Genomic DNA, 57,671 nt, shown 5'->3' with positions numbered 1-57,671 from the left:
ACAAGGATCATTTAGCGACGGTATGCCCTTGGGTATAAGTGGAACCTTCAACTTCATGATCGTCTTCCAAGCAGAACACAACATCTTGATGCACCCCTTCCATCAGTTAGGTGTAGCAGGTGTATTCGGCGGCAGCTTGTTCTCTGCGATGCACGGTTCTCTTGTAACTTCTTCCTTGGTTCGTGAAACCACCGAAACCGAATCTCAAAACTACGGTTACAAATTCGGTCAAGAAGAAGAAACCTACAACATCGTTGCAGCCCACGGCTACTTCGGGAGGTTAATCTTCCAATACGCTTCCTTCAACAACAGCCGTTCACTGCACTTCTTCCTGGCAGCATGGCCTGTAATCGGAATCTGGTTCACCGCCTTGGGTGTAAGCACAATGGCGTTCAACTTGAACGGTTTCAACTTCAACCAATCAGTAATTGACTCTGAAGGTCGTGTGATTTCAACTTGGGCTGATGTGATCAACCGCGCTAACTTGGGTATGGAAGTTATGCACGAGCGTAACGCTCACAACTTCCCTCTGGATTTGGCTGCTGGCGATTCCGCTCCTGTTGCTCTGACTGCTCCTGCGATCAACGGTTAATAGCAGCGATCGCGTCAAATAAAATCAAAGGCGCTCTCCAGAAAGGGGGGCGCTTTTTAGTGTCGATGATTGGTGGTGGCGTGATAGCAGAGCATCAGTGAAATGGTATAAACTGTCGGCTGCAACACAGTTGTTGTACTGTGCCGCAGCGATGGTTGATTTAACCCCGAACCGGGAGGGAGATAGAAAACTCAGAGCCTTGTCCCAATTGGGACTGAACTTCCAGCCGACCATCATGTTTCTCGACGACAATCTGACGGGCGATCGCTAAACCTAACCCCGTTCCCTTGCCAACCTCTTTAGTAGTAAACAAGCGATCGAAAATCTTAGATTTAACTGATTCATTCATGCCTTTACCGTTGTCAGAAATACGAATTTCAACCGCATTTTGTTCGGATAATAATGCAGTGGAAATCGCGATTTGTTGGGGATGATTTTCTAACTCTTCAAAGCTTGTTTGCTGTGCTATTTCATCGAACATATCAATCGCATTAGCCAGAATGTTCATAAACACCTGGTTAAGTTGACCGGGGAAGCAATCAATTTCAGGAATATTACCGTAGTTGCGGATAACTTTAATGGCAGGCCGATTTTCATTGGCTTTGAGTCGATACTTGAGAATCAACAGCGTACTATCTAACCCTTCGTGCAAGTTGGCTTTAACTTTGTGTTCCGTGTCGGCACGAGAGAAGGTACGCAGGCTCGTACTAATGCTTTTGATGCGATCGGTTGCACCTTTCATCGAGTCAATTAATTTGGGTAAATCCTCCAACATAAACTCCAGGTCAAGTTCTTCGGCTAATTCGGCCACCGCATCCGTAGGTGGCTGGTGCTGGTGATAAATGTGTAAATAATCACATAAGTCTTTTACATAATCTTTGGCATTGTTAATACTACCGTTGAGAAAGCCAATTGGGTTATTAATTTCGTGAGCCACCCCAGCCACCAAGTTACCCAAAGTCGCCATTTTTTCGCCTTGCACAATCTGAAGCTGAGATTCTTCCAGTTGTTGAGTATATGCTTGGGCTTGCTGATAGAGACGAGCATTCTCCAGTGAAATCGCAGCTTGGGCGCACAGCAGATTCAGCACCTCAACGCGATCGCGGGTAAAGGCTCCTGTTGTCAGGTTATTTTCTAGATAGACTATGCCCAGCAGCTTGCCCTGTTGCAGAATTGGGCTGCACAGCAGACTCTTGGGCTGTTGGTTTTGGATATACGCATCGCCAAGCAATAGCGGCTCTTGTGCAGCGTTGCTAATTACAGCAGGCTGCAAGCTGCGTTTGACTTTTGTTACCAGAGCGATCGGCACTATACCACTCTCGACAAGCGACTGGGTTGGATGCAAAATCTGCGTTTCGATTTGGCGCGATGCCGTAAGTTCTGCCCTCGCCTGAACTGTGAGATTTTGCCGCTCACTCAACATCAAAGCGCACTGCGTCGCACCAGAGGTTTGCATTACCGTCAGCAAGAGAGTAGCAATTAACGGCTCAAGCTCGATTTCACCCGAAAGAGTTTGCGACGCTTTGAGGATGGCAACCAAATCCAGGGAATCAGAAAGACTCGTGGAGGAACTACTAGTCGAGGTGACAGTTGCAGTGGAAAATAAGGTTTCGTCAATAGAGAGTGGTGTCTGCGCCCCTTGGAGGATGGGAGTTAGCAGTTGGGGATAGCGAGTTTCCAAGTCAGCGAGTTTGGCTTTCGCCCCCCAGCGAGCATAGCCATAGTAAGCTTCGATCGTGTAAGCTTGGGCGATTCGCTCTTTGTTCCAATCCAGGTAAAATTTTGCCGCCAGTTCATTGCCAAGGGCTGCTTCCTGAGAATAGCCATTGGCTTTGGCACCCGCGATCGCCAGATCGTAAAATTCTATAGCTTCGGTTTTGCGATCGAGAACGCGATATTTTTCCGCTTCTACTAAATGATATTTGTGCAAGTAATTCATGGGGCCATAATCTGCCCAATCTTTTAACTTAGCTTGATTTTCTTCCATTCGCTGCCATTGCGGTTCTGACGGGGAAATTGATTCACCAGGATGAGCCAGCATGGTCAGAGAATCATAGAAATAAAAGATTGGTTCAACGATACTTCCCATCCCGCCGGCTAAATAATGTCGCGTTTGAGCGGCATCGTGTTGGGCTTTGGCAAAGTCTTGCAGCCAGTAATTTAAGGTGAAGCGATAAAGGTAAAAGAAGGATAGTCGGTAAAAATCGACTTTTGCCTCATCCAGAACTTTCTGTTCGTAGGCATCCTGGCGTAAGGGAATTTCTTGTTCTGACTGACCTAAGAGAATTTGCGCCGCTTGCCAGTAAGCCAATACACAGTTTGCTGCCGTGACTTGGTGGAGGTCGGACAACTGCTGGTAATAGGCACGAATTTGGGGTTCGAGTTCAGCGAGCGGTTGACCGTACCAATACGCATTGAAGCAGTACAACTGAGCATCGTAACCCATAAATTCTAGATTGCCAGTTTCCAACCCGGCTTGATATCCGTCTAGTAGAATGGGCAGGGTGTCTTGCAGATGGATTGTCCAAGAACCCACATAAGCCCCCATTAACATAGCAGTCGCGGCTCGGATATTTTTGGCATCGGGTTCTAAGGCGAGTTGGTATCCTAATTGCCCAAACTGAGGCACTTTTGACATATCGCTCCACAGCATTCTCAGTTGGAAGGCGTAACCTACGTAGCAAAACGCCGAAACCGGACTGTTGCCAAATTGAATCGATAATTTGACCTGGAGTGCCACAACTAGGAAATAAAGCTTTGTGCCGGACATGTAACAAACTGGTGTCAGCCGCGCCGCATTTTGCATAATTGCTAATTGCTGCGGATCGGTCATTTTCGGCAGATGAATGAATGACTCAACGGCGCGACCCTCAATTAAAGCATCAATTTCTTGCTTCAGGAGGCGAATATCATCTAGGGTTGGTTCGTCTGGCAGGTTCACGCCCAACATCCGGAAGACTGATTGACCGATCGCGATCGCCTCGACAAATTGATTGCGGGCGACTAATGCCTGAATTCTGACTTGATAGACTGGCACTCGTTCTAGAGGCGTTTTTGCACGATCGATTACCGCTTCAATCCACTCCTCCATCTGCTCAAAAGCACCAGCCAAAAAAGCAACCTCGGCAGCTAAGTCATGCAGAGATAAAGTTATGTCGTACTCCCGTTGCCAAGCATCTCCTCCCAGCAGTTGCAGCCCGACTGTGGCATATTCACGGGCGGCATGATAGGCGGTTGCGGCTCTGGCTTTGCGGCAAGCCGTGAGGTTGAGTTGGGCGAGTTCGTCCCGTTGCTGTTGTTTTCCAATCAGCGTAGTGCCATAGTTCAACTGATTGACGATTTCAAAAATGCGCTCTTCTCTAGCGGCTGGGGAAACTTGTTGCAGCAGAAGTTGTCCGATTTGGTAATGAGTCGTTTGTTTTTGCTCGTCAGGGATGAGAGAATAGGCGGCTTGCTGGACGCGATCGTGGAGAAAGCGATAGGAACAGTTAAAGGTTAATGGCTGCTGGACTTCTGCTACCTGAAGTTCTGATAGTTGGTAGAACTTATAGACATCGCTGATGGGCAGAATCACGCCTTCTTGCAAGGCTTTCCAGAGGTCGAGCGCGATATCTTCGGGCGATCGCTGATTGACAATCGCCAGGGTAGACAAATCGAACTGAGCGCCAATGCAAGCCGCCAATTTTAAAGCAGTCTGGGTAGCAATCGGCAATTTTTGCAACTGAAGTGCCATGAACTCGACGACATCATCCGTGAGCGCGAGTAACTTCACCGTTGCCAAGTCACATTGCCAATGTCCTGTTTGGAAGTCAAACCAAATATAGCCGTCCTCATGCAGTGCTTTGAGAAATTGGGTGAGGAAGAAGGGATTTCCCTTGGTTTTTTGATAGACCAACTCCGAAAGCGGTTGAGCCAGTTCGGTTGAGCAACTGAGCGTATCTGCTGTTAACTGATTTACATAGGCTTGGCTCAGGGGTTGTAGGGTGAGGGTGTGGATAAAGGTTTGGGCTTTTTTGACCTCATCGAGCATCAGCATCAAGGGATGAGTCGGGAACACTTCGTTATCCCGATAAGCTCCGATGACGAATAAATAACCGCGATCGCGTTCTGTCAGCAGTAGCTTCAGCAAGTTTAGCGAAGCCGAATCAGCCCATTGCAAATCATCTAAGAAAATCACCAGTGGATGCTCTGGCGTGGTGAACACCGTGATGAACTTCTGGAACAGCAGATTGAAACGATTCTGAGCCGCACTACCGGAGAGTTCTGGTACTGGGGGTTGTTGGCCGATGACCTGTTCGAGTTCCGGAATCACCTCGATGAGTACCTGCCCATTGTCACCTACTGCCGCCAGGATTTTCGCTTTCCAATCAGCTAACTGTGCGTCATCACTGCTCAGAAGTTGACCCATTAGGTCGCGGAAGGCTTGGATAAAGGCACTAAATGGCAGATTGCGGTTGAACTGGTCGTATTTACCTTTGATGAAATAGCCATACCAACGTACAATCGGCTTATGCACTTCATTGACGACGGCGGTTTTGCCAATACCGGAAAAACCTGCTACCAGCATCAGTTCGGAGGCTCCGTTGGCAACTCGGCCAAAAGCATCGAGCAAGCTTTGAACTTCTTGTTCTCGTCCGTAGAGTTTTTCGGGAATCAAAAAACGATCGCTGATATCCCGTTGCCCTAAATCAAACCAGGCGAGTTTGCCCGCAACATGATATTCTTCTTGGCATCGCAGCAGATCGTGCTTCAGACCGAGAGCGCTTTGATAGCGCTCTTCCGCATTTTTGGCCATCAGCTTGCGAATGATTTCACCGAGCATGATGGGTAGATCGGGATTGAAATCGCAGATAGAGGGTGGTTGTTTCGCTATATGGGCATGAACCATTTCTATTGGCTCGTCACATGGAAATGGTAACTGTCCCGCGAGTAGTTCAAAAAAGGTAACTCCCAAAGAATAGAAATCGCTGCGATAGTCAATTCCCCGGTTCATCCGCCCGGTTTGTTCCGGTGAGATATAGGCGAGTGTGCCTTCTAGAACGTTGGGGTTTTGAATCTCTTGGGTTTCGCGGGGTAATAGGGAGGCGATGCTAAAGTCAATCAGCTTAATTTCCCCCGTTTCTGGTTGAATCAGAATATTAGCTGGTTTAATGTCTTTGTGGATAATCCGTTGCTGATATAGCTGGTGGAGGATATCTACAATTTGCAGGGCAATGGGCCAGAATTGTTCGACACTCAAAGGGGCAGCCTGGATGCGATCGCGTAGGGAGATGCCACCGATGTCTTTCATTACCAAAGCATAGCCATTTTGGTATGGTTCTAGACTGAGCGGTTGGACAATGCCTGGGATGTCGAGATTTTTGGCGATCGCATACTGATTGCGAAACTGCACCAATTCGCTAAAGCTGGGATAATCGTGTCGCAGTAGTTTAATAATGACTGGTTTTCGATCTAATTCCCTAAGAGCGCGATGTACTAGGGTATTGGAACTCGAATAAATTAGCTCGTTTATGCGATAACCAGCGATCGTCAACATAAATCTTATTTTTATTTACAAATCTTTTTTTATCTATATAGAGAATTCCCGTTTTAAGATTATCTTTAACTTTTAGAGACAAAAATTAATAATTATGGTCAAATTTGCGATCTTTTGCTCTAAAATTACTGGCTCAAAATGTCATTAATTAACCTGAGTTCGGGTTAAAGATAAGGAGGTAAAAGCCACTCCAGTTGAAGGCTAGGTTTCTTAGGTTGATGACAATAAGCGATTAATCCGCAAAGAACGTTAACGCAAAAATTAACGGGGCTTCGGTGTCGAGAATGTTCAATCTGAGAAATGTTTTTGAGTTGATCATTAATCGTTTCAATAATTGAGCGTTTACGGGACAAAAGTTTGTCATGAAGACGCATCAGCCTATTCTTCATATTGCGACGGGGTAAGCGCGAAAAATTGGATTCCGAACTCTTCCAAAAGCTGAGAAGCAAGTTTTTCAGAAACATAGCCGCGATACCTTCGGTAAGCTTCGCTAACGCCAAATATTTTGCCAAAAAGCTTACACAGTAAATCTGGTACGGGTTTACGGTCATCAATATTACCAGGAGTAAGAGTCACATTTAAGAGTTGACCAAGCTCATTGACAACAATATGAAGCTTAAAACCAAAAAAACAATCCACGGAAGTCTTGCCACGAGCGGCTAAACCTTTAAATACCTTATGCCGAGAAATCCGACGATTATGACATACCTTCAAGCAGGTTGAATCGATAAAGCCGATACCCGTACATTGTCCGAAACAATGCTTCAGATAGACGCATAAAGGTATTAAAGTTGATGGTATCCATTCAATAAATCGTTGATAAGAAGGAAGACCTGGAAACGCAGAACTCCACTGCTGTTTCACCTGATTCAAATAAAAATGTTTGAAATTTCGGTAGTGATTTTGATGAAAAGCGATGATAATTGTCATTATTTCACTTAAACACAAGCTTTTCGCTCTTACACGTTTTATTCCTCCATGATTTAACAGTTTTCTGTGCCATTGAGCTTCAAACGCTTTACAGAAATCATCTACATGACAGAACAAAGCATCTAAACTAAACATAGGACAGGTTGCTGGATTTGTTGTTATTTTCAGCTTACTACCTGTCCTTTTCCTTATCCCGAACTCAGGTTAATTAACTCCGACAACATCTGTTCAAAAATATCTTCTAAGAATTCTGACTTTGAAGGATACAGAGAAACTGGCCCAGCAAGAAATTTTCAATGAAGCTTATCGGGCAATGGTCGCACCTAATATTGCTGGTATTGAAGAAGATATGAGTGTGCCTTATGAAGAGTGCCTGAAGGTTGGGAAAGAAACGCTAATTGTGTTTGATGAAACTGTTGAACAAGCTAAGAATAGAAAGAATGCTGACGCTCCAGTTCCACTTTATACTCGTGGGTATCGTCTTTTAAATATGTTTAACTTTTGATTTGCATAAAATCTGAGCCATAAAAAAGAGGTCTTTCTCGACCTCTTACCAATTCCCTAAAATAATATTCTATTTACAGAATTACGACAAGCCAGTATTAGCGCCTTGCTTACCAGTTGCCAGTTCCACTTTGATGATTGTGCCGCCTGCTTTTTGAATGCGTTGCTGTTCGCGAAACCAGTTTTCATAAGGAACTAGCTTAGTGAAGTAAGTATTTTGCAGTTCGCGTTGGGTCCGAATTCGGGTTTGGCTAGGAACTAGAGCAGTAATTTTAAACAAACGGGACATATTTTGAAAATCTCCTGTATACTTTGTGAAAACTTTTTTATCTCAAAATCTTGAGTGCAAATCTTTTAATCATTCAAAGGCTGGAAATCAAACATCAATACTAGACCACCAACACTCATCACTGATAATTTACCAAGATAAGCAATATAACGTTCTAGCACTCACGGCTGATTTCCAGACCTTAATAAAGCCGCACCTAAATTCTTAAGCGCAAACTAGTTCTTAGCTTAAGCCAGAGGAGATATAGTCTAAGTAAACGCCCATTTCCTTACCAGCATCAGAACCTACCAAACTGGCGGTTACTTCTTTGATTGCTTGGATAGCTTGTACGGTAGCACCAACGGGAACACCTAAGGAGTTGTAGGTTTCCTTCAAGCCATTGAGCACACGCTCGTCTAGGATCGAAGGATCGCCAGCCAACATAGCGTAGGTGGCATAGCGGAGGTAATAATCCAAATCACGGATGCAAGCAGCATAGCGGCGGGTGGTGTACATATTGCCGCCGGGACGGGTGATGTCAGAGTATAGCAAAGATTTTGCTACAGCTTCTTTGACGATCGCAGCAGCGTTAGCGCTGATGGTGCTAGCAGCACGTACCCGCAGTTCGCCAGTAGAGAAGTAGCCTTTTAGCTTCTCTAAAGCAGAAGAGTCTAGATATTTACCTTGAACGTCTGCGGAGTTAATGACAGCGGTAATTGCGTCTTGAGCCATGTTGTTAATTCCTTATTTCCAACCGTATTGCAATACTTCTGTTTAAGTAGGTAAACAGCTTTACCCTATCCTAGAAGGGCACCAACTAGGTAGTCGAAGTAGCCAGCAGCTTCACTAGCTTCATCACCAGAGAGCAGTGACGCAGAGCCATTCTTCAGCCCACGGATACCTTCAGCAACACCATCGATAGGAGTTCCCAAGGACTTGTACAGTTCACGGGCACCAATAACACCAATTTCTTCGATGGGGGTGACATCACCAGCAACGATACCGTAGGTAACGAGGCGGAGGTAATAATCTAGGTCACGCAGACAAGTAGCAGTCAATTCTTGACCGTAAGCGTTACCACCAGGAGATACAACATCAGGACGCTTTTGGAACAGTTGATCGCCAGCTTGTTTAACAAGCCGTTCGCGATTTTCTGATAAAACTTGAGCAATCCGCACCCGGCGCTCACCACTTGTAACAAAGGACTTGATCCGATCTAACTCACCAGGGCTGAGGTAGCGAGCTTCTGCATCAGCATTCACGATAGCTTTCGTGACGATACTCATTAATGGATTCCTCCAATACGAATGAAACCAGGATTTGATTAAACTGGTGCGACTTTGAGTTTGGTTTACTGAGTTTGTTTTTTCGTCCTTTTAGACACAACAATTTTACAACTGCTACGGCTAATAAATTACGAGTTTGCTTGAGTCAACATAAGTACACAAGCTTTCAAACTCAGTTACCTTCCGCAAAACATTTTCCGGCATTCTGTTGAGCATTTATGACTGCTCTTAATACTTTGTAATATTGCTTTTCAGAATTTGCTGTTCTAACTGCAATCTGAGAGCGGGATTACGAAAGGTTACGAAGGGGACAGGGGATAGGTTACAGGGGATAGGGAACAGTAAATAATCTGTACCCTATTCCCTATTTTGGACTCCCTACTCCTTAATCAACCGCTACACTGCCAAGGTAGTTACCTACTGGCACAGATGGGAAGCGGTTGTAAGGTACAACATCTTCACCGAAGTAGCGGCTATATTCTGGGCTTTCGACTATTGCTTCTACAACGGCTGACAAACCACTATTGGTTAGCAAGTTGTTGTATTGCACAATTTCTTCCTGAGTTGCGGGTGTACGCCCCAACAGATGACGGAAGAGGAACTCAATGACCTTGGTATGAGGATAAGGTGATAGGAAGCGCTGGCGATAGATTTGGGAACTAGCTAGTTCGCGCACAAACTCCCGCACGGAAATTTCACCATTTTGGAGTTTGCTATCTAGGTCAGTGCGACGGAAATTATCAGGCACTTCACCGCTAAATATATCCAAGACTTGACGATAAATGGCGTTGATTGCCTGTTGTTTTTCGTCTTGGTTGGTGTTTTCTGTTAAACGGTAAATACGTGCATGTTTACGCACACCCTGTTCCACGGATTGTCCGCTAGCATCGTTGTAGGAACGACCCAGTTCAGCAAAAGATGGCTGACCATTTGTTTGGGCTGCGATATCTGCGATCGCCTGTGCCAAAAGCGGTGTATCGTTACTAACTCCGACACGGGCTTGTACTGGCTTAAAGCTTGGTACAACCACGTCATCGTTTTGCTTGGTCAGCTGGTTGTAAAGCTTCTCTGTATTCGGGAAGTTTGCCGCTGGCAGGGTCGGGAAGCGGCGGTAAGGAACAGTATCTTCACCAAACACCTGGTTATATTCCACACTATCTACCAAAGCACCAATAAAGGCACGAATACCTTGAGTAGCCAAAATTTGGTTATACTTGCGGATTTCTGCTTGGTCTAATGGCGCACGTCCCAAGAAGTGTTTGGTTCCTAACTCAATCACTTTGGTGTTGGGGTAAGGTGTGTAGAACTCTTTCAGGTAGAGGTTAGAGTAACCCAAACCTTCAATAAATTCCTTCACGCTAATTTCGCCATTCCCCAGCTTGCTTTCCCATTTGCTAAATTCGTTTTTGGCGATGTATGGTGCAATATCCCGCTCAAATATCTGACGATAGGCAGCGCTGATCAAAGTTTTGACTGCAACCTTGTCAGTAGTATTCGCCACCAATTTGAAGATTTTGGTTTGTTCCCGTTGCTTGCTAACACCTTGGTTAATGCGGAATTGAATATCTGGTTCTGACCGCTTTTCTGTCACTGTACCCAGTGTCACAAAGCTTGGTGTTACCTCCTTCTGGACTTTCGCGGCAATATCATCACGAATGCTACCAACACGTAATTGTCGCCCTGCTACACCACCAGGAGTCAGATACCGTTCGTAAGGAATTGTATCTTCACCAAAGGCTTCGCTGTATTCTACGCTGTTAATAATGGCATCAACCACCGCGTAAAAGCCCTGTTTTGAAGCAATATCAAAGTACTTGTTGATTTCTTGACGACCATAAGTCGGACGACCCAACAAGCGGCGGTGAATATACTCGATCGCTTTACAAACATACAGCGATGACCAGTACAGATTGCGGAAGACATCCGACTTAGCCAAAGCACGGATAAATTCCCGTACTGAGATGTCACCATTTTCCAGCTTGATTTCTAATACCTTCGGGCGCTGACCTTCGTAGACATCGCGACCAAAAACTTGCAGGTAAGCAGCTCTAATTACTGCTTGCGTGGAGCTTTCGGAGTATCTGATACTAGAACTTTTGGGAGCCTTTTTACCTCTAGTACCAGGCAGTTGGTCTAATTTGAACACCTTGGGACCAAGGGTACCAGGAGCTTCACCCCGCGCTTTGGGATTACTATTTTGGTTATTAATCCCTGCTCCTTGGTGAATCAGGATGCGTTTGGTATCCTTGCTAAAAGGAGCCGGACTGGTACTGGGGTTGCGAGTTTCTTTCGGGAAAATCGCCCCAAACTGAATTTCCAAGGGGTCGTTACCAGAACCGTAGGGATGTTGATCTGGTAGCGGTTGCTCGTAAGCCGCAAATGTGGTGATGAACTGAGGTATCTTGCGGAAAGGCGCACTGTAGTTAAACAGGTCTTGCTGAGGCCCCCAGTTGCGACATTCTTGTGCTTCTTGACCTAGACCCCGCAGGTAGGGTACTGTTTCTTCGCCAAAATAGTCGCCGTATTCAGCAGAATCTACTAAGGCATCTACTAAGGCTGGTAGACCACCATTAGAAATAATCGAGAAGTATTTTTGTACTTCTTCTCGGCTACTTGGGCCCCGTCCTAAAATGTGACGGAAAGCTAGTTCGATGACTCGGCTGTTAATAAAAGGCTGGTAAAACTGTTTTTGGTAAAGGGGAGATTTAGCTAAACGACGGACAAACTCTTTCATCGAGATGTCGCCATTCTTCACCTTGGATTCTAGGTCAGATATGGACAAACTATAAGCACGGCTAATGTCGCGCTCAAAGATTTGTCGATAGGCCGCTTTCACTACCTCATTTTTTTCGCTACTGGATAACCCAGTCTTCATCACAAACTTGGGACGACGTTCTGAGGCATTGAAGTAGATTTGCGGCAATTCTAACCCTTGCTGGTCGCTAGAAGGGCGTTGGCGCAGTTTATTTGAAGGTGTGGCTGCTTTGAATTCTGTTAACAAAACATCCATGTACTGAGACACAATTTCTGTACCCTCAGCATCGTTGCGGAAAAATGAAAGTGCCCCAGCTTTGATTTCTTGTAAAGCTACTAGCGTGGCTTCTCCAGAGCAGGCATTTTCAATGATTTCCCGCAAACCCCTTGTATTCACCGCTATGATGTTGGGGTCGCCAGCAACGATCGCATAAGTAGCGTAGCGCAAGAACCAGGATAAATCCCGCAAGCTCTTGGCCATGTTGCTTGGGCCATATCGAGCAATGTTAATTGGTCTGAAACCTGGAGGTGTCGGGCCGCTGGGGGATGAGTTAAATATTGAGCGTAAATTTTCTAAGAACCCGCCACGACTTTCAACGTAGGTTACAGTTCCCAGTTGCATCCCTTGCTGAACATTAGCACCGGCAACAGCACTAACAGGTACTATTTCTACTTCTTTGGGCTTTTCTAAAAAAGCCATTGGCGAACCACCGACAAAAATTCGGTTAGCAGCTCGAGACACAATAATCTCGGCATTGTCGGTCAACGTCTGAGAAATTTCTAGACGTTTTGCACCAGATGCAAAATAGCTTGCCAGTTCATTTAGTTCACCACTTCCCAGGAAACGGTCTTGCTGCTCCGCTTGGGTAATTGTGGATACAGTTAGGGTTTGATATAGTTGCGGACGCGCAACCGAGCTTCCACCACTCGCCTTAACACTCATCGGATTTGTAAAACTCCCATCATAAGCGTTTATATGTTAAGTCTGGATTGTTTTGAGGCTTGACACATCGGCGTGTCTATGCTTTATGAGCTTGAGAGTATTGCCTGCAAAACTGCCAGTAAATTAACCCAGTTAGCTTTTAGATTAGAACGTTTTGCGTTCTCAAGGCGGATTTATTAAGAAGTATGTAGAACCTGTATCTTCATCTCCAGTCTTAAAAGTGCATACCCCAGTTTATCTGAGATTAAGTCTAAGTTTTGTAACTTAGTCGTAGGTTAGAAACTGTCTACCGATTTCTTTTTTATTTAAAGGCATAGGCACTTCGCCTTCTGGAAGGGTAGGGGCACAGAGGGAAGCACAGAGGCAGGCAAAGAATTGGCTATATGCATTAATTAAAGGTTGCACTTAGTCACTGTCCAGTGGTTATTCGTTGATTTTAAGTGATTTTTGTTACAAGTAAAGGTATGTTAAAACTGACACTAAAGGATAAATAATTTTAATGTGTGGTAGTTTAATCTGGAAATAGTCAGTATTAAGATTAAGGGTAAATGCTAAGAACAAAAGTTTTAAATTTAACTATTGATTCAATGCTAATTTATGTGCGATCGCAATTATTTTCGCTGTCACTCCGCAAATGCGCTTCCAGAGAAAATATCAGCACCGTTGTCAAGTGAGCAAAGACTAGATTTCAAATACCAACTTTGGTATACAACAGTGAAGTCCACCACTACGACGATACCAAATTAAATGTATAATTTTATACTTATATTTATGTCACTTTTTCAAAAGGGACAGTGACTAAAGAAAGCATAACTGTTAGTGGTAGCGATCGCTTTAAATTGACTACAAAAAATGCTAACGCAGTGAAACTGTTACAAGATATTTATAATTCTAAATATTGCGAATGATTTTCATAGAACCAGCATATATCACCAAAGTTAGACGTGACCAGTTTGATCGCGGACAAACAGTTGCTTACATCGCTGCTGAGGTATGAGGTAGGTACTCAAATGTCCTTGAATTAAGTTGCAATGGTTCATAGATAATAGCAAATATTGCCAAACCAATCAATGTGATGTTTAATTAAGCTTGTTCTGAAATTTAATATTTGAGAATGATAACGCGACGTAAATTTCTAGCTTTAATTCCTGGTTTTTTATTAGCTACTACTAGCAGCATACTTGTCAGTTTAAATCCCAAAAAATATTTAACTAATCGAAAACGAAGTTTACCCTTTTTCTTAGGATGGTATGACAATATCAATAATATAGATGTACCACTCAAAGCATCTTCTAAAGGAATTGACTTATTAATGCCCTATGTTGAAAAAGAAGGCAAGGCAAAAATCCAGGCATTTTTGGATGCTTCTAAAAAAACATCAATAAAAATCTTGCTTGAGATTCCTCGTCCTTTAATCGAATCAGAAAATATTTCAGGAGTAAAAGACTTTATTCGTACTTATAAAAACCATCCCTCCGTTTATGCTTGGTATCTTTATGATGAACCAGAAATAAAAAAACCTATACCACTTTCTCCAGATTTATTAAAAAAGATATACAAAGCTATTAAGGAAGAAGATAAATCGAAGCCAGTGGGGTTAGTTTTTGCTGACATAAAAAAAATTGAACCCTACACTGATGCAATGGATATATTGATGTGGGATCGTTATCCATGCGAAGAGGGAGTTGCAGAATTCCAATGGGTATCATCTTACCGAAATGCACTATACAAAGTCATTTCCCTAGCTGATGTTAAAAACAAAAAATTTTGGAACGTAGTACAAGCTTATAGCGAAAATCAGTCCAAGAAACGATTACCAACTAAGCTAGAATTTCGCTATATATTTTATTTATCAGTGCTGACAGGGGCTGATGGGCTACTATTTTGGATACACTATCTCTCTCCACCTTCCTGGAAAGAGTCAGTTTTGTATCCTACTATTAAAGAATTTCGAGACTACATTCCTACAATCATTAGAGGAGACAGTTTAAGCAATCCAGTACAAGTAAACAACTCAGATGTAGAAGTTAAATTATTCCCTATTATTAATAGTACAAAAACATTAATGATAGCTGTTAATCACAATCCGACTCAAATAAATTTCACAGTAAAACTTACTCAGATGTTAGCTGGTAAAATAGTTACTTTTAATAAAAAAACTATTACTAACTTATCCAGTGAGGCAAGTTTCAGCACTCTTTTAAATCCTTATGAAGTTCGGCTGTATCAAATAGAATAAGTTAATAAACAATTGAGTGGAAAACAATTATGCGTTGCCTCAAGTACGAGTGTAGGGACAATTCATGAATTGTCCCTACGACGCAGGACACGACACAGGACGTTTGTCTATTGTAGTAGAATGGGCTAGCGAATCGCGTAACCCATACAAGTGTAGTGTTTCGCGCCTCAACTCAACCTACGTAATTTACAATTTAATTAGTCGTTGCTACTTATTAGCTTTTGTTTTTAAACTAGTGCAGTTCCCTTCATAAAATCTGCTTTGGGAATGTCTAATAATTCCAAAATAGTTGGAGCGATAGAAAGCAGAGAGACTTTATCTTCATGAATCGAATGCTGACAGCTTGGTTTGCGAATCCATAAAAAGCCATCGGGATGATGCATACCACTTTTAATATCTTCTATTTGGTAGAAAATTTGAAAAAATGGTATTGATTTTTCGCTATTAGCAATACTCAGAGTTGCATCGTTTGATAATTGGTCAAAAATACCACAGCCACCAAAAACATCTTTGCCATTGCGCTTTAATCGCATCATCAAACGCTGATTAACTTGCAAAGCTAAAAGCTTTTGTTCAGCTTCAGTTGCATCCTGCTCATTTTCAAAGCGAATATAAAATTCTTCAGCCATTACAGGAGAGCAAACATACTTGCTATTCACACCTGCGAATTCTAATACATTTTCAAATTTGCGCGGTCGATATAAGCGTTTTCCTCCTGAACTTTCATAAGTCAAGCAAGGCTGTTGACTTAAGGCTGTTGACAACATTAAAGTCGTATTGCTATCTACTAAGCTTAAGAAATTAGCTATCAACTTATCCATTTCTTGATAGCCAAATAGAATGGCTTTTTCGTATTCCATCTGCTCTGTTGCTGACGGCTTAACTTGAAACTTATTTGGTTCCATATTGCGCCAGTACATGTGCTGAAAATGAGCTGTGCTATTGATAAAAAAAGTTGAAAAGTGAGGTCTAAACTTTCGGTAGTACCAACTGAATAAATCAAACTGAAGTTTGTCTGCAATAGTTGCACGTTGCCAGCGCCACTTTGCTGTGATTTTCTCACGAATTATTTGTTGGACAATAGCACCGATGGTCTGTAGTGAAAGTCCGTGGTTACTCATAAAGGTCAAAAATCTAAGATAATCTGCACGGCTGACAGGAACAGAATCATTTGTGTGTTCTTGCACTTGCTTTTGTACAAATCGGAAGTATGGCAATAATTCAGCAGTATTAGGAGTTACTTTCGTACTCCAAAAATCTGGCAGAATATACCCATTTAATGGAGAATTATAGTTCGCATTCATGCTGCCACAAACCCAGACTCTTAATCCGGCTTCCGAAAGAATATCCCAGAGAGATTTTGATTTTAGTTTATATCCTTCATCAAGAAGAAACACTTGATGTTCGCTATAAGGTAAACCAGAATGTACTGTCACCCATTGAATCCAAGGTTCTAGAAATGGTGGTTGTTCTTCCGCATCGGTTGTGTAAACTGCTGACTCTTCATAAAGTCGCTTAAAGTTAGGTAACTTTTCTTCTTGAATAAAACGTTTAATCAATGAAGGACAAAGCTCATTAAATTCTAAAAGTATTACGGATTTGTCGGACTCCATAGTTATATCTCCAGTAATAAACTACTCTTTTATAAGATTGAATATGAAATGTTAATATATCAAAATTAGCTAATTTAATAAATTTGGCTAATCTTTTCCTTACTTAGAATCTGAGTATAAACTTTTTCCATTTGATAAGATGCAACCTCCCAACTATGTTTTTCAACGACAAATTTTCTTGCTTTATAGCTAATTTGTCTAGCTAATTCAGCATTTTGTAGCAAACTAATTGTAATTTTTGCAAAATTTTCTGGACTGTCTGCTAGCAGCATTTCTCTCCCAGGTTCTGCTTTCAAACTACCCAGTCCAAGAGTGGTAGTAACTACAGGTAGTCCTGATGCCATAGCTTCTAAAATTTTGTTTTGAATGCCTGAACCTGATTGCATAGGAGCAATTGCAACATTTGCTTGCCTCAGGGTTTGTGGCATAGATTTTACAAAACCTGTAACTGTTACTCCAGGTATTTGCTCTAAACTGCGAATCTCTCTAGAGGGATTAACACCAGCAATTATAAGAGAAGTATCAGGAATTGTTTGCTGAATTATTGGTAAGCATTTTTTAACGAACCACTTCACTGCATGAACGTTAGGAGCATAACTCATATTGCCCGAAAAAATTAGAGTTGGTTTGAGTGGTGGTTGTTGTTGTAAGCTAAACAATTCAGTATCTATACCATTTTGGATAACTGTTACCCGCTCACTAGGGATAACTTTTCTATCTTTGTCAGATACAACAACTATAGAATCAAAAAAAACGTCCAAACTCTGTTCATATTTAATGATACGAGAAAGTTCTTCTTGAAAAATCCAACGTTGGGGCAAAGATTCTAAAGCAACACGACGCTCTAAATTTAGTTGCATCGAATCTATGATTTCTATAACTTTGGGAATCGAAATATTCTGAAAATAAGGAGATAATCTAAGCAAAAATATATGTATTAAATCAAAATTATTTTTTGATAAAATTGAATCTACTTTAGATTGAAAATGATTAGAACTATAATAAGCTACTTGTAGTGGTAATTGAAAGTTAAATATTCCTTTAGCTACGTTAAGAATTGACTGCCACTTAGGAAGGCGGACTGTGTGTATTGTTTGGCAGTAAGGGCTTATGTAATCAATATTTTTTAGTTCTGAAGGATCTTCATAAAAAGTAAGTAACGTAATTTCGTGTCTTTGACTTAAAGTACGAAGACGATGATAAGAAACAACTTGGTCTCCTCGCAAAAGAGGGTAAGGAAATCGTGGAGTAACAAAAAGTAGTTTCATAATTTTCAGCGCTCATTTGTTATTGGTTGATTGCTTGTTAAAAAACGTAAAAAGTTTAGTTTATCAGTTAATGCATTTCCAATAAATCTCTTAAAACTTTTGATATATAAGTATCTGAATGATTTTCTTGAAAGTATCTTATTGCTTCCCAGTATCGGTTTTCGTATTCATTGACATCCATAGTAAATAAATTATGTATACATTTTAACATTGCATTTTGATCGTTAAAATCAATCAAATAGACAAATTTCAAACCTTGAAGATATGAAAATGTAGGAATATCATTAACAATTAACAATTTTCCATAACTCAAGGCTTCAGCTACCACACCACTTTGAGTTGAGTAAGAGTAGGGAATAACAACAAAATGTGTTAACCCTAATAAAAATTTTTTAGCACTATTGGAAATGAAACCATTAAATCTAATTATCACTTCTTCATCATAGAGAACTTGAACATTTCTGTCACGTCCACCACGAATGAATCTAACCTTTTCTGGATAATGCTTGTTTATAATATTTACCAAATTCAAAAAACCTTGAGGATTCTTATCTATATCAGACCGACCTAGTAATGAAAAAGTTTTGGCATTATCCCAACTTAACTTTAATTGTTTTAAATTACTTTGCAATATGTTTACATCAGGAGAAACAAAGGATAAATTCAACTTATAAAGTTTATCATAATTAATAAAAGTTTTAGCTTTCAAAAGAGCTTCATTACTAGGTACTAAAATTTTATCTGCTATATAGCCAAATAATAAATGGTAAATAAATATAATATAAGCTTTTAAAGGGTTAATTCTTGCTTTTTCAAATTTAGGTTCATGCATTAGATAATATATTTTCAATTGCTGATTAAATATTCGGCTAATCACCTTTAAAACAAAGGCTAAAACCAAGTAATCTGACTGAATTAGAAAGAAAAAAACTGATATTTTATCTTCTATTTTCAAATTTATCAAACTTTTGATTAACGACCAACTATTCTGTACATTTATAGAATATAAGTAATTTATATGATTATTCTCTTTATCACAATCAGCATTTAAATTCATTGCTTTACAAAAAGATTCCGAGCAATGATGTAACATCGGGTTTTTTGGTCTAAAAAGATATATTATATGCATTTTTCACACTGTATTCAGATAAAAATATTGTAAAGTATCGATGGTATTATTTATCAATAAAGGAATATTAATTAAATTACTCATTTCTTTTTTAAAACGAAAGGTGAATCAATCTTTAAATAACCTTTTAACCTTATTAAAGCATTAACAATCCTAATAATTAATTTATCGTGGATTTTTTCAGCATATTTCAAACGTATATTTGAATGCTCAATAATTCTCTTCTGAGTTTGACTAGAAACTCCTCCAGGTTCCCGTATTGATACTACTAAAGGTAAATAAAATATTTTTACATTTCTCAGCATTCTGATAAACAATTCATAGTCCATAGAAATTTTAAGAGATTCATTATAATGATAATTCTTATGTAAAGAAGTTTCACAGAAAAAACCCTGGTGGGGTAAAAACATAAAATATTTTAGAAACTTTGATGAAAGTTGTGGTGGACGATAAAGTATAGTTTCTCCTGCAAAGCTTGTAGTAACTGTGATACCTATGGCACATTTCCATTTATGCTGAAGGTAGCTTTCCACAACTTCAGAAATTACTGTTGTGGAAAAAAATACATCTCCAGAATTTAAGAATAAAATTAAATCTCCATTAGCTTTTTCCAGACCTTTATTAAAGGCATTTGATATACCATTATCTGGTTCTGAGGAATAAGTGTACATCTTGGAATGTGAATATGACTTTAAAAGTTCTTTAGTCCCATCATCAGAATTTCCATCAATAATAATGTGCTGTATACCTTTATAATCTTGTTCCTTTACTGACTCCAAAGTTTTGTATAAGCCATTTGAATAATTCTTTGATATAGTTACTATCGAAACTAAACAATTAATCATAAATTTATCCTGAAACATATTGCTGATTTGTAACTAAAAATAAACTTGTATTTGAAATTAGGTTAATGCAAAAAATGTTCAATCACTTGACTGAGATTATAGCTCAATGGCTTACCTTCCAAAACGACAATAAAGTATTCATTACCCTGTCTCTTCGGCATCCAATAAAATGTATAGGTAAGGACAGATACTAAGGCGAATAATATCAAATATTTTGAGGTTTTTTTAATGTTTTTTTGTACTAATAGAGATAAATATGGAATATTAACAAGCCATAAAGGAAAATATAAAAAATTATATAATCCAAGTCTGTAAGGTAAGAAATTGAATGGTCCAGTTAGTACAATCATTATGATTTGCAATCTTCCAACAAGTCTTAATGATTCTAAAAGATTAGATAACTTATTATTCTTAATTTCATTTATCTCATTATGTGTAAAGAATAAAGGATTTTGGATTTTTAGAAAACATAGTAAAGTAAGCGCAACTTGAAGTAAAAACACTGGATTTTGAAAATCTACAAAATTTTCCTTATCTGTAGAGTCTAAAAAAGACTTAGCTTTATTTGATGCCAAATCGCCATTTACACTAAAGCCTATAAGAAAGTTTTGTGTAATTGAGGTTAATAAACTCTGATTAAATATTAGTAACAAGAAACTGACAACTAAAATAATTAAAGAAAATCTAAAAACTAATTTACTGCTTAGTGAAATGAGTTTTTTATATCCGATTTGTTTGAGTTTTTTACTTAAAAAATACACGAAACGTTGAGATATTATTATAGCAAAAATAGTGAAGCTTGCAGAATGTATAAATATAGATAAAATTCCTAATACATAAAAAACAATATTTTTTTGATTATAAAAACTAATTGCTAGAAAAAGAATAGATAATGACAAGCTCGATCTTAAGAGAAAAAGCGGGACTCCCAAAGCGGGTGCAACCAGACTATAATAAACAGCCAAAATTATACATGCTAGCTGTGCTTGGTTTAATCTAAAACATATTCTCAAAATTGCAATAGTTGACAACGTATTAAATATTAGAGCCGTGGTAAGTAGGAAAAATTCTTGATTATCATCTATAAAAATACTTAAAAGATATTCGTATACTTTATATAATGGCTCAAATCCGTCATTATCTAATTTTAATTGAGTAAAATCAAATAGATGAATATTCTTAAACGAGTCAATATATACTTGTGTATCAGCGACAGGTATAATAGTTGCTGATATTAACGAAGTGACAATAGCAGAGGAAAAAATTAGAAATAAAGCGATATAACCTAATCTTTTTTGTAGAAAAAAAATTGATGTAAAGCAAGCTAGTGGAGGATAGAGAATTGGGACAATAAATAGAATTGGAATGCAAATGAAGAACAAAATTATATTCATAAGAGTTTGCTTTCTTACTTATGTTAACCAAAAGTAACAGGTATAAAGAATAATAGGCAAACTGAAGTTGACTATAGTATTAAGCAAATAAATGATTACTCGAATATACTCAACCAAATAATGCGCTCTTGACTATGCATCGTGAGTATGGCAAACAAACCGTCAATTTGACCTTTAGTCCACTTCCACTTAATGAGAGTTTCTATTTTTTTATCTTCGTTGATGAAAGCTGCGATCGCACAAAGTATTGTTTCCAATAAATATTTTAAAATACGTAGTATGGATACAGCTAGCCAGACAAAATAAGAACGATTCCAACGTAGAGTAGCTATATAAGGAGCTGCAATACCAAAGCCGTAAACCATATCCGCGAGATAAGTTTCTGATATGCGCTTTGTAGGAATAAAATGGTGTAACACGCAATCAGGTGTATACCAAAGTTCATAACCTGCGTTGAGAATTCGTAAAACTATCTCAGAATCATCCCCTGCTGTTAGTTTTGTTCCTGCTCTACCTGTGAGAAATTGTTTATTTAACCAGCCGCTTTTCTCAAGAGCAGTTCTGCGAATAACTAAACCTGCACCGGCAATATGAAAATTACTGCGATATAACTGTTTTGCATCGTCTCCGCGATCGCAAGCGGCAAATTTCACTGACTCCTTGATAAGTATAGGGGAAGGAGTCGTTTCCCAATCCAATACTATTTTTCCACCAAATGCACCACAGTTTGGATGAGATGCAGCAAATTGTATTGCTTTATCTACCCAATCTTGTGATAAAAGGCAATCATCATCAACAAAACTAATCCATTCACTAGTTGTGTTTTTAATTCCACATAAACGCGCATAAGTTAGTCCTTGTTTTGTCTCTACTATCCGACGCAAGTTAGGCATTAATCGTGAATTAATGTGCTTATCAACAATATCAGCAGTTTCGTCTGTACAGTTATTATCTACTACTAAAACTGTCCATTTTTGATTGGAAGTCACTTTCTGTAAAGAAAGCTTCGTGAGAACGCGGTCTAGTAACTTAGCATTGTTGTAAGTGCAAATTATAATATCCATTAGTTGACGATCGCCTCAATTAAATAATAAGTTTAGTTATCAAATGTCATCTTTTGCTAGTCGCATACCGACTTAGCAGCACAGAGATTGTATTTTTATGAGTCTTTGCTAACCAGAATAAGAGAATCATATTTTGTATTAAAAACATGATGGATTGAGCTATGTAATTATTAGGAAGTAGGAAATGGATTAACATTACTAGAGAAAACCACGAAAGCGGAAATAACAACCATTTGAACCAAAAATAAGCCCGAATCGATAAACGCTTCATGCCAAATACAGTGACGAGGAATGTTGTTAAATATCCACAATTTCCGAAAATTGCTCCGATTAAGCCAAAATTATATGCACCAAAAGCAATTAGTAATAGTGAAGAGAAACTACCCAATAACTGAATAAAAGCACAAGTTTTAACTGCCTTTGTTGCTAACAAAGAGTAGTAACCAACCGCATGACATGAATAAAATGCATAAATTGCTGTGGCAATGCAAAACAAAGTTATGTATTCGCTTGTAGTTTGCTGGTCAAAGAATATCCTGACAATTAATGGAGAAAGGGTAATTAAACTAGCTCCCATTCCTAAAGCAACTAACCCGTTGATTTGGGTAGCCTGTTTAACTTGCTGTTTTAGTTTATACCTATTAATGTCCTGATGTTCTATTAGATTGCTTAAACTTGGGAGTAAAGGCTGTACAGGTAATGCGGAAAATGAGTTGATTTGTGCGGTGATATCAGTAATTGCTGCATACACCCCAACCACCTGAGTACCTAGCAAACTGCCGACAATCAACCGATCGCCTCGACTAAAAAGCGTACTTCCTAATGTATCCAGCCATATCATTAAGCTGTAACCTCCCACTGCCATTGCTTTTTGTTGATTCCAACGAGGGCGAAGGTTGACACCTTTAAGTAGCGATCGCACGATCCAAATATGACCCAACAAACTCACTACACTGGTTAAAGCCTGCCACTGCATTAACTCAACCGTGCGACCCCCTAGCCAAACTACTGCCAACATTCCCACACTCAGTAGCACGCACTGCATTGTATTCAGCACGTTCATCAAGTCATAACGCTGATAAGCTTGTTCGACACCAACCAAAGCTTGTTGCAGCAATCGCGCTGCTACTACTAACCCACCAATTTGAATAGCCTGTATAACTTTTAGCTGTTGTTCTTGCCCTAATTTGGGAAATAAATTGATAATTCCTTCAGCACCCATCCAGAGAGCAACTGCTGCTAAAGTTGCTAATATCAGCATTGCCCCAAAAGTTACGGTCAAGGTTTGCGACAGATTATCAATATCTTTTTTTCCTAAGTCCTGGGAGACAAATACAGTTGTGGCTGTCGAAAGACCCGCTTCTGCTAAAGTAACCATTACCACTACCGCAGAAGCCAGAGTCCATAACCCATACTCTTCAATTCCAAGTATGCGAATTAATACGGGGATAATCAGTATACCCAGTCCAATTCTGATTAATCCCGCTACTGAGTTGTAAAAACCATTCTTTAATAAGCTGTTTTTCACCCTTGTATATTCTCGTTTAATATAATTACTTTCCGTGAAAATATTAAGGCATAGGAAATATGTATATTAGGGAACTTTCCTTCCCCCAAGCCATTGCAATTCACTGCTATTTTTCTCGTAATAACCTTTGTGACTGTAGTAAATCGAACCACCTTCACTCGCAATTCCATTTACCGCCATTCCCAAAACGGGTGATCGCGCTTGCTTTAACATCGTCTTCGCAGTCTTGGCAACAGCTAAGTCAAGCACTTTGGGACGTACAACTAGCAATATCCCATCCGCCATCTTGCTTAATATCAAGGCATCACCAAACAAACTGAGTGCAGGTGTGTCAATAATTACATAGTTATACTTTTTAGCAGCCTCTTGGATTAATAAAGACATCCGCTGCGAACCTAGTAGTGCTGCCGGATTAGGTGGAATTGTCCCAACGGTTAGCACGTCCAAGTTAACCAATACTTCTTGGATAGTGCGGGAAAACTCTACTTGACCGACTAAAAGATTACTCAGTCCTACCAAGTTGGGTAATTTCCAGATTTCTTGTTGGCAAGAGTGACGCATGTCTGCATCTACCAACAGCACTCGGCATCCCATATGCGCTTTAGCTACTGCCAGGTTAGCTGCCATAAATGACCTGCCTTCACCTGGAGTTGAACTAACTACGGCAATTACTTTTAGCGGTTTATCAAAAACGGTAAAATCTAAGTTCGTCTGAAGTATCTCAAAGGCTGAATTTGCTGCGGAGTAAGGATTGTCTCTCATTGGCAGTTCTACTAAATACTCTTTACCACCTTTAGATTTTTGACCCAAGTGAGGAATTGTACCGAGCAAAGGATAATCAAATAGCTGTTGAGCTTGCTCAAGAGTTTTCAGGGATGGATCCATAGCTTCCAACATCAAAGCTATCCCTACACCCAGCAAAATTCCCAAAAATCCACCCAGCGCGAGGTAGAGTGTAATTTTGGAAGTTGCTTTGTTGGGAACTATAGTAGCCGCAGATATTACCCTGGCATTACCGACATTCTGATTTACTACGACATCGACTTCTTGGGATCGCTTTAGCAGTTCTTCATAAGTAGATGTAGCAACTTGCAACTGTCGCTCTAACTGCTCCTGTTTTTCTTGCAGTTGCGGTAAAACACTCAATCGTCTTTGAGAAAGTGTGTATGCATTCTGCAAAACCGTAATTCGGTTAGCTAATGCTGAACGTTCTACATCCGACTGTACCAGTTGGGCCACTAAGGTCTGCTTGAGTTCTCCCATCCCTAAATTCTGGGCTGGTACAGATTTTTCTCTATCTGCATTCTCAAAAATTCGCGTCTCTAGCTGCTTTTTGAGGGCTGCTTCTTTTGCTAACAAATTAACGATCGTAGGATGTTTGTCTGTATAACGAGTCTTCTCTACTGCTAACTGGTTTTGTACCTGTTGGTATTGTGTTAATACTTCCTGCACAGCTTTTGATTGACTTAAATTCCCCATATCCACAGCCTGCTGCGAATTCAATCTCAATTGACGTTGCAGAAGTTTTGAGCGAGTCTCAGCATCCGTTAAATTTGCCTGGACTTGGGTAATCTGGTCTGATAAGTTTGCGAGTTTATCCACTCCTTTTGCTGCTTCTTGCTCTAAAGCAATTACCCGATTTTCTTCTTTAAATCGACGCAAAGCTGCTTCCGATGTAGCTACCCTTGCTTCAACTTCAGGCAATTGCTTGCGTAAAAACTCCTTTGCCACTGTCGCTTGGGCTTGGTTAACGTGAATATTGTTCTCCAGATAATATCTCATCAGCGAATTCACAACATCTGCGGCTTCTTTTGGATTGCTGCTGCTATACGAAATCGCCAAAATATCTGTACCCCGAACACTCTTAATTTTGACTTGTTTGAGAAACTCATTTATTTCCAAGGGTGTTCCTTGCTTATCTACCAACCTGAGACTAGCAATAGTTTTCTCAACTATTGGATTAGAACGAATGACCTCTGCTTCTGTATCCAACGGACTGTTGATTTCAGTCACACTTCTCAACTCCCCAACTTGTGCCGAGGGATTTGTCAGCGAAGAAACGCGGTCAGTTTTACTGAAAAGCAACTTACCTTCTGCTTCATAAATTGGTTTTTGCTTGATGGCATTTAAAGTTGAAAGCCCAAAAATAGAGGCAGTCACCGCAGCTATAATTAGCCAACGCCTTTTCAGAAGTAGCGAGTATTGCTGCAAATCTAAGGAGTTTTTGGTCTTCTTGGTTAGAGGGCATGGAGTATGTTACGAATACCTGAAATTGTTTTTACTAATTTTGCGTCACAATTTTGGTAGTCCAAGATAGCCATTTGGACATAATTAGGATTAATTACTAATTGTTTGTATAAAAAATCATAATCGAAGTATCCGTATTTTTTAAAATGTTTGCTTTTTATTAGATTTCCTTAGATTTATCCCAGAAATATTATCTGAATGTCAAGGTGTTTTTAATTTTTTTTCTAAAATTTTAAATTACATTAAAAAGCATTTATTTTAACTCATTAAGTAGAAAAGCATAAATATTTATAGTTGAGGTCGGGCAGGAGGTAGAAGGCAAGATATAGGAGGGAAGAAGCTTTTAGCCTCATTTATCTGGGTTAATATGATTATGTTTTTTTTCACCCACTTACTTCTTTGGTATTAATTTACTAACAGCATTTCAACAGCTTGCATAAGCTTTTTTTTTATTTTGTTACTTTGTGAACAGCTACTTGAACAGCTAATATACGCTAATTAAAAAATTAAATATAAAGTTCAGATTGACTACACTCATGGCATAATGCAAATGTCAAAAGAACAACCTTGATGCCGTAGTATAGTTCGTACAGCCAATGCAAGTTAGGCGTTGCATAATTAAGGGATGAACTGTCCTCATTGTGCATCCACCCATATTCGTAAGAACGGGCATCGACGTGGTAAGCAAAATTACATTTGCGTATCATGCGATCGCCAATTTATAGAATCATATTCAAAATGAGGTTATTCAAATGAAATTAAAAAACAATGTTTAACAATGTACGTTAACGGTACGGGATTTCGTGCCATAGAACGGCAAACGGGAGTTAACCATAACACGATCATACAGTGGGTTAAAAAGGCGGTTCAACCATTAGCAGATGCACCTGAGCATTCAGAAATTCCCGAAATAACCCAAGTAGATGAACTAGAAACTTTTGTTGCTAAAAAAAAACAAGATATGGCTGTGGACAGCCGTGAATAAAAGATATCCAGGGATTTTAGCCTGGGTTTTGGGAGACCGTAGTGCTAAAACATTTGAAAAACTATGGAGAATTATAAGATGCTGGAAAAGTTATTTTTATGTCACGTGAGGCTTCGCAGTTTATCCATGTTTTATTGATGACGGAGACCATATTGTTAAAAAAACTTATATGACCAGAGTCGAAGGAGAGAATACAAGATTAAGACATTATTTAGCCCGGCTTCATCGTAAAACATTATGTTATTCAAAATCAGAAGAAATGCTAAGACTTTCAATCAAATTGCTACTGCACTACCTGCATGACGGTACTGTACCCCTTCCGGTCTAATTCATCCCGCAAATATGCAACGCCTCGCGCCGTTGTTAGTGGTAATTTCTACACAGGTAGAAAAAGAGAGAACGTCAACTATTACAACTACATCACTAATAGGAACGAGTTCAGCAACTCCTTGCGGCCCCCATTCGCAGCGTAAATTAAACTCTGATTGGTTGTAAATCATTGGTGCGATCGCAAAAGACAACATGATAAAAATCAAACCATAGATAAGTAAGCCAGTGTAAATTCTTAAAGGTTTGTAGTTATCTACGAAACGCTACGCTAACACGTACAAACTCTCAAGTTAGCAGTAAGTAGGTCAGCAGTTATAATCAATATAAAACTTTAAGGTTGGAAATATTATGAATTTAACTGTAAAAACTTATTTTAACAATACTGCACCAAAGTTCAATTATGATGTGCTGATTGAAAATCAACCAGATGGTGGAGTTAGTGCGACAGTGCTAGGCTTGCCAGATTTTAAAGGCTTTGGTGTGACTAAAGAAGAAGCACTAGAGAAACTAATTCAACTTTTACAAGAGCGAAAACCAGAAATAGTAACTTTGGAAATTGAAGCTCCCCAAACCGAACATCCTTGGATGAAATTTGCGGGAATGCACAAAGATAATCCTCTTTTTCCTGAGGTGCTGGAATGCATAGAAGCTGACCGAAGTCAAATTGACTATAATTATTCTCATAATGAGAATTGTTGCCTTAGAAGCTCCTTCTTCAGTGGTTGTGCAAGGCTGACTTCAGCTAATTGCTCCATAAATTAGTGTCTCTCCTAGAGATTATTTTTTGAGTAAAGGTTTTGATGACTACTCAAATACGTTTAGCTATTTATTGTACTTCCGTTCAGGTATTGTTAGCCAAGTCAGAGGTGTCGGTTTATCCGAACCAGCACCTGGAATGTGAGAATTGTGGCGAGACAATTGCTGAGTAGCTTCACCCTTATCGCTGGTGCAAGTGAGTGCATGAGGCTTTATCGATTTTTTAAGTTTCAGTAATCGATTTTTAACTTTCAACAGAAGAAATAAAAACAGGTTGTTGTAGATTAGTTTTGTCCTTCGAAACCCTCTTAGCACTTCCTTGTCCTTGATGCTTTGTTCAGACAAATAATCTGCCATCCAATCCAAAAAAATCAAGTAAGCAGGCTCCGGTTTGAAAGGGCTATATTCTTTATCCGCAACTGCACAGCAAGATTCTGAATGGGCGCGATACAGATCGAAGCACTCTTCGATCACATACACAGGAAAACGAAGATACACTTTGTTAAAGAAAACTCGATCTTCGTACATGCCCCGAAAGGACTCTTCAAATCCAGCAACTTCTTCAAATACTCCACGACGGATTAAAACGCTACAGGTGCCAGGGGTACGGGCCTGATTACGCCAAATAAGTGCAGCTAACGTTGGTGGTTGGTAGAGCCGATTCGGTTGAACTCCAGTACCTAAAATATGTATGAAGTCTCTTTCTTTGTCTTCAGGATTCCCTGTCCAGCTATGCCAAAGTTTATTGGGACCACAAACCATTGCTGCTTCAGGCTGGGATTCTAGAATTGCAGCTTGTCGCTCTAGTTTTCGTGGTAGCCAAACATCATCGGAGTCTAAAAAAGCAATGTATTCTCCTTGTGCATGGCGAATTCCCAAGTTGCGAGCAGCACTCATACCACGATTTTGGTGACTTTCATGTTCGAGATAGCGTACTTTTTCAGGATACTTTTTTGCGTATTGTAAGGCAATTTTTGTACTTTCATCAGTAGAACCGTCGTCTACCAGCAATAGCTCCCAGTTGTCGTAGGTTTGGGCAAATATGCTTTCTATAGCTTCTATAAAGAATTGATTTCCTGCATTCAAAAAAATGATGATACAGGAGATTAATGGTTGATTCTTCATAAAGAATGTTCCTCATACTCCCAATTTTTCTGCTTTGATAAGTAATTTTTGTAAGGCTATGCGCTTTAATTTCTGTTTAATCCGGCTCATAATATACAGAGTATTTAATAGAGAGCTTAAGATTGGGTGACGATATGACCATAGCTCCTTTTGGACTACCCCCCAGGCTTCAGTGTACTTGAACCCTTTTTCGGATAAATATTGCTCTAACCAGTTCAAAAAAACTGGACGTTGCAGGTGCCGATATTCTTTTTTAGTTTTTTGTGCGATCGCACAGCAACTGTTAGGATGTTGTCTATACTTATACCAGCACTGACTGGCTACGAATACAGGGAATTGGAGACAAATCTTTGCACAAAAGACTTGATCTTCATACAGGCCTCGGAACGTATCTTCAAAACCACCAACTTTTTCTATTACCTGCCGTCGCACCAGCATTCCTGATATGCTAATTTTCATTTGTAATAACAACAGGAATAGCGTTGGTGGCTGGATTACGGTGTCGAGATACACACCTGGGTTCTGCAAAAACACTTTAGGGGTATCTACAAAGTCCCGCCCTGTATCTTCAATATTTCCAGTCCAGCTATACCACCATTTTATTGCTCCATAAACCATAGCAGCCTCGGGATGGAAATCTAAAATAGTTGCTTGTTCCTCCAAAGTATGCGGCGACCAGATATCATCGGCATCTAAAAAGGTAATAAATTCACCTTTGGCATGGCGGATACCTAAATTGCGAGTTGCACTCATACCGCGATTTTGGTGACCCTCGTGTTCCAAATAGCGGATTTTTTCCGGATATTTTTGTATGTATCCCAAGGCAATTTCTGTACTACCATCACTAGAGCCGTCATCCACCAGTAATAGTTCCCAGTTTTCATAAGTCTGGGTGAATATGCTTTCGATAGCTTCTATAAAGAACTGCTCACCAGCATTAAAGAAGATGATGATGCAAGAAATTAGGGGTTTGCTAGTCATAATTGACAATACATTGACAACCAACGGGCAAAGGTTTCGCCGTCCCAATTCTCAACGACAACACGGGGTAACAAAAAACGGTTGTTATTTTGCTGAACTCGATCAGCAATACTACAACAGGCACAGTTAAATCCTGCTTCTTGAACAAGAGGAATTGTATCGCTTATATAACTACCATTAGGATAGGAAAAACTCGTGACTGGATGTCCGAGAATTTTTTCCAGATAATCTTTACTTTGCTGAATTTCATCTCGTTGTGAAGCTATTGGAAGTTTAGAAAGAAACGGGTGTGTTACGGTATGAGCCCCAATTTCGATCAGTCCCCCTGACTCTAATACAAGCATCTCCTCATTGGAAAGAGAGCGATGGGTTGAGCGACCTACAGCTTCAGTGTTTGCCCAAATAACTAATTCTTCTAGCAGCTTACTGCGCTCATAGACAGACAAAAACTGCAACAATTGATACAGCGAGCGATAGAGGGTATGGCGTGTAGAATCTTCTCCTGGTTCTCTGTCCATCCGCCAATGGCGATCTCGCTGAAAATCTGTTTCACTGTAATGTTTTGCTTCCCCCAATTCCCATTGGTAGGTTCTACTATTAATATTTAACTGGAGTAAATCCGGTAATGTACCAGGTTGTAGTAACAGTCTGTCTAACTCATCCCACCAAAATTCATGCTTCTGGTCAATCCCACCAGTAGTCACAAAAACTACAGCTGGGATGTCGTACTTTTCTAATAAGGGTTTGGCATTGTATAAGTTATCGGCGTAACCATCATCAAATGTGACTACAATCGACCGATGTACTGGTTGGCGATCGTCAAGCTTTTTTATCAATTCCTGTAAATGCAGTGGATAGCCATATTCTCGTAAAACTTCTAAGTGTTCAGCGAAGTGTTTTGGTGTTACACATAGTGACCAGGGATCTGAATTTGCTTCAGCTACACGGTGGTACATTAAGATGAGCGCACCAGGAAAAATTTGGTTTTTTAGCTTTGAGACTGTACGTACCACTTTGTTGCTGAGTCTGCCTAACATAATTACTTTCCCTATTTCATAGCTCTAGCTGAAATTAAGACCTGGTACTCAGGGTCGTGATAGTCTAGCTTTGATTTTTGCAATTCTTCAGTTGCCAAGCCATGCAGAAAAGCGATCGCACTTAACACGTTTCCGTAGGCTGTAACTTCTACTTTGTCTTGGTCAAAAACTTCCTTAAATAGCCTTTGGGTTGAGAGAGTGGTAAAACTCCAGTATTGTCCCCACCGTTCCATGTCTTCGCTGCTAATTTGACTTATACCGGAAACGGTGACGAGTAAAACTCCTCCTGGTTTTAGAATCCGGTGGAGAGTTTTAATTGCGGCTCGAACATCGTAAATAAATTGCAGGGCTTGAGTGAGGATAATGCAGTTGAAAGTGTCTGAGGGCAGATGGTCAGCGTTTGTTAAATCTGCTACAATCGTTGCTTTTGGATTACCTGTTTCTACGTGAAGGACATCGCCTTTAGTGATGCGATCGCGACCAAATTTGTAGGTATAAAGAGGTTCTTTAATTTCTAGTACGTGCCCTTGAATATCGTTTGCATGACAAGCAAGAAAATTTTCAATGTAGTATCGGTCAACTGGTAAACCTCGGTCGAAGCCAAAATCTCTGCTAATAGGGTTGACTCTTTCTAAGCTACCAAGGTGTACCCATCCTATTAAGGGACGACCGCGCCGTATACTTTGCAGCCAACGATATACAGGAGTTGGTAATTTCTTCGCCAAGCTGATGTTCATGATACTACCTCAGCTTTTACGGCTCTAACAGTCATTAAGACTTGGTATTCGTCGCCGCATAATTTAACCGCTATAGCTAGAACAGAAGCAGGTAATGATTGAAATGCAATGGACTTCACAATCCTTTTCATACGGTTCTTCCAATAGTCAAGATTTTTTAACGGGTAGTAGACTTTAGGATTACGGTAAGGCAATAGCGCTTTGTTAAGCGCTTTCAGAAGCTTAGGGTTTGTGACTTCTTCTTTTATATACATGGTTTTTTATGTCGGATAAATATCCTATTTTGCTGATTCAAATCTAAATTTAAAGAGTTATAATTTTGCTAATTCCAACTCCGAAATGCTAAAATTACAAGCTACTAAACCATGAAAACTGCTTCCCAATGCCTCGGATACAATATTAGTTACCTCTATCTCAAATGCAGACTCTAAATAATCTAAAGGCTCATCAGTTGCAGTTTTACTAAGCCACAATCCAACTATATAAACTCCTGGTGTAATATACAATTTATCTATTTTTAGTTGTAATCTATTACGGCCCTTTCGGAGGAATATTGTCTTACCTAATGAACAAATATCAGCATTCACTAAAATAGTTCCTAATTGGCTATATATAGTCACGGCAAGACTACCAATAGACTGTGATAAATCTGATTCAATATCTAATAAAAATTCCAGAGAACCATCTGAATATGGTTGAAATGCAACTTCTTTATTGAGGCTACTGTAATTAACAGCTAAAAAGCGAGTTTGCCCATTACCTCTTCGACTTACATTTGATAAATTAATCCATTCACCGGGAGAAGATTTATAAAAATTACCAGCTAGATAAAGTGGAACAATACTAGCTGTATCTCCATAGGAAACTAGTTGACCCCTATTAAGCATTAGACACTTAGAACATAGCCTTTGTATTGCTTCCATGCTATGGCTTACAAATAACACAGTTCGACCTTGCTCTTGAGATATGTCTTGCATCTTACCCAAACATTTTTTCTGAAACTGCACATCCCCCACCGCCAGAACTTCATCCACAATCAAAATTTCTGGCTCCAAATGCGCCGCAACTGCAAACGCCAGCCTCACATACATCCCAGAGGAATAGCGCTTCACTGGTGTATCCAGAAACTTCTCCACCTCCGCAAACGTCACAATCTCATCAAACTTTCGCTTAATCTCCGCATTCTCCATCCCCAAAATCGCGCCATTAAGAAAAATATTCTCCCTTCCTGTCAGTTCTGGATGAAAGCCCGTCCCCACTTCTAGCAAACTCGCCACCCGCCCCGTAATCTCAATACTGCCATGAGTAGGCTCCGTAATCCGGCTCAATAGCTTCAGCAACGTCGATTTGCCCGCACCATTTCGCCCAATAATTCCAACCCGATCGCCCTGCTTAATTTCAAAGGACAGATCCTTGATCGCCCAAAACTCCTCACGAGAAGGATTTTGGACTTTGGATTTTGGATTTTGGATTTTGCTGAATAAAGACTTTGCCCCATCCGCCATCACATCCCGCAACGACTTATATTTACTGCGTCCCTCCTGCTGATGGCTCAACACATAGCTTTTACTTAAATTCTCAACCTTAATCACCGTATCCGACATCGATCCTCCAAACTCTGCTAACAACTCCTGAAGCCCTGTGCCTAAATAATGTCCGCAAACTTGCGCTCCATCCGGCGAAAATAGTAAATCCCTGTAATCAGTACTAATATCACTAACGCCATCGACAAGAGAAATCCTGGTAAATAAATAGCAAAGTCTTTACCCAAAATTGCCCACCGGAACCCATCAATCACACTCACCATTGGATTTAGCGAGTAAAGTAGTCGCCACTGTTCTGGCACGACGCTACTACTAAAACCCACTGGCGAGATATAGAGTCCAAACTGCACAAGAAACGGCACAATATACCGGAAATCCCGATATTCCACGTTTAATGCCGCCAGCCATAATCCGGCTCCGATCGCCGCCGCAAACGCGATCGCAATAAACAACGGCAGCGTTAAAATTCGCCAATCCGGCACAAAGTTATACCACGCCATAAATCCCAATAGGATGATTGCAGAAATCATAAAATCGACAAAACTCACAATCACCGCACTCGTTGGCACAATCAAACGCGGAAAATAAACCTTAGAAATTAAATTAGAATTACTAATTAAGCTATTACTACACTCACTCAAGGCATTGGAAAAGAACTGCCAAGGTAGCATCGCCGAAAACACCACAATCGGATAAGGCGCACCCGCCGACGGAGCCTTGAGTAAAACACCAAATACAACCGTAAACACAACTGTTGTTAAAAAAGGTCGCAGCAACGCCCAAGCCAGCCCGATGGCCGTTTGCTTATAGCGCACCAAGATGTCTCGCCAAGCCAAGAAGTAAAACAACTCCCGATACTTCCAGATATCCTGCCAGTACTGCTGCTCGGTTTGCCCTGCCTTAATCACTAATTTCTGCCGAGGCTCGAGCGTCTGTTTTCCGATCATAAAAATACACCTATCCGCACAGTTAACCTATAGTCAAGTCAATAAATAAACTTCATCAAGCTCTTAATCCCAGGCAAATTTATCTGACTCAAAGTAGACCTTTTTCCACCATCAGATCCTCTAGAGTGATAGTAATCAGATCCCTTTTCAGCAGTAACCCCATTTACCACCATTCCTAAAACATGCGATCGCGCTTGCTCTAGCATCATTTTCGTACTCTTAGCAACAGCACGGTCAAGCACTTTTGGATGTACAACTAGCAATATCCCATCTGCCATCTTGCCCAGTATGAGTGCATCACCAAACAAACTCAAGGCAGGAGTATCAATAATCACACAATCATACTCTTTGACTGCCTCTTGAATTAACAAAGCCATACGCTGCGAATCTAGCAATGCTGCGGGGTTAGATGGGATTGTCCCAGCCGTTAATAAATCTAAGTTAACTAATACTTCTTGAGTGGTGTTGCGAAACTCTGCTTGACCAACCAAAACATTACTTAGTCCGACTGGATTAGATAATTTCCAGATTTCCTGTTGAGAGGAGTGACGCATATCCGCATCTACTAATAGGATTCTGCGCCCCATATGTGCTTTAGCTACTGCCAAATTTGCAGCCACAAATGATTTGCCTTCACCTGGAGCCGAACTAACTACGGCAATTACTTTTAATGGTCGATCGGAGATAGTAAAATCCAGGTTCGTCTGAAGCATCTCAAAGGCTGAACTTGCTCCTGAACATGGATTATCTTTGACTGGTAGTTCGACTAGACCTTCCCCACTGTTTTTAGCTTTTCGATCCAAGCGAGGAATCGTACCGAGTAAAGAGTAACCTAATAACTGCTGGGCTTGCTCAAGAGTTTTCAGGGATCGATCCATAGCTTCTAAGATCGAAGCTACGCCTACACCCAGCAAAATTCCCAAAAATCCACCCAGTGCTAGCTGAAAGACAATTTTGGAAGGAATAGCTTTTTGAGGAAGTAAAGCCGCAGATATTACCCTGGCATTACCGACATTCTGATTTACTACGACATCGACTTCTTGGGATCGCTTTAGCAGTTCTTCATAAGTAGATGTAGCAACTTGCAACTGTCGCTCTAACTGCTCCTGTTTTTCTTGCAGTTGCGGTAAAACACTCAATCGTCTTTGAGAAAGTGTGTATGCATTCTGCAAAACCGTAATTCGGTTAGCTAATGCTGAACGTTCTACATCCGACTGTACCAGTTGGGCCACTAAGGTCTGCTTGAGTTCTCCCATCCCTAAATTCTGGGCTGGTACAGATTTTTCTCTATCTGCATTCTCAAAAATTCGCGTCTCTAGCTGCTTTTTGAGGGCTGCTTCTTTTGCTAACAAATTAACGATCGTAGGATGTTTGTCTGTATAACGAGTCTTCTCTACTGCTAACTGGTTTTGTACCTGTTGGTATTGTGTTAATACTTCCTGCACAGCTTTTGATTGACTTAAATTCCCCATATCCACAGCCTGCTGCGAATTCAATCTCAATTGACGTTGCAGAAGTTTTGAGCGAGTCTCAGCATCCGTTAAATTTGCCTGGACTTGGGTAATCTGGTCTGATAAGTTTGCGAGTTTATCCACTCCTTTTGCTGCTTCTTGCTCTAAAGCAATTACCCGATTTTCTTCTTTAAATCGACGCAAAGCTGCTTCCGATGTAGCTACCCTTGCTTCAACTTCAGGCAATTGCTTGCGTAAAAACTCCTTTGCCACTGTCGCTTGGGCTTGGTTAACGTGAATATTGTTCTCCAGATAATATCTCATCAGCGAATTCACAACATCTGCGGCTTCTTTTGGATTGCTGCTGCTATACGAAATCGCCAAAATATCTGTACCCCGAACACTCTTAATTTTGACTTGTTTGAGAAACTCATTTATTTCCAAGGGTGTTCCTTGCTTATCTACCAACCTGAGACTAGCAATAGTTTTCTCAACTATTGGATTAGAACGAATGACCTCTGCTTCTGTATCCAACGGACTGTTGATTTCAGTCACACTTCTCAACTCCCCAACTTGTGCCGAGGGATTTGTCAGCGAAGAAACGCGGTCAGTTTTACTGAAAAGCAACTTACCTTCTGCTTCATAAATTGGTTTTTGCTTGATGGCATTTAAAGTTGAAAGCCCAAAAATAGAGGCAGTCACCGCAGCTATAATTAGCCAACGCCTTTTCAGAAGTAGCGAGTATTGCTGCAAATCTAAGGAGTTTTGGTCTTCTTGGTTAGAGGGCATGGAGTATGTTACGAATACCTGAAATTGTTTTTACTAATTTTGCGTCACAATTTTGGTAGTCCAAGATAGCCATTTGGACATAATTAGGATTAATTACTAATTGTTTGTATAAAAAATCATAATCGAAGTATCCGTATTTTTTAAAATGTTTGCTTTTTATTAGATTTCCTTAGATTTATCCCAGAAATATTATCTGAATGTCAAGGTGTTTTTAATTTTTTTTCTAAAATTTTAAATTACATTAAAAAGCATTTATTTTAACTCATTAAGTAGAAAAGCATAAATATTTATAGTTGAGGTCGGGCAGGAGGTAGAAGGCAAGATATAGGAGGGAAGAAGCTTTTAGCCTCATTTATCTGGGTTAACATGATTATGTTTTTTTTTACCCACTTACTTCTTTGGTATTAATTTACTAACAGCATTTCAACAGCTTGCATAAGCTTTTTCTTTATTTTGTTACTTTGTGAACAGCTACTTGAACAGCTAATATACGCTAATCAAAAAATTAAATATAAAGTTCAGATTGACTACACTCATGGCATAATGCAAATGTCAAAAGAACAACCTTGAAGCCGTAGTGTAGTTCGTACAGCCAATGCAAGTTAAGATGTATCTCCTACAGATATGCTATACCGACGCACAGATAGTTCCCCTCCTAGTTTGTAATACATAATCTCCAATTTCTTTGACAAACAGAGCATACAAACTTTCTTATTTTTGTATGCTTTGGCACAATACGGCTAGTCTTTAATATTCCCTTATTTGACTCGGTTGCTGGTTTTAACGAAGAAATCGATATCAGGATACTGAAGAATAATAAAAACCAATGACTTCCACAAGTTATGTCAGTTTACCTATCAATACTAGGCTGCCAAATATAGTCCGCAGCCTACCGATATTGCTCTTGTTAGGGGATATTTTTGGATTGCTAATTTGTTTAGCGATCGCACAATGGTTGCGTTTAGATCAACCCTTACATTGGCTAAATCCGTTACCTTATACATTTGTCTGCATGATACTTGCAGCATTTTATTTAGCAGATGCTTATCATCCAGATCGGCAAATTTCAGGTTTAAGAGCGCCCGCTCGAATTATTGTTTGTAACATTGCGATCGCCTTGTTGATTTCTTCACTAATTTACTTGTCAGATATTGCCAAATACAACCCGATATCGTGGCGGAGTGTCTTCTTACCCAGCTTAGGAATCTTTACTATCTGGGCAATAATATTGCGCGTGGTAGCAGTGAGATGGGTGCGATCGCACGCTCTGAAAAGCCGTTGGTTAATACTAGGAGGCGGGGATAATGCCATCAAATTTACACAAAAATTGCTAGAACTTAATCCCTTAGGAAAGTTGACTGTTCTAGCAGAGGAAAACCAAAAAACCATAGACTTACCAAAAAGAAATCTGAGTTATCAAGGAAGCCTGAGCGATTTGTCGCAATGGAGTCAAGAATCCTGGTCTGGGGTTATAGTGACAGCGCAGATAAACTTTTCCAAGTCACAAGCACAACAATTAATGCAGATGCGGTTGCGAGGCATTCCGGTTTATACATTGCCAGACGTTTACGAAACATTTTGGTATAAACTACCTTCGTCGCTGTTACAAGACAAATGGTTGGCTTTTAGTGATGGTTTTAACTTAATGCCTGGTTACTTCAGTATGAAACTGAAGCGAGTTATCGATCTCATCTTGATCCTCTTTTTACTAGTATTAGTTGCACCACTTTTATTATTGGTTGCATTACTAGTTAGGCTAGATAGCCCTGGGCCAGTATTGTACAGTCAGCAGCGAAGTGGGTTATACGGTAAACCATTTAGAGTTTATAAATTTCGCTCCATGTATCAGAATGCAGAAAAGTTGGGGGCGCAGTGGGCTAGTCAACGCGATCCACGAATCACCAGAGTCGGATACTGGCTACGTTTGTTGCGTATTGATGAATTACCGCAAATATGGAACGTCCTACGGGGTGAAATGAGTCTGATTGGGCCTCGTCCAGAACGACCAGAATTTGATGTCAAACTCAAAGAAGCGATTCCCTACTATGAAGTTCGCTATTTGGTCAAACCTGGAATTACAGGCTGGGCACAGGTTATGTATCCCTATGGAGCATCTATAGAGGATGCTTACGAAAAGCTGTCATACGATCTGTACTACATCAAAAATTATTCCATTTGGTTGGATTTAGCGATCGCCTTCAAAACGATTCGAGTTGTTTTGTTAGGTAAAGGTAGATAAGGAAAAAGAAATGAAAAATAAAATATTGGTAACTGGCGGTGCTGGTTACATTGGCTCCCATGTAGTTCGCCAACTAGGGGAAGCTGGTTATGATGTCGTAGTCTACGACAACTGCTCTACAAGTTCACCAGCATCAGTACTACACGGGAAACTAATTATTGGTGATTTAGTAGACAGTGGACATCTTTATCAAGTTTTTGCCCAGCATAAATTCAGCGCAGTTTTACACTTTGCCGCTAGTCTGATTGTTCCAGAATCAGTAGCTCATCCCCTCGACTACTACGCCAACAACACCCGCAACACCTTAAATTTGCTGCGTTGCTGTAGCGTCATGGGTGTTAACAAGTTCATTTTTTCCAGCACAGCCGCAGTCTATGGAGAAGTAAAAGACAATCCTGTTACTGAGTCGAATCCTACACAGCCCATTAATCCTTACGGACGTTCAAAGTTGATGAGTGAGTGGCTGATCCAGGACTATGCAGCAGTATCTTCACTCAACTACGTAATTTTACGTTACTTTAATGTAGCAGGTTCGGAACCAAGTGGACTATTAGGGCAAATGTCACCGAATGCCACACACTTGATTCGAGCTGCTTGTGATGCAGCACTCAAGCGCAAGCCAGAAGTCCGAATTTTTGGTACTGATTTTCCTACGCCCGACGGAACCGCAATTCGAGACTATATCCATGTTGAAGATTTGGCGACTGCTCACTTAGATGCTTTGGATTACTTAGAAAAAGGAGGGGAAAGCCAAATTTTCAACTGCGGTTATGGGCAAGGATACAGCGTGCGACAAGTTATTGAAAGAGTCAAGGCTATTTCTGGTGTAGATTTTCCCGTTATTGCCGCACCACGTCGTCCAGGCGATCCTGCCTGTGTTGCAGCTTGTGCTGATAAAATCTATAGGGTTTTGGGTTGGCAACCAAAACACAATGATTTAGATGAGATTATCAACACAACCATTGCTTGGGAAAAACACAAGAGTAACTTGGCAAGTCAAAGGCATATCAATATGGCATATGCATAATTAGAACTTAGCACCTAATTAACCTTGTTTTTGCAATTTAGATAACGTGAATTCGACGGCTCATATAGTGTCCCTATAATTGACTCAATCACAAAACTTCTTAGAGGTTTTACTACACAAAACCGTCCCTATTGGAATCGGAGAAGCACAGACTTGACTTAAAGTTCAAGGCAGAGAGAGGTTCGTCGAACTTACGTTGATATAAGCATTATCAGTAAACAAAGGCACGCAATCACTAACGTTGCAGGCGGCGGACAGTTCAACATCTGACTCAAAACCTTTTTCAATCAGCTCTTTACCAGAACTGCATTTTTTCAAGTACCCCAATAAATCTTGCTGAAAAGCCTGAAATGTTGTCACAGCAACTTCGGCTTCTGGTGATAGACTGCCATCTAAATAACTGAAAATTGCCCCAGCACCAATTAAATCTTCAAATGCAGGTCGGAGGCTACCATCTTCTTTCCACCTCTCACCAGCCGGAATCACAGCGATTTTATCGCCATACTTTTGAGCAAATTCTGCCACAGCTTGGCAATTTCGCAAGCAGCCAGCCAAAGTTGGTGTATTTCCTGTATGTAAGGTTAGGAAAGAACCATTAGGTGATGGTAAAACTAGTTTGGTTCCAGCAGGAATCTGAGCCACCGATTTTGGTGAGAGAGAATATCCAGTTGTAGTCCAACGTTGTCTATGACTTGCTAATTCTGCTTGCACTGACTTGGCATAATCTATGGCTGATTCATCTTTATATGCGTAAGGAAAAATTATCGCGCCGTTATTGGTGGCAATTTCTACACAAGTAGAAAAAGAGAGAACATCAACTATCACAACTACATCACTGATAGGAGCGAGTTCAGCAACTCCTTGCGGCCCCCATTCACAGCGTAAATTGAACTCTGATTGGTTGTAAATCATTGGTGCGATCGCAAAAGACAATACGATCAAAATCAAACCATAGATAAATAAGCCAGTATAAATTATTAAAGGTTTTTAGTCAGCACAAAACGTGCTAATTTGAGAGTCTGAGCATCTCTATGAAACCCTACGCTAAGACGTACAAACTAAATGTTAGCAGTAAGTAGATCAGCAGTTATAATCAATATAAAACTTCAAGGTTAAAAATGTTATGAATTTAACTATAAAAAATTATCCTAACAATACTGTACCTAAGTTAACTTATGATGTGCTGATTGAAAATCAACAAGATGGCACAGTAAAAGCAATATTGTTAGGTTTACCAGACTGTCAAGGTTTAGGAAATACAGAAACGGAAGCAATAGAACAACTCAGTCGAAATTTGCAAACTCGGTTAGAAACAGCAAAGATTGTGACTTTAGAAATTGAAGCACCCAAAGTAGAAAATCCTTGGTTGAAAATAGCTGGTAAATATAAAGATGATCCACAATTTGATGAGATGCTGGAATATATAGAAGAATATCGGCGTGAATTGGATGCAGGCAATGAAGATAAGGAAATTTAGACTTGAATGATTTAAAAATTCTAGATACGGATCACCTATCTTTGATGCAAAGAGGTAATCCATTTATCATCCAGCGATTAAATAAATCGAATCCTCAAAATATTGCCATCACTATTATTACAGCAACAGAACAACTAGTGGGACGAATCAATGTTATCAACAGGTCTACTTCATCAAATGATTTAGTCTTTGCTTATGCCAGATTAAAAGATACATTAGAAGACTTAAATAATCTCAATGTCCTAGCATTTAGTCACGATGCTGGTAAAATTTACGCTGAATTAGTTAAGCAGAAAACTCGCGTTGGTACTCAAGATTTACGCATTGCGGCAATTACACTGTCAGTGAATGGGATTTTGGTTACTCGGAACCGCAAAGATTTTGAAAAAGTGCCTAATTTGCGTTTAGAAGATTGGACTGTATTTTAAAATATATCACTTAAAAAGCTGTGTTATCTAGCACTCCTTAAATTTTAATCTGAGTTTGATCGCCAAAGTAATTTAATATTTATTGAGTTGTGCTGGACAAAGTTTCTTTAAATTTTAGTTTCTTTACAATGCTTTCTTCCAAGAGATGATAGAGAAAATAAGGTGTATTCAAATTAGCTGAATGTAAAAGTTTTTGATAAGCTTGGCAAGATGAATCATCATTTAAAATCCTGTCATGAATGATTCTTGTCCATTCAGGGGCATCGATCATTAATTGAGGTACAACTTTAATAAAAGATGCAATTTGTTCTTCTATATCAAAAGATTCGAGAAAATGAATTAAGCTGAACATCACTTCTGGCTGTTGACATCGATCGTCTAAAACAAGATGATATGCAGATAAATTTTGCCCATCAGGATTCTTAGCTATTTCAGCCAAACTATTTTCAAAGTCGGTAACTTGCTGTTGAGTTTGCATCAAGCGATTTTCTCTTAAAATAGCCAACAGATTGTTTTGATTCATGGGTTTCAACCTACTTTATCAAAAATACCTTGCCAAGTTAGTCTATTCAGGTTAATTAAACCTTGTAAATTTTTCTTGATTTCTCTATTGTACAAACCTTGACGAAGATAAATAGAACGCACATCCCAAACTTCTTGGGCTAATGTTTCTCTTGCTGATAAGCTTAAATTAGGAGATTTACCGTAAGAAATTGTTTGCCGATGACGACCTCCTTTTCCTAGTGATAAATGTTCCATCATAATGGCAATTCCTTTATCTGTAGTATAACCAAGAACTTTAGCTTTCATAAAAGCATCCGCAGGTATATGATGAGGTGTAAGGTTATCGCCTCTACGTCCTAGTTTGAGTAAGCCCCCATAAGTACCTATACTGCTCTCTCTAGGAAGAAGTTGACGTTGATTATTAATAATGTTTTACTCCATATTCGCTATTTCTATTGATTAGTATTCTAGTTACCAAGGTAAATCGGCTTGGCAATATAGTAAATTTCGTAATTTTGCCCAGGAAGCAGAAATTTATGAAACTCGCCAAAACCATCGATAAAAACGCCAACAACACGCAATCCCTATAACGGACACCAAAGACCCACCAACAAAACCAAAGGCAAAACTAACAAAACCTAATGGAATACACAATAAAAGCAAATAACACCACAACACACGCTTAAGAGGCATAACAGGCATATCAAAAGATGATTGCGAAAATTGAGATTGAGTTGGCTGAACTGAAGATAAAGTAGTCGTAATATTGGATGTTACCGATGGTAGTGATGCAAGCTGCCAAATATTAATAGTTTTGTCCCCACTTCCACTGGCAAGCATTTTGCCATTTGGACTGAAGGCTACCGAAGCAACCGAGTCGGAATGCCCCAGGATAGTACGGATTTGCGCTCCTGTTGTGACATCCCACAGTTTAATAGTCTTGTCAGAACTCCCACTGGCAAGGATTTTGCCATCTGGGCTGAAGGCTACCGAACAAACACAGTTGGAATGACCTAGGATAGTACGGATTTGCGCTCCTGTTGCGACATTCCACAGTTTAATAGTCTTGTCAGAACTCCCACTGGCAAGGATTTTGCCATCTGGGCTGAAGACAACCGAACGAACACAGTTGAAATGCGCCTGGATAGTGCAAATTTTCCTTCTTGTTGTGACATCCCACAGTCTGATAGTCATGGTAGAAAATCCACTGGCAAGGATTTTGCCATCTGGGCTGAAGGCTACCGAACGAACCGAGTCGGAATCCGCCCAGATAGTGCGGATTTTCCTTCCTGTTATGACATCCCACAGTTTGATAGTCATAGTAGAACACCCACTGGCAAGGACTTTGCCATCTGGGCTGAAAGTTACGGAATGAACATAGGAGGAATGTGCCCGGATATTGCGGATCTGCGCTCCTGTTGTGACATCCCAAAGTTTGATAGTCTTGTCACCACTCCCACTGGCAAGGGTTTTGCCATCTGGGCTGAAAGCTACAGAACTAACATAGGAGGAATGCCCCTGAAGGGTGTAGATTTCTCTTCCCGTGCATACATCCCACAATTTGATAGTCTTGTCATAACTCCCGCTGGCGAAGGTTTTGCCATCTGGGCTGTATGCTACGGAACTAACACTGTTGGAATGCCCTTGGAGGATATAGATTTGCCCTCCTATTGCAACATTTTCTATAATTTTATCTGCGGCAAAAGCTTTAGATTGTAATGCTGATATAGCAAAAGCAGATTGTTGTTTTGGTCTAGCAAAGCCAGGAAATATATCAATACCAAGTTTTGTAGAACGATCGCACCAATAACACTTACCATAAGTTCGGCTGTAGTAGTGGCTGTCTACCTTTCCACAGATAGTTAACTCATTAACAGCAAGTCTGAGCGCCTTTACCCAATCCCCAGCAGTTGGGCGCAAGTTAGAATTTTTATAACCATCGTTAAAGCACCTGAGAAAACATCGCTGAACCTCTGGGTGAATAATCTCAAGAGGAATTGTCATATCTACAGCTTGAATCAAACTGTTTGGTGCATACAGCCATAAACCCTGACGGATACGATCATTAGTTTCTGGGTCTTTCCCCGCGCCTATCCACTTTCCTGCAAAAGGACTTTGACCACCAAACAACAACTGATAGATAATGACTGCTAACCGGAAGCGATCGTCTACTTCGGTTTGATCAATGGTAGAAAAATCTTTGTCAATCAGTTCCGGTGGTGTATAGCCCTCTGAACCAACTAGACAACGATAAACCTTACTAGTTTTCGGATTCCGAACCTGAAAGGAGTCAGTATCAATAATAGAAGGTAAGGCGCGATCGTTTACAAGAATATTTTGCGGCTTGATGTCACCTAAAACATAGCCAGACATGTGAATTGCTTCAATAATTGAAGCGATATTTAGCGCCGTTGTGTGGAGAAAACGCCAATCAACATCAAGTTTCAAAGTCTTACGGCGCTTGAGGTTGTAAATATCAATAAGTTCTTTTCCTTCCTTAATTTCCGGCATCAAAAAGCCCACACAATTAGCCTGAGCATCTTTCAGTACTGACTTAGGCCAAGCAAAAGAAATATGATTGAGGTGAGAGTTTGGCTCTTTGGGACGGTGCGCCATCATCACCGCCAACTTTTGCACATGCTCAGGAGTTGGTGAGTGGTAAATTTTTGCTAAGTAACCATTGTGATTAGTTCGCCAAACCTTACCTTCACCACTATCAGCTATCGGTTCACCCAGCAGAGTAATTGATTTCCCCGTACTGGAACAGGTGAGAACTGTCATCGAATTTTACTCTCTATCAAACAAGCACAAAAGTAAGGTTTTATCATCGTCAGTGCGAGAATTTAGCCGTTCAGAGTTGAGGAATTCTATCAGATATTTATCTTCATCCTCTGGATTAACAGGTTCGTGCAAGTATTCCTCTAAAGGTTTAAAGAAAGGCGAGAAGGGTTGCCAGTCACTCAAGCGAATTGCAACTTTTTCTAGTCCATCAGTGGAAGCACAAATAAACTCTTGTTTTTCGGAGATAACCTCTACCTGCATTTCTTTTAGTGCATTTGTTGAGGTGATAAAAGTTGTTTCATTAGCAAACTCACCTTTATCTGGCTGAAACAACAGTTGATATTCTGACTCTTGGGAACGCATTACAATAAATCCATCCCCGATTTGCATAGCTGCAACCCAGTCAGGAGTTGCCACGAAAACCAACAACGTACAAGCTAAATCATTGACAGAATAATCCTCTTCATCTGCTTGCTTCTGTAATTCTGTAATAACTTTGTTCACAATCTCAGCAAACACTTTCTGAGCTTCTTCTTTGCATAGTGGTTGAGAATCTTGCTTCTGAGGAAATTCATTAATTTCAGAAAAGCATTTGAGTACCGTTTCTACTGTCAAGCGAGAACCAACATCAGAATGTTTAGCACTACCAGCGCCATCAGCAACAGCGCCTACAATCACATCATTCAAGATGCGATAATCCCCATAATCTTGACAACCTATCCCCTGTTTTTGATGACTCGTTCCAATCTCGTAACGTGCAACAGCTTTCCAATTCACAAAATTTCCTCTAACTGGTAATTTGACCCCACCCCATAGCCGGCAAAGCTACAGCTTGCCCCACTTTGCCACTAGAAACCCGTTTCATTGAAGCAGAAAGCCAGACAAACATCTCACGAAAATCTAAGCCGTTTAGCGTAACTGGTGGACGTTCAGGTGGGGAAATTTGTTTGAGAATATTCATATCAGCACCCTGTACACCAACCGCAAAAAATGACAGTCGGCTTTGTGCTTCTGCTTCTCTCAACCTTTGCGCGGCTGGCTGCCAGGAGTCGTTTGGCTCTCCATCTGTAATCAAAAACACCCAAGGGCGATAATAGAGAATACCGTTGTCTTTATAAGTCTGTTTGCGGTTTTCTAGAAAATCTAAAGCATACTCAATCGCCGCACCCATTGGGGTTAAACCACCTACTTCCAATATAGGCGGTGTAAATTGGTCAATCGTTACAAAGTCTTGCGTGAGTTTAACTATAGGACCAAATGTAATCATAGCCACTTCCACACTCAGCGATGCTTGTGAATCTTTGAGTACATCTGCTTTGAAAGCAGCAAGTCCTCGATTTAACTCTTGGATAGGCTGACCTGACATCGAGCTAGAAGTATCGAGTAACAGAATTACAGGGCAACGATTTTCTGGATTTTCAACGAATTCTGGCATTCCTACAGCCATTTAATGCTCCTAAATAAGTAAATTTTTATACAAAATTACAATTAAGTTTATTAGATAATAAATACTTAAACAGTAGTGTTTTTACTGAAACAACTTCCCTAACTAAAATATATAGGGTGATGGCGATGTCTATGACGGGCTGCGCCTACGCAATTATCTGTATACCTGAAGTGTTCCGTATTCGCTAAACTCAGAATTGCTGCAATATTGCTTCTGAAATGTCAGACTCCCAAACTATTAGCGCTGCTGTTACCAGATTTTACGATACCTATGCCTTCTAAAGATATATTCCATCAATCTGTCCGCACTGCTTTAGAAAAAGATGGTTGGATGATTACCCACGATCCACTGCATCTGAAGGTTGATGACATTGAATTTTTTGTGGATTTAGGAGCAGAAAGACTATTAGCAGCACAAAAACAAGGTCAAAAAATAGCCGTAGAAATTAAATCCTTTATAGGTGCATCTGAAGTAACGGAATTTCATCTCGCTTTAGGTCAAACCTTGAATTATCGGCTAGCATTAAAAAAAGAAGAACCAGAACGTATTTTATATCTAGCTATTAGCCAAGATACATACCAAGACTTTTTCTCACGTCAATTTATTCAAGATTCTTTAAAAGAATATCAAATTAAACTTTTAATATTTAATTCCTTAAGTCAGGACATTGTTTTATGGAAGGAAAAAATTACTCTCAAATCATTCAAGATATTTTAAATAACCATTCAGCTAATGATGTGGCTAATGGGACAGAGGTTCAATTGTTGTTTGACGCGGAACGCCATCATTATCAAGTCTTAAATATTGGCTGGAAAGAACAACGGAGAATTTATGGAGTGATCGTTCATGTTGATATCAAAGACAAAAAAATTTGGATACAAAGAGATGGTACAGAAATCGGTATCGCTAATGAATTAATTGCTGCTGGAGTACCTAAAGAAGATATTGTATTAGGATTTCATGCTCCTTATAAACGCCAATTTACTGACTTTGCTATTGGATAAGTAGCAGGAAATAAGCAATAGTAATCTTTGCCCTAATCAGCCACTATCCGTTAAACTCAGAAATGCTGCGTTATTCCTCATCATGTCCGATTCCCAAACTGTTAGTGCTGCTGTTGCCAAACTCTACAATACCTACCCCTTTCCGCCAGAAGCCCTGTTGGATGAACCACCTCCAGGCTATAACTGGCGCTGGAATTGGCTAGCGGCTCATAACTTCTGCACCGGTCAAAAGCCCCAAAAGCAAGATATTCGGATTTTAGATGCAGGTTGCGGTACTGGTGTGGGTACAGAGTACTTAGTTCACCTCAATCCTCAAGCTTCTGTTGTGGGAATTGACCTCAGTACTGGTGCTTTAGCTGTAGCCAAAGAACGTTGTCAGCGTTCTGGGGCTAACCGCGTTGAATTTCATCACCTCAGCTTGTTTGATGTAGAACAGTTAACAGGTGAGTTTGATTTAATTAACTGTGTTGGCGTTTTGCATCATACCCCCGATCCCATTCGTGGGATTCAAGCTTTGGCGAAGAAGTTAGCCCCAGGCGGCTTAATGCACATTTTTGTGTACGGGGAGTTGGGACGTTGGGAAATCCAACTCATGCAAAAAGCGATCGCACTTCTTCAAGGTGACAAAAAAGGCGACTACCGCGATGGTGTCCAAGTCGGGCGACAAATATTTGCTTCCCTACCAGAAAATAACCGAATTGTCAAATACGATAAACAACGTTGGTCGCTAGAAAACAACAAGGATGAATACTTTGCTGATATGTACGTTCATCCTCAAGAAATTGACTACAACATTGAAACGCTGTTTGAATTAATAGATGCTTCGGGATTGGAATTTATTGGTTTCTCGAATCCGAGCTTTTGGGATTTGGAGAGACTTTTAGGCAAAGCACCAGAGTTAGTAGAACGGGCAAAAGAACTGAGCGATCGCCAGCTTTTTCGCCTGATAGAATTATTAGACCCAGAAGTAACTCATTACGAGTTTTTCCTCGGTCGTCCTCCTTTAATCAAAGCCGACTGGTCAGATGATAACGCTCTACTAGCAGCGATTCCCGAACTGAATCCTTGTATTGAGGGATTTCCCAGTCAATGTTTCTTTAATTACGATTATCAAATTGTGAATTTATCTGTAGCAGAATTTGAGTTTATGCAAAGATGTGATGCTAATGCCACAGTTGCAGAGATACTGACAAATGTAGAACTGGGATTGGATAAGGTAAGAAGCCTTTTGCAACAGCAGCTGATTTTATTGACACCTGCTTAGGGAATTCAAGTAAAAAATATCCAATTATTTATTGTGGGATGGCCTTTCGGTTATCCCACAATTAGATATTTACCCTACAACAGCCGAACTTGCTACTTTCTCCTGTCTTTGAGAAGGCGGACGCATTCCCAAACCAAGTAAATTCAGCATTTCTCGGTCAGTATCGTAATCTGGACAGGGAGTTGTCACCGTCAACATCTTGTTGTCGTCGCTAGAAAAGATAGAATTGGCCCCTGCCATAAAGCAGAAAGCTTGCTCAACTTGAGAAAGTCTCGCCCTACCGGCACTAAGACGCACATCGGAAGCTGGCATTAAAATTCTGGCTGTAGCAATCATCCGCACAATATCCCAAATGGGAACATCAGGCTGATTTTCTAAGGGTGTGCCCGGTACTTGGGAAAGAATATTAATTGGCACAGACTCTGGATGAGGATGTAAGTTTGCCAGAGTTTGTAACATCCCAACCCGGTCATCGACTGTTTCGCCCAAGCCCAGGATACCGCCAGAACAGACAGTAACATTTGTCTGACGGACATTCTCGATTGTGTTCAAGCGATCGCTATATGTTCTTGTGGTAATAATTGTGCTGTAATATTCCTGCGAGGTATCTAAGTTATGGTTGTAGGCATAAAGTCCTGCTTCTTCTAATTTTCTGGCTTGATTTGCCGTCAACATACCCAGAGTGCAGCACACTTCTAAACCCATTGCAGTCACATCCTTGACCATTTCCAGGACTTCTTCAAATTGTGAGTTATCCCGGACTTCGCGCCAAGCTGCACCCATACAAATGCGACTAACACCAGTTTCTTTAGCTTTTTGGGCGATGTTAACTACCGTTTCCTTTTCTAGAAGTGCTTGCGCCTTTACCTCTGTTTTATAGCGGGAAGATTGAGCGCAGTAGCTACAATCTTCTGGACAACCTCCCGTTTTGATAGATATGAGCTTGCAAACTTGTATTTTTGTTGGGTCATGATATTGGCGATGCACGCTAGCAGCTTGATAAATCAGCTCTAGCAAAGGCGTATTGTATATCGCCCGAATCTCTAATTCCTGCCAATCGTAGCGTATTCCCACCACATCACTATCCTTCTTGTAAACTGGGTTAAGTCTTGAGCTGTCTTTTGCTTAAATCTGCTGCGGTACAGCCTTTGGGCAAAGCTATTTTATCGAAGTTGTACCCTGGAATGTGCTTTATCACCCATTGGCTCTCAATCTTTCCGCTCTAGATATTAGACATCAGCTTATCAAGATTTTGGTTGAATGGCAGATTAAGAGCAAAAATACTCACCCCATCTTTTGCAAAGGGCATTGGGCATACATATATCTTTTGTCATGCTGGTCAAGAGTTCAAAGTCTATATAAAATCAGTTAATTGACCCCTGACTATTAACAAACTTTATGAAAAAACTATGACACTTGCGTAAGTGCTGATAATAAGACAGCTAATTTAACTGCTGCTAAACCGCAGATTGTGAGAGAATTTATAACATTTAGAGAATATTTTGAGAAGAGATCCCGCCGATTAAGTAATTTATGATATCAGAACTGCCAATAATTGCAAGCGATCGCCTATTATTACGAGCAGCGATCCATGAAGATATACCCCAAATTCTCAAATACTTCATTGATAACAAAACTTATCTCACTCCATTTTACCCTCTTTGGGCTGATGGTTTTTTCACTGAAGAATATTGGCAATATCAGATAGAGAATAGTTTTCTAGAATTTATCAATGGGCAATCGTTAAAACTATTTGTTTTTACCAAAAGAAATCCTACCGTAGTTATTGGAACGATCAACTTTAGCAATTTTGTCCGAGGAGCCGCTCATTTTTGCTATGTGGGATATAGTCTTGCTGAAAATAAACAAGGAAAAGGATATATGACAGAAGGTTTAAAATCTGCAACTCAATATCTATTTGAAGAGTTAAATTTTCACCGAGTTATGGCTAACTATATGCCTCACAATCGGCGCAGTGGTAATGTACTCAAAAGACTCGGTTTTGTCGTTGAAGGATACGCTAGAGACTATTTGTTAATTAATGGGCAATGGGAAGATCATATTTTGACAAGTCTTACAAATCCTTATTGGAAAGAACCTAAAATTTAAAAATCTGAGAATTATTGCCAATATTATTTATTTCAATTATCTATTGAAGCTGCTTTTAAATCAGTTAATTTATAATTCATAATTACCAACCTTGTTTAGTCAATATATAGAAGCAAGTATTTTTTAAATTGCACTCAAATACTAATTTGTAATTTTTGAGTAATCCCTATCTTACAGCTATTCGCAATCTTATCATATCTATATGAGAATGAGTTTAATATATCAGTTGTAACATTTACAAATTCATAGTAAATTCATCATAAATACACAACAACTCCACAGGCAAATGCAATAGTAATACTTGTTCGCTAACAAGCTTAGTTACTAAAGTTAGCTTTAGCCAATGTGTCCAATTTTCTTAAACAGTTGAGGAGTTTTTTAAAATGCTCATTAATTCTATAAAGCGCTTATCTGTCTTTTCTACTATCTTCGCTTTTGCTACCATCTTAAACGGAGTTGTCTTGGCAGCACCAGGCCCAAATTCCGCCACTACACCAGCCTTAAAAACTCAGACTAGTGCTGCATCACACCAGCCAATCAAACTCACAAATCAACAGCGTCTACAAATCCAAGCGGCTCGCCAGCAAAGAGACAAGGATATTGAGGCTCTATTAAACCCGTCCCAAGATACTAAATTTAAAGCAGCACTGCAATCCCGTCAGAGAATCAGAATAGTGTTAAAATCTTTGGATCTGAATCCAGATCAACAGAAACAGGTTCAATCAATTTTGCAAGCTTATAACCTGCAAGTGAAAAAAATTCTAGCTTCACAGGTATCACAAACAACATCAAAACCAGGAGAAATTGCTTCACCAACATCACAACCAATTAAAAAATAAAAAATCAGTTTTATTTCATTAAGTTTAAATTTTGCAAGACTGGCGGATTTTATCCAAACTTCGGTTAAGCCAGTCTGATTTTTTTTAATATCCAAAACTTTATTTATTTTAGAGGATGTTTTAAAATTTATGATTGATGTATCAAATATTTTTTTTGCTCATTTTGCTCATTATTTAGTTTAAGTTAAAAAAAAGGCTATAATTTTTGAATCAACATATCTCATGGCAGAGGTAAAAATTTACTCGTGAGCGATTGACACGCGTCTACGAACTTACGCCAGCTTCAGCGTTATAATTATTCTGAGTTGCCTAACCCAATACAGGTGTATAAGCTTCAACATTGAGGGGGCTTATTCTGTACAAACCACTTTTCACAGGCATCTTTGACCACTTTTCTCTCTTCAGACGACAAAACCTCATCTGGCTGACCAGAAGCTAAAATTTTAGCGGCAGTAACCGCTTTTTCATATAACACACCGCACTGAACCAGTTCTGAACAAAAGATTTTTTCTCTTTCTTCTACTGGCGTAAAGAAATTAATTGGCATTTAGAAAAAAAATTATTTAGTTTTGTTTTTAAGAGAATACTTTTTATTACTAAACTTCTTCTTCTATCTAGTGAATAATTTCAGGTAGATAAAGCATGGTTTAATGTAAAGTTTGCTAGTAATAAAATATACAAAACTGAAATTTATCGCTGATGATTTTATTAGGCAGTTTGATACAACTACAAATTAGTCAGCGTTCTTGCTTCAATTCCACGTTTTTCAAGGTGGCTTACTTCTGCCTGCTGAAGCGCTCCCCATTTTGATCTGGATCGCTTTTTGCGTCTATGCTGATGATGCTGAAGCCAGAGGTAGTATTAAAGAAAGAATGAATTAGCTTTGCTCGTAATGACTCTGGCTGAAACTCCAAACGACAAGAATTCTAGCAATCCTTTTCTCACCCTCAACTACGAAACCGCCTTAGAATCTCTAGGAGGCGACTACTACGATGAGGTTGCAGCGGCAGAATTTCCTCAACACCTCCTGCGTTGGCGTAACGATGAACTATTACCCCGTTTCGGTCTAGACCCCCAAGCAGTCAAAGACGAAGATTTCATCATAGCCTTTGGCCAATTTCAGGGGCGTAAACCCTTGTTGGCACTGCGTTATCACGGCTATCAATTTGGTGAATATAACGGACAGTTGGGTGATGGTAGAGGCTTTCTCTACGGGCAAGTCCGCGCCAATGATGGCGAATTATACGATTTTGGCACTAAAGGTTCTGGGAGAACGCCCTACTCCCGTGGTGGTGATGGTATGCTCACGCTCAAAGGTGGGGTGCGGGAAGTTCTGGCTGCGGAAGCGCTGCACTACTTGGGTGTACGTACTTCGCGCTGTCTGAGCATGATTGAAACAGGTTTACCACTCTGGCGGGGCGATGAACCTTCGCCTACCCGTTCATCTGTGATGGTTAGGATGAGCAGTTCTCATATTCGATTTGGCACTTTTGAGCGACTGCACTATTTTCAGCGTCCAGATTTAACTCAGAAGTTATTAGACCACGTAATTGAGCAGTATTATCGACACTTAAATGCTGAAGAAGATAAATATATCCTGTTTTACGCCGAATTAGTTAAACGGGTTGCACAACTAGTAGCGCAGTGGATGGCGGCTGGCTTTTGTCATGCAGTCCTGAATACTGACAATATGTCGATTACGGGAGAAAGTTTTGATTATGGCCCTTATGCATTTATCCCTACTTATGACCCATACTTTATCGCTGCATATTTTGATTATTATGGACGCTACTGTTACAGTAATCAACCAATTATTTGCAAGCTGAATTTAGAAATGCTCCAGGAACCTTTAAAGGCAATTATTGATAAAGGTGATATGGAGAATAGTTTAGCTAGGTTTGATGAATATTATCAAGCTGAATACAATTCTTTGATGTTGAAAAAGTTGGGTTTTGTGGAGTTGCAAAATCCCCAAGCTGAAGAACTCTTAAATCTCACGATTGAATTCTTGAAAACAAGTCAAGTTGGTTATCACCAATTTTTCTATGAAATGGCTCGTACTTTTTCATCTAAATGGCGAGATGAACCAGGTTTTGTAATGAATAGTTCAGATATTGTACCAGCACCGGGCGCATCAGCAATTTTTGATGATTGGTGCATAGCATACCATAAAATATTGAATGATTTTGATAGCGATCGCCTTGATATAATAGCCCAAACTCTAGCTGTTAATAATCCCAAAACGGCATTATTAAGACCTGTAATTGAGTCGGTTTGGGAAGCAATTACTCAGGAAGATAATTGGCAACCTTTTTATGATTTAATCAAGGCAATTCAGTCTAGGAAGTAGTCAATTTACAGCTACTTTCTTTTTAATATAGTACTTCTCGTTTGTATGCAATACACTCTGACCTCACTTCCATTCCTCTCTCCTAAGAGGAGAGAGGCTTTGAAACTTACTCCCCTTCCCTTGTAGGGAAGGGGCTGGGGGTTAGGTCTGTATTCCATGCAATTGAGAACCGCTATATTATGACTTTTTGTGCTTGGTTAGTGGTTAGCTGTTCCACCTTTAATTTGCATAATTAGGGCGGGCAAGATGCCCACTTCACAAGATGGATAATTTATTTCTTGGAAGTCCCTTATGGATATTGAAGAAATGTTGGATAGATATGAAGCGGGAGAAAGAAACTTCGCTTGGAGTGTTAATTGCAGCAGAACTGGTTTGTTCATGATAGCGGTCGATCTGAGTGGGGCTGACCTGAGTGGGATCAACTTGAAAGGAGCCTTTTTGGAAGGAGCTGATTTGACTAATACCAATCTCAGTGGGGCTAATCTCAGGGGAAGCAACATGCATCAAATTGATTTGACTGGGGCTATCCTTAATGGTGCTGATTTGACTGGGGCTGAGGGGGCTGAAGCTAGTTTCTATGATACTTCTTTTGTCAGGGCTAACCTGAGCGGGGTTGAAATGAACCAATGTATTTTTAATGGTGCTAATTTCAGCCATGCTATTCTCAGGGGCGCTATTCTGGAGGACTCTAGTTTTCGTGGTGCTAACTTCACCAATGCCGATTTGCGTTCGGTTGAGGGCTTCTATAACATTCGTGAGGCTATTTTCAGTAATACCATTATGGAAGATGGAAATATTTGGTACGACAGTATTGGGTATTGAAGACCATACAATATTGCTGTCCGCATATATTTCGTTCTTTTGGAACCTTCATATATAAATTGTCTTAGCCAAAACGCGATCGCGAATTTGAGGTTTAAGACCGTTCTTAGTGATAATATCTACCTTCAACCCAAAAAGCTGACTTAAATAATCCCTAAGTTCCACCAACATAATAAAAGTAGATGCTATTTCATAATCAACCAGAATATCTATATCAATCACTTACTTCTGTCTGCTCTCTCTAGCATAAGAACTAAAGATACCGATTTCTGTAATTTGATAAATTTCATAGAGAGATTGCTTTGGTAGTGATAAAATTTGTCGAATTTCATTAATAGTTTTCATCACATTTCATCCTTGCAAAACTTCAGCAACAGTCAACTTGAGATCGGCAAATAGAGGGGAAACGATCGCATTATCTCCCACATACACCTGCTCATCATAAAAACCCTCCACCCACTCCAAAACCGTCACCTTTTGGGCAATCGGATCGACAATCCAATACTCAACAATTCCCCGCGCTGCATACTCAGAACGCTTGTAACGATAATCCCGATTTTCCTGATTTGGACTCACCACTTCAACCACCAATAACGGTGGTGGCATATCCATCAAAATTAGCGATCGTGTAGCCCCTTGCATTACAGTCGCCAACTCCTCAGAAAACACCACCAAATCAGGAACACGCACCCCCACCTGCCGGCTATTCACAGAAACTTCTGTTTTCATACTCAAACGGTAATAAGGAATACCTAATTTAGAAAAATAGATTAATAAAAACGTAGCTATCCGGCGATTTAGCTCGCTTTCTAATGGCATTTGAATTAATTTTCCATTCTCCAATTCATATAAATTATCCGTTCCATCGTCAAACTGAAGAAATTCTTCCAAAGTCATCTTTTTAGTGGCTGCAACTGTCATTGCTTTTTCTCCCATAGTTAGCTTGTATTGATTATTTTAACTAATTACTAATTCGTAATACTCGCCAAAAGCGAGAAGCAAGCTATGTAATTCGTAATTTTTGGGTTTAATTCTCCTTCTTCTATACGTGAATTTGTTTGGATCGAGGTCTAAATCCCCGTTCCAAACGGTCTTTAACTAGGAATTACGAATTATCAATTACGAATTATTTTAACAATGCCTCTAATTTCTCCATCCCCTGCTGAATCTCCGCCTCTAACTTTGCCAAATTAGCAATTTCATTCTTTTGGAACCCCAAATTTCATCGAGTATAGATACTCATTCTTCTAGCTCATAAACCGAATTTGTGAACTCAAAAACTAATTCGGTTGTCTCAAAACCTCAAACTTCCCTGCATCTAACTAAACTGTTGAGCATAAAACCGCGCATAGCGACGCTCTAGGGCTAATAATTCTTCATGGGTTCCCGATTCGACAATTTGTCCTTGTTCGAGAACTAAAATCCGATCGCACCTTCTAACTGTCGATAAACGGTGAGCAATAATAAATACTGTCCGTTTTTCCATCAATCTTTCCAGCGCTTCCTGTACCAGTGCTTCTGACTCGGAATCTAAGGCTGATGTCGCCTCATCAAGAATCAAGATTTGAGGATTGAGCAGAACAGCACGAGCGATCGCAATTCTTTGTCTTTGTCCACCTGATAAGTTTACCCCACGTTCGCCTACCCAAGTCTTATAACCTTCTGGTAGTTGGCTAATAAATTCATGGGCATTAGCAATTTTTGCTGCCTCTTTAACTGCTTTTATGTCAAAAATATATTGTCCAAAGGCGATATTTTGAGCAATCGTCCCCGAAAACATGATGGTTTCTTGAGGAACAATCCCAATTTGTCGCCGCAAACTATGCAATTTCACATCTCGAATATCAACATCGTCAATAAAGATTTGACCAACTTCGGGATCGTAAAAACGCGGGAGAAGATTCACAAATGTAGTTTTACCAGCACCAGAAGCACCCACAAGTGCGATCGCTTCACCTGGCGATACCAATAAACTGATATCTTTTAATACAGGTTCACCCGGTTTATAAGCAAAGGAAATATGACGATATTCTACTTTGCCTTTGACTGGGGGGAGAGCGATCGCATCGATCTTTTCGATCGTCGTCGGCTGAATTGCCATCAATTCAAAAACACGGTCAACAGATGCTTCACCCTGCTTAAATTCGTTGTAGTTGTTAGTAGTATGACCAATGGGATCGATTAACAGCGCCGCCGCCGCCAGGTAACTGAAAAAATTCGCCACTGTTAAGTTACCTTGGGAAATTTGCCAAGCTCCCACAATCAGTAACGATAACGCACTTAAGGCTTCCAAAAATCCCACGATCGGAATCTGAATCGCTTTCAGGCGTTCGGCTGAGTATTTGGCTTTGAGACTGCGTTCTGCTTCATGGCCAAAACGAGCAATTTCGTAATTTTCAGCAGCAAAAGCTTGTACCAAACGAATCCCGTTGAAAACTTCCGCGATGATCGCTGATAAACCCGATACGCGATTTTGACTTTTTAAGGAATACTTACGTAACCGTTCGCCAAACCAGCCAACTAAAATACCCATGAGTGGTGCAACTATCACTGTTGCT

The 57,671-nt window shown here is 40.0% G+C and carries 47 protein-coding genes and 3 pseudogenes (2 of these 50 running past the window's edge); 16 read left to right on the top strand and 34 right to left on the bottom strand.

The window, feature by feature from the left end; translation table 11 throughout:
* Nucleotides 1–592 carry the 3' portion of a photosystem II q(b) protein gene (gene psbA, locus ACR5KR_RS14230; RefSeq protein ID WP_448266980.1) on the top strand. The gene continues 491 nt to the left of window position 1, outside the view, so only the last 592 of its 1,083 coding nucleotides appear in the window; its start codon lies off the left edge, out of view; the stop codon is at nt 590–592.
* Between the two features lie 160 nt (nt 593–752).
* On the opposite strand, the gene ACR5KR_RS14225 is transcribed toward psbA, so the two are convergent.
* On the bottom strand, nt 753–6,128 hold the full coding sequence (locus ACR5KR_RS14225) for a trifunctional serine/threonine-protein kinase/ATP-binding protein/sensor histidine kinase (RefSeq protein ID WP_448266979.1): 5,376 nt from the start codon (nt 6,126–6,128) through the stop codon (nt 753–755).
* Nucleotides 6,129–6,292: 164 nt separating this feature from the next.
* Nucleotides 6,293–7,193, bottom strand: a pseudogene (locus ACR5KR_RS14220) (IS982 family transposase).
* A 121-nt stretch (nt 7,194–7,314) separates the two neighbouring features.
* Between ACR5KR_RS14220 and ACR5KR_RS14215 the strand changes: the two are divergent.
* The gene (locus ACR5KR_RS14215; protein ID WP_448266978.1) at nt 7,315–7,563 is read left to right on the top strand and encodes a hypothetical protein; all 249 of its coding nucleotides are present in this window, start codon (nt 7,315–7,317) and stop codon (nt 7,561–7,563) included.
* An 81-nt stretch (nt 7,564–7,644) separates the two neighbouring features.
* Here the strand turns inward: ACR5KR_RS14215 and ACR5KR_RS14210 are convergent, their stop codons facing one another.
* The 4 genes and pseudogenes from ACR5KR_RS14210 to ACR5KR_RS14195 form a co-directional block, all read right to left on the bottom strand.
* Nucleotides 7,645–7,851 carry a phycobilisome linker polypeptide gene (locus ACR5KR_RS14210; RefSeq protein ID WP_094349821.1) on the bottom strand — a complete coding sequence of 69 codons (207 nt, stop codon included), beginning with the start codon at nt 7,849–7,851 and terminating at the stop codon, nt 7,645–7,647.
* 222 nt (nt 7,852–8,073) lie between these two features.
* The gene (gene apcB / locus ACR5KR_RS14205) at nt 8,074–8,562 is read right to left on the bottom strand and encodes an allophycocyanin subunit beta (protein WP_104908010.1); all 489 of its coding nucleotides are present in this window, start codon (nt 8,560–8,562) and stop codon (nt 8,074–8,076) included.
* Nucleotides 8,563–8,627: 65 nt separating this feature from the next.
* Nucleotides 8,628–9,116 (bottom strand): allophycocyanin subunit alpha, encoded by a 489-nt coding sequence (apcA, locus tag ACR5KR_RS14200; protein WP_322698411.1) that lies wholly within the window; start codon nt 9,114–9,116, stop codon nt 8,628–8,630.
* A 397-nt stretch (nt 9,117–9,513) separates the two neighbouring features.
* Nucleotides 9,514–12,813 (bottom strand): annotated as a pseudogene (locus tag ACR5KR_RS14195) (phycobilisome rod-core linker polypeptide); the annotation flags it as partial.
* 1,114 nt (nt 12,814–13,927) lie between these two features.
* On the opposite strand from ACR5KR_RS14195, the gene ACR5KR_RS14190 reads away from it, so the two are divergent.
* The gene (locus tag ACR5KR_RS14190; RefSeq protein ID WP_448266977.1) at nt 13,928–15,052 is read left to right on the top strand and encodes a glycoside hydrolase family 2 TIM barrel-domain containing protein; all 1,125 of its coding nucleotides are present in this window, start codon (nt 13,928–13,930) and stop codon (nt 15,050–15,052) included.
* A 227-nt stretch (nt 15,053–15,279) separates the two neighbouring features.
* Here the strand turns inward: ACR5KR_RS14190 and ACR5KR_RS14185 are convergent, their stop codons facing one another.
* From ACR5KR_RS14185 to ACR5KR_RS14150, 8 genes are all read right to left on the bottom strand, one after another.
* On the bottom strand, nt 15,280–16,665 hold the full coding sequence (locus ACR5KR_RS14185; RefSeq protein WP_448266976.1) for a hypothetical protein: 1,386 nt from the start codon (nt 16,663–16,665) through the stop codon (nt 15,280–15,282).
* Nucleotides 16,666–16,739: 74 nt separating this feature from the next.
* The gene (locus ACR5KR_RS14180) at nt 16,740–17,933 is read right to left on the bottom strand and encodes a glycosyltransferase (RefSeq protein ID WP_448266975.1); all 1,194 of its coding nucleotides are present in this window, start codon (nt 17,931–17,933) and stop codon (nt 16,740–16,742) included.
* Nucleotides 17,934–18,000: 67 nt separating this feature from the next.
* Nucleotides 18,001–18,990: a hypothetical protein gene (locus tag ACR5KR_RS14175; protein ID WP_448266974.1), complete on the bottom strand. Its 990-nt coding sequence runs from the start codon at nt 18,988–18,990 to the stop codon at nt 18,001–18,003.
* 152 nt (nt 18,991–19,142) lie between these two features.
* The gene (locus tag ACR5KR_RS14170) at nt 19,143–19,925 is read right to left on the bottom strand and encodes a glycosyltransferase family 2 protein (RefSeq protein WP_448266973.1); all 783 of its coding nucleotides are present in this window, start codon (nt 19,923–19,925) and stop codon (nt 19,143–19,145) included.
* 44 nt (nt 19,926–19,969) lie between these two features.
* Nucleotides 19,970–21,301 (bottom strand): EpsG family protein, encoded by a 1,332-nt coding sequence (locus tag ACR5KR_RS14165; protein WP_448266972.1) that lies wholly within the window; start codon nt 21,299–21,301, stop codon nt 19,970–19,972.
* 95 nt (nt 21,302–21,396) lie between these two features.
* Complete coding sequence (locus tag ACR5KR_RS14160) at nt 21,397–22,365, bottom strand: glycosyltransferase (RefSeq protein ID WP_448266971.1); 969 nt, start codon at nt 22,363–22,365, stop codon at nt 21,397–21,399.
* A gap of 46 nt (nt 22,366–22,411) precedes the next feature.
* Nucleotides 22,412–23,893, bottom strand: a complete 1,482-nt coding sequence (locus ACR5KR_RS14155; RefSeq protein WP_448266970.1) for a lipopolysaccharide biosynthesis protein — start codon at nt 23,891–23,893, stop codon at nt 22,412–22,414.
* Between the two features lie 66 nt (nt 23,894–23,959).
* A complete protein-coding gene (locus tag ACR5KR_RS14150) occupies nt 23,960–26,104 on the bottom strand; it encodes a GumC family protein (protein WP_448266969.1) in 2,145 nt (714 codons plus the stop codon).
* 661 nt (nt 26,105–26,765) lie between these two features.
* Here ACR5KR_RS14150 and ACR5KR_RS14145 point away from each other — a divergent pair.
* Nucleotides 26,766–27,453 (top strand): annotated as a pseudogene (locus tag ACR5KR_RS14145) (IS1 family transposase).
* A gap of 1 nt (nt 27,454) precedes the next feature.
* On the opposite strand, the gene ACR5KR_RS14140 reads toward ACR5KR_RS14145, so the two are convergent.
* On the bottom strand, nt 27,455–27,661 hold the full coding sequence (locus ACR5KR_RS14140) for a hypothetical protein (protein WP_448266968.1): 207 nt from the start codon (nt 27,659–27,661) through the stop codon (nt 27,455–27,457).
* Between the two features lie 142 nt (nt 27,662–27,803).
* Between ACR5KR_RS14140 and ACR5KR_RS14135 the strand changes: the two genes are divergently transcribed.
* Entirely contained in the window at nt 27,804–28,217 is a 414-nt protein-coding gene (locus ACR5KR_RS14135) for a type II toxin-antitoxin system HicB family antitoxin (RefSeq protein WP_448266967.1), read from the top strand.
* Nucleotides 28,218–28,277: 60 nt separating this feature from the next.
* Here the strand turns inward: ACR5KR_RS14135 and ACR5KR_RS14130 are convergent, their stop codons facing one another.
* From ACR5KR_RS14130 to ACR5KR_RS14095, 8 genes are read right to left on the bottom strand one after another with little or no spacing between them, the layout of a single operon-like run.
* Entirely contained in the window at nt 28,278–29,336 is a 1,059-nt protein-coding gene (locus tag ACR5KR_RS14130) for a glycosyltransferase family 2 protein (protein ID WP_448266966.1), read from the bottom strand.
* 12 nt (nt 29,337–29,348) lie between these two features.
* Entirely contained in the window at nt 29,349–30,317 is a 969-nt protein-coding gene (locus ACR5KR_RS14125; protein WP_448266965.1) for a glycosyltransferase family 2 protein, read from the bottom strand.
* Nucleotides 30,314–31,354 carry a polysaccharide deacetylase family protein gene (locus tag ACR5KR_RS14120; protein WP_448266964.1) on the bottom strand — a complete coding sequence of 347 codons (1,041 nt, stop codon included), beginning with the start codon at nt 31,352–31,354 and terminating at the stop codon, nt 30,314–30,316. Before ACR5KR_RS14120 ends, ACR5KR_RS14125 begins: the two co-directional genes overlap by 4 nt.
* A gap of 11 nt (nt 31,355–31,365) precedes the next feature.
* On the bottom strand, nt 31,366–32,091 hold the full coding sequence (locus tag ACR5KR_RS14115; RefSeq protein ID WP_448266963.1) for a class I SAM-dependent methyltransferase: 726 nt from the start codon (nt 32,089–32,091) through the stop codon (nt 31,366–31,368).
* Nucleotides 32,088–32,345: a hypothetical protein gene (locus ACR5KR_RS14110; protein WP_448266962.1), complete on the bottom strand. Its 258-nt coding sequence runs from the start codon at nt 32,343–32,345 to the stop codon at nt 32,088–32,090. The genes ACR5KR_RS14115 and ACR5KR_RS14110 overlap by 4 nt, the downstream gene beginning before the upstream one ends.
* 57 nt (nt 32,346–32,402) lie before the next feature.
* On the bottom strand, nt 32,403–33,695 hold the full coding sequence (locus tag ACR5KR_RS14105; protein ID WP_448266961.1) for an ABC transporter ATP-binding protein: 1,293 nt from the start codon (nt 33,693–33,695) through the stop codon (nt 32,403–32,405).
* 41 nt (nt 33,696–33,736) lie between these two features.
* The gene (locus ACR5KR_RS14100; protein ID WP_448266960.1) at nt 33,737–34,582 is read right to left on the bottom strand and encodes an ABC transporter permease; all 846 of its coding nucleotides are present in this window, start codon (nt 34,580–34,582) and stop codon (nt 33,737–33,739) included.
* Nucleotides 34,583–34,620: 38 nt separating this feature from the next.
* Entirely contained in the window at nt 34,621–36,822 is a 2,202-nt protein-coding gene (locus ACR5KR_RS14095) for a GumC family protein (RefSeq protein ID WP_448266959.1), read from the bottom strand.
* An 826-nt stretch (nt 36,823–37,648) separates the two neighbouring features.
* Between ACR5KR_RS14095 and ACR5KR_RS14090 the strand changes: the two genes are divergently transcribed.
* Together ACR5KR_RS14090 and galE are read left to right on the top strand one after the other, a co-directional pair.
* Complete coding sequence (locus ACR5KR_RS14090) at nt 37,649–39,061, top strand: sugar transferase (protein ID WP_448266958.1); 1,413 nt, start codon at nt 37,649–37,651, stop codon at nt 39,059–39,061.
* Nucleotides 39,062–39,071: 10 nt separating this feature from the next.
* Nucleotides 39,072–40,088 (top strand): UDP-glucose 4-epimerase GalE, encoded by a 1,017-nt coding sequence (galE, locus tag ACR5KR_RS14085; protein ID WP_445631833.1) that lies wholly within the window; start codon nt 39,072–39,074, stop codon nt 40,086–40,088.
* 165 nt (nt 40,089–40,253) lie between these two features.
* Here the strand turns inward: galE and ACR5KR_RS14080 are convergent, their stop codons facing one another.
* Nucleotides 40,254–41,030, bottom strand: coding sequence for a 2-phosphosulfolactate phosphatase (locus tag ACR5KR_RS14080; protein ID WP_445631834.1), 777 nt, complete (start codon nt 41,028–41,030; stop codon nt 40,254–40,256).
* A 181-nt stretch (nt 41,031–41,211) separates the two neighbouring features.
* Between ACR5KR_RS14080 and ACR5KR_RS14075 the strand changes: the two genes are divergently transcribed.
* Together ACR5KR_RS14075 and ACR5KR_RS14070 are read left to right on the top strand one after the other, a co-directional pair.
* Nucleotides 41,212–41,565 carry a hypothetical protein gene (locus ACR5KR_RS14075; protein WP_448266957.1) on the top strand — a complete coding sequence of 118 codons (354 nt, stop codon included), beginning with the start codon at nt 41,212–41,214 and terminating at the stop codon, nt 41,563–41,565.
* A 2-nt stretch (nt 41,566–41,567) separates the two neighbouring features.
* Nucleotides 41,568–41,993, top strand: coding sequence for a type II toxin-antitoxin system VapC family toxin (locus ACR5KR_RS14070; RefSeq protein ID WP_448266956.1), 426 nt, complete (start codon nt 41,568–41,570; stop codon nt 41,991–41,993).
* Nucleotides 41,994–42,072: 79 nt separating this feature from the next.
* Here ACR5KR_RS14070 and ACR5KR_RS14065 read toward each other — a convergent pair whose 3' ends face one another.
* From ACR5KR_RS14065 to ACR5KR_RS14045, 5 genes are all read right to left on the bottom strand, one after another.
* Entirely contained in the window at nt 42,073–42,516 is a 444-nt protein-coding gene (locus ACR5KR_RS14065) for an Imm30 family immunity protein (RefSeq protein WP_448266955.1), read from the bottom strand.
* A gap of 5 nt (nt 42,517–42,521) precedes the next feature.
* A complete protein-coding gene (locus ACR5KR_RS14060) occupies nt 42,522–42,803 on the bottom strand; it encodes a hypothetical protein (RefSeq protein ID WP_448266954.1) in 282 nt (93 codons plus the stop codon).
* Between the two features lie 228 nt (nt 42,804–43,031).
* Nucleotides 43,032–45,278, bottom strand: coding sequence for a WD40 domain-containing protein (locus tag ACR5KR_RS14055; protein WP_448266953.1), 2,247 nt, complete (start codon nt 45,276–45,278; stop codon nt 43,032–43,034).
* Between the two features lie 6 nt (nt 45,279–45,284).
* Complete coding sequence (locus ACR5KR_RS14050) at nt 45,285–46,055, bottom strand: PP2C family serine/threonine-protein phosphatase (protein WP_448266952.1); 771 nt, start codon at nt 46,053–46,055, stop codon at nt 45,285–45,287.
* Nucleotides 46,056–46,065: 10 nt separating this feature from the next.
* The gene (locus ACR5KR_RS14045; protein ID WP_448266951.1) at nt 46,066–46,725 is read right to left on the bottom strand and encodes a vWA domain-containing protein; all 660 of its coding nucleotides are present in this window, start codon (nt 46,723–46,725) and stop codon (nt 46,066–46,068) included.
* Nucleotides 46,726–46,995: 270 nt separating this feature from the next.
* Between ACR5KR_RS14045 and ACR5KR_RS14040 the strand changes: the two genes are divergently transcribed.
* The 3 genes from ACR5KR_RS14040 (at nt 46,996) to ACR5KR_RS14030 (ending at nt 48,993) form a co-directional block, all read left to right on the top strand.
* Entirely contained in the window at nt 46,996–47,442 is a 447-nt protein-coding gene (locus tag ACR5KR_RS14040) for a XisH family protein (RefSeq protein WP_448266950.1), read from the top strand.
* On the top strand, nt 47,400–47,729 hold the full coding sequence (locus ACR5KR_RS14035) for an element excision factor XisI family protein (RefSeq protein ID WP_448266949.1): 330 nt from the start codon (nt 47,400–47,402) through the stop codon (nt 47,727–47,729). The genes ACR5KR_RS14040 and ACR5KR_RS14035 overlap by 43 nt, the downstream gene beginning before the upstream one ends.
* Nucleotides 47,730–47,811: 82 nt before the next feature.
* Nucleotides 47,812–48,993: a class I SAM-dependent methyltransferase gene (locus ACR5KR_RS14030; RefSeq protein ID WP_448266948.1), complete on the top strand. Its 1,182-nt coding sequence runs from the start codon at nt 47,812–47,814 to the stop codon at nt 48,991–48,993.
* A 69-nt stretch (nt 48,994–49,062) separates the two neighbouring features.
* Here ACR5KR_RS14030 and bioB read toward each other — a convergent pair whose 3' ends face one another.
* A complete protein-coding gene (bioB, locus tag ACR5KR_RS14025) occupies nt 49,063–50,070 on the bottom strand; it encodes a biotin synthase BioB (protein WP_099100553.1) in 1,008 nt (335 codons plus the stop codon).
* 456 nt (nt 50,071–50,526) lie between these two features.
* On the opposite strand from bioB, the gene ACR5KR_RS14020 reads away from it, so the two are divergent.
* Both ACR5KR_RS14020 and ACR5KR_RS14015 read left to right on the top strand, forming a co-directional pair.
* Nucleotides 50,527–51,102, top strand: coding sequence for a GNAT family N-acetyltransferase (locus ACR5KR_RS14020; protein ID WP_445631843.1), 576 nt, complete (start codon nt 50,527–50,529; stop codon nt 51,100–51,102).
* Between the two features lie 383 nt (nt 51,103–51,485).
* Entirely contained in the window at nt 51,486–51,941 is a 456-nt protein-coding gene (locus ACR5KR_RS14015) for a hypothetical protein (protein ID WP_448266947.1), read from the top strand.
* Between the two features lie 334 nt (nt 51,942–52,275).
* Here ACR5KR_RS14015 and ACR5KR_RS14010 read toward each other — a convergent pair whose 3' ends face one another.
* Complete coding sequence (locus ACR5KR_RS14010) at nt 52,276–52,488, bottom strand: hypothetical protein (protein ID WP_448266946.1); 213 nt, start codon at nt 52,486–52,488, stop codon at nt 52,276–52,278.
* Nucleotides 52,489–52,833: 345 nt separating this feature from the next.
* On the opposite strand from ACR5KR_RS14010, the gene ACR5KR_RS14005 reads away from it, so the two are divergent.
* Complete coding sequence (locus ACR5KR_RS14005) at nt 52,834–54,291, top strand: protein adenylyltransferase SelO (protein WP_448266945.1); 1,458 nt, start codon at nt 52,834–52,836, stop codon at nt 54,289–54,291.
* Nucleotides 54,292–54,582: 291 nt separating this feature from the next.
* On the top strand, nt 54,583–55,113 hold the full coding sequence (locus ACR5KR_RS14000) for a pentapeptide repeat-containing protein (RefSeq protein ID WP_445631847.1): 531 nt from the start codon (nt 54,583–54,585) through the stop codon (nt 55,111–55,113).
* A gap of 48 nt (nt 55,114–55,161) precedes the next feature.
* Here the strand turns inward: ACR5KR_RS14000 and ACR5KR_RS13995 are convergent, their stop codons facing one another.
* The 3 genes from ACR5KR_RS13995 to ACR5KR_RS13985 all read right to left on the bottom strand — a co-directional run.
* Nucleotides 55,162–55,335: a nucleotidyltransferase family protein gene (locus ACR5KR_RS13995; RefSeq protein ID WP_448266944.1), complete on the bottom strand. Its 174-nt coding sequence runs from the start codon at nt 55,333–55,335 to the stop codon at nt 55,162–55,164.
* A gap of 129 nt (nt 55,336–55,464) precedes the next feature.
* Nucleotides 55,465–56,034 carry a Uma2 family endonuclease gene (locus ACR5KR_RS13990; RefSeq protein WP_448266943.1) on the bottom strand — a complete coding sequence of 190 codons (570 nt, stop codon included), beginning with the start codon at nt 56,032–56,034 and terminating at the stop codon, nt 55,465–55,467.
* Between the two features lie 397 nt (nt 56,035–56,431).
* Nucleotides 56,432–57,671 carry the 3' portion of an ABC transporter ATP-binding protein gene (locus tag ACR5KR_RS13985; RefSeq protein ID WP_448266942.1) on the bottom strand. Its footprint extends 485 nt past the window's final position, so only the last 1,240 of its 1,725 coding nucleotides appear in the window; its start codon lies beyond the right edge, outside the window; it ends in the stop codon at nt 56,432–56,434.

This window comes from Nostoc sp. DSM 114159 (assembly GCF_053470285.1).
Note: the sequence above shows the minus strand (reverse complement) of the source record. Positions and strands in the feature narration are given on the sequence as shown.

What these genes read in the sequence shown, in the direction of transcription:
- ACR5KR_RS14040 (WP_448266950.1), top strand. Translation starts at nt 46,996, where the DNA reads ATGCCTTCTAAAGATATATTCCATCAATCTGTCCGCACTGCTTTAGAA.
- ACR5KR_RS14000 (WP_445631847.1), top strand. Translation starts at nt 54,583, where the DNA reads ATGGATATTGAAGAAATGTTGGATAGATATGAAGCGGGAGAAAGAAAC.
- ACR5KR_RS14020 (WP_445631843.1), top strand. Translation starts at nt 50,527, where the DNA reads ATGATATCAGAACTGCCAATAATTGCAAGCGATCGCCTATTATTACGA.
- ACR5KR_RS14045 (WP_448266951.1), bottom strand. Translation starts at nt 46,725, where the DNA reads ATGGCTGTAGGAATGCCAGAATTCGTTGAAAATCCAGAAAATCGTTGC.
- ACR5KR_RS14100 (WP_448266960.1), bottom strand. Translation starts at nt 34,582, where the DNA reads ATGATCGGAAAACAGACGCTCGAGCCTCGGCAGAAATTAGTGATTAAG.
- ACR5KR_RS14125 (WP_448266965.1), bottom strand. Translation starts at nt 30,317, where the DNA reads ATGACTAGCAAACCCCTAATTTCTTGCATCATCATCTTCTTTAATGCT.
- ACR5KR_RS14180 (WP_448266975.1), bottom strand. Translation starts at nt 17,933, where the DNA reads ATGAAACTACTTTTTGTTACTCCACGATTTCCTTACCCTCTTTTGCGA.
- ACR5KR_RS14190 (WP_448266977.1), top strand. Translation starts at nt 13,928, where the DNA reads ATGATAACGCGACGTAAATTTCTAGCTTTAATTCCTGGTTTTTTATTA.
- ACR5KR_RS14210 (WP_094349821.1), bottom strand. Translation starts at nt 7,851, where the DNA reads ATGTCCCGTTTGTTTAAAATTACTGCTCTAGTTCCTAGCCAAACCCGA.
- ACR5KR_RS14175 (WP_448266974.1), bottom strand. Translation starts at nt 18,990, where the DNA reads ATGAATTTAAATGCTGATTGTGATAAAGAGAATAATCATATAAATTAC.
- ACR5KR_RS14110 (WP_448266962.1), bottom strand. Translation starts at nt 32,345, where the DNA reads ATGTATATAAAAGAAGAAGTCACAAACCCTAAGCTTCTGAAAGCGCTT.
- ACR5KR_RS14095 (WP_448266959.1), bottom strand. Translation starts at nt 36,822, where the DNA reads ATGCCCTCTAACCAAGAAGACCAAAACTCCTTAGATTTGCAGCAATAC.
- ACR5KR_RS14225 (WP_448266979.1), bottom strand. Translation starts at nt 6,128, where the DNA reads ATGTTGACGATCGCTGGTTATCGCATAAACGAGCTAATTTATTCGAGT.
- ACR5KR_RS14060 (WP_448266954.1), bottom strand. Translation starts at nt 42,803, where the DNA reads ATGAAAGCTAAAGTTCTTGGTTATACTACAGATAAAGGAATTGCCATT.
- ACR5KR_RS14005 (WP_448266945.1), top strand. Translation starts at nt 52,834, where the DNA reads ATGACTCTGGCTGAAACTCCAAACGACAAGAATTCTAGCAATCCTTTT.
- ACR5KR_RS13990 (WP_448266943.1), bottom strand. Translation starts at nt 56,034, where the DNA reads ATGACAGTTGCAGCCACTAAAAAGATGACTTTGGAAGAATTTCTTCAG.
- ACR5KR_RS14165 (WP_448266972.1), bottom strand. Translation starts at nt 21,301, where the DNA reads ATGAATATAATTTTGTTCTTCATTTGCATTCCAATTCTATTTATTGTC.
- ACR5KR_RS14055 (WP_448266953.1), bottom strand. Translation starts at nt 45,278, where the DNA reads ATGACAGTTCTCACCTGTTCCAGTACGGGGAAATCAATTACTCTGCTG.
- ACR5KR_RS14065 (WP_448266955.1), bottom strand. Translation starts at nt 42,516, where the DNA reads ATGAATCAAAACAATCTGTTGGCTATTTTAAGAGAAAATCGCTTGATG.
- ACR5KR_RS14075 (WP_448266957.1), top strand. Translation starts at nt 41,212, where the DNA reads ATGAATTTAACTATAAAAAATTATCCTAACAATACTGTACCTAAGTTA.
- ACR5KR_RS14105 (WP_448266961.1), bottom strand. Translation starts at nt 33,695, where the DNA reads ATGTCGGATACGGTGATTAAGGTTGAGAATTTAAGTAAAAGCTATGTG.
- ACR5KR_RS14185 (WP_448266976.1), bottom strand. Translation starts at nt 16,665, where the DNA reads ATGGAGTCCGACAAATCCGTAATACTTTTAGAATTTAATGAGCTTTGT.
- ACR5KR_RS14120 (WP_448266964.1), bottom strand. Translation starts at nt 31,354, where the DNA reads ATGTTAGGCAGACTCAGCAACAAAGTGGTACGTACAGTCTCAAAGCTA.
- ACR5KR_RS14160 (WP_448266971.1), bottom strand. Translation starts at nt 22,365, where the DNA reads ATGGATATTATAATTTGCACTTACAACAATGCTAAGTTACTAGACCGC.
- ACR5KR_RS14010 (WP_448266946.1), bottom strand. Translation starts at nt 52,488, where the DNA reads ATGCCAATTAATTTCTTTACGCCAGTAGAAGAAAGAGAAAAAATCTTT.
- galE (WP_445631833.1), top strand. Translation starts at nt 39,072, where the DNA reads ATGAAAAATAAAATATTGGTAACTGGCGGTGCTGGTTACATTGGCTCC.
- ACR5KR_RS14090 (WP_448266958.1), top strand. Translation starts at nt 37,649, where the DNA reads ATGACTTCCACAAGTTATGTCAGTTTACCTATCAATACTAGGCTGCCA.
- ACR5KR_RS14030 (WP_448266948.1), top strand. Translation starts at nt 47,812, where the DNA reads ATGTCCGATTCCCAAACTGTTAGTGCTGCTGTTGCCAAACTCTACAAT.
- ACR5KR_RS14115 (WP_448266963.1), bottom strand. Translation starts at nt 32,091, where the DNA reads ATGAACATCAGCTTGGCGAAGAAATTACCAACTCCTGTATATCGTTGG.
- ACR5KR_RS14035 (WP_448266949.1), top strand. Translation starts at nt 47,400, where the DNA reads ATGGAAGGAAAAAATTACTCTCAAATCATTCAAGATATTTTAAATAAC.
- ACR5KR_RS14135 (WP_448266967.1), top strand. Translation starts at nt 27,804, where the DNA reads ATGAATTTAACTGTAAAAACTTATTTTAACAATACTGCACCAAAGTTC.
- apcA (WP_322698411.1), bottom strand. Translation starts at nt 9,116, where the DNA reads ATGAGTATCGTCACGAAAGCTATCGTGAATGCTGATGCAGAAGCTCGC.
- ACR5KR_RS14170 (WP_448266973.1), bottom strand. Translation starts at nt 19,925, where the DNA reads ATGTTTCAGGATAAATTTATGATTAATTGTTTAGTTTCGATAGTAACT.
- ACR5KR_RS14015 (WP_448266947.1), top strand. Translation starts at nt 51,486, where the DNA reads ATGCTCATTAATTCTATAAAGCGCTTATCTGTCTTTTCTACTATCTTC.
- apcB (WP_104908010.1), bottom strand. Translation starts at nt 8,562, where the DNA reads ATGGCTCAAGACGCAATTACCGCTGTCATTAACTCCGCAGACGTTCAA.
- ACR5KR_RS14130 (WP_448266966.1), bottom strand. Translation starts at nt 29,336, where the DNA reads ATGAAGAATCAACCATTAATCTCCTGTATCATCATTTTTTTGAATGCA.